Here is a 57671-nt window from a genome sequence, read left to right on the forward strand (position 1 = left end):
ACACTTGCTGATAACGATGCCGTTATTTTCTATAACTTCCGTCCAGACCGTGCGATTCAAATCTCAAACACATTTACAAATGAAGATTTCCGTTCATTTGATCGTGGAGAAAAGCATCCGAAGAACTTACATTTTGTTTGCTTAACACATTTCAGTGAAACAGTTGATGGGTATGTTGCATTTAAACCAACAAACCTAGATAATACAATTGGAGAGGTGTTAGCACAAAATAATCTAACACAGCTTCGTATCGCTGAAACAGAAAAGTACCCACATGTTACCTTCTTTATGAGTGGTGGACGTGAAGAGAAATTCCCTGGTGAAGAACGAATCTTGATTAATTCACCAAAGGTCGCAACTTATGATCTTCAGCCTGAAATGAGTGCATATGAAGTAACGGACGCGTTGCTTGCAGAAATTGAAGCTGATAACTTTGATGCGATTCTCTTAAACTTTGCAAACCCTGATATGGTTGGACATTCTGGTATGCTTGAGCCAACAATTAAAGCCATTGAAACGGTCGATGAATGCCTTGGCAAAATTGTCGATGCGATTCTTGCTAAGGGTGGAAAAGCAATCATTACAGCAGACCACGGTAACTCTGATGAAGTAATGACGATTGAAGGTGAGCCAATGACAGCTCATACGACAAATCCAGTCCCAGTGATCGTTACTGAGAATGGTGTTACACTTCGTGATGGTGGAATGCTAGGAGATTTAGCTCCAACGATGTTAGATCTTTTAAATGTTGGACAACCAGTTGAAATGACAGGAAAATCATTACTAAAGCCATTTTCTAAAAATTAGTTGCACTTGAACCTTGTAGAAATTGAAGCTGTTTTCAATGAAATAAACAAAGTAATTAATGAAAAGTGCACGAAGATAGACTAGATAACGGATTGTGAAACTTTTTACGAAAAGACGATCCTTGTGACTACAGTCGTAATTAAAATAAAAATAACTTTTATAAAAAAAGGAGACTATTAAACATGCCGTACATTGTAGACGTTTATGCTCGTGAAGTATTAGACTCACGTGGAAACCCAACAGTAGAAGTAGAAGTACACACAGAATCAGGTGGATTTGGTCGTGCATTAGTTCCAAGTGGTGCTTCAACAGGTGAATATGAAGCAGTTGAGCTTCGTGATGGTGACAAAGACCGTTATTTAGGAAAAGGCGTTTTAACAGCTGTTAAAAACGTAAATGAATTAATTGCTCCAGAATTACTTGGTTTCGATGTAACTGAACAAGTAGCTATTGACAGAGCATTAATCGAGCTTGATGGAACTGAAAACAAAGGTAAATTAGGCGCTAATGCAATCCTTGGTGTATCTATTGCTGCTGCTCGCGCTGCTGCAGATTACCTACAAGTTCCTTTATACCAATACCTTGGCGGATTCAACGCTAAAACATTACCAGTACCAATGATGAACATTGTTAACGGTGGAGAACATGCTGATAACAACGTTGACATTCAAGAATTCATGGTAATGCCAGTTGGAGCAGAAAACTTCCGTGAAGCATTACGTATGGGAGCTGAAATTTTCCACAGCCTTAAATCAGTATTACAAGGTAAAGGCCTAAATACTGCAGTTGGTGACGAAGGTGGCTTCGCTCCGAACTTAGGTTCAAACGAAGAAGCTCTTCAAACAATCATCGAAGCAATCGAAAAAGCTGGTTACAAACCAGGAGAGCAAGTTATGCTAGCTATGGATGCTGCATCTTCTGAATTCTACAACAAAGAAGACGGCAAGTATCATCTTTCAGGTGAAGGTGTTGTCAAAACATCTGCTGAAATGGTTGATTGGTACGAAGAAATGGCTTCTAAATACCCAATCATCTCAATCGAAGATGGCTTAGATGAAAATGACTGGGATGGTCATAAATTATTAACTGAACGCCTTGGTGGTAAAGTACAACTTGTTGGTGACGATTTATTCGTTACAAACACGAAGAAACTTGCTGAAGGTATTGAAAAAGGAATCAGTAACTCAATCCTTATCAAAGTTAACCAAATCGGTACATTAACAGAAACATTTGATGCAATCGAAATGGCAAAACGCGCAGGTTACACTGCAGTTATCTCTCATCGTTCTGGTGAAACAGAAGACAGCACAATTGCTGACATCGCTGTAGCAACAAACGCTGGCCAAATCAAAACAGGTGCACCATCACGTACTGACCGTGTTGCGAAATACAACCAATTACTTCGCATCGAAGATCAACTACTTGATGTAGCAAAATACGATGGAATCAAAACATTCTACAACTTGAAAAAATAATCATACACAAAAACGGAACTGCCTGAAAAGGTGGTTCCGTTTTTTATAAGCTCTTTTCTAAAAGTTTGTTACATTAGTACTAATAAAAATCGGCTTTTGGATTTTTATGATCTAAATTGAAGCTATCTCCAAAGGGATATCAGAGTAATTTAGCGAAAAGAGCACGAATATATAGTTAAAACGTGTAGATTAGTATTTAGTACGGAAAACAACAAGCCTTTGCGAAAACAGAATTATAAAAGAATTAAAAAACATCGTCTTAATCGTTTGCTAAAAGCTACGAAATGCCTCTTATCCTACATTTTTAGCACCCAAAATAGTCATCACTCGCCAAATACCCAGGGATAAGATCGGAATCATTGATAGATTATCCAAACAGGAGACTTTACTATTCAAAAACGCTCATATCCTCGCCAAACCATTTCCGTAATGAAGCTAGAACATCTGAGAAAAGTAAGAGAGTTGTATCCCTAAGAGTAAATGGTACGTTAGTCTTTAGTACGGTAGTTATTTTACGTATAATGCTAATGCGATAATAAACTCTATTGTTAACATCATACAATTGTGATACATTTATACTATCTCGTTGTACGTATAACAGGAGGTGTCATTTCATGCATACAGCATTAATTATCCTACTAGTTTTAGTATCAATTGCTTTAATCACTGTTGTTTTATTACAGTCAGGTAAGAGCGCAGGTTTATCAGGTGCAATTTCTGGTGGTGCCGAACAGCTTTTTGGAAAGCAAAAGGCTCGTGGTCTGGATCTCGTTTTACACCGGGCAACAGTTATTCTATCGGTATTATTCTTTGTTTTGACAATCTTGGTAGCTTATATAGTTGATTAATCATTGAAAAAACGAGTCTGAGCATCAGGCTCGTTTTTTTATTAGTCTTTTTAAGTAAGGCTCTTTTCTAAAAGTTTGTTGCTCTAGTACGAATAAAAATCGGCTTTTGGATTTTTATAATGTAAATTGAAGCTATCTCCAGAGGGATATTAGAGTAATTTAGCGAAAAGAGCACGAAGATATAGTTAAAACGTGTAAATTAGTACTTTGTACGGAAAACAACAATCTTTGCGAAAACAGCCTTAAGTAAACATGTTGGTATCAAAGAATAACGTTTGTTTTAATAGAAGAGAGACCATTGTTAAATAACGTCTCACTAACACAACATAATCACATATTTTGAGGCTATCACAACGATAAGACCCAGTTATACAATGAGTCTACATAAAATAGTCACTAAAAGGGATAAACTAAGGATGGAAATTGATAATAATAGGTTGTGTTAATAATTCGTATGATTAGTCCCTTAATAGTTACTCTTCGTATTATTACGAATGAGTGTTTTCTACATAAATTTGGACACTAAAGGTGAAAGAAACAATGAATGATTAGATAAGAGCTAAGAAAAGGAGTTACTAGCAATGAAAAGAGTGTTACCAAAGCCTTTTACGTTTGAAGGCGGAGATAAAGCGGTTCTATTATTACATGGTTTTACAGGAAATACAGCGGATGTTCGGATGATGGCCCGTCATTTAAGTGAGAGAGGATATACATGCCATGCACCACAATACAAAGGACATGGGGTACCACCTGAGGAACTTGTTCATACTGGTCCTGAGGATTGGTGGCAAGATGTACATCAGGGCTATCAACATTTAAAGGATCTCGGCTTTGAAGATATAGCTGTTGGTGGATTGTCTTTAGGTGGAGTGTTTTCCCTTAAATTAGGTTACACTGTACCTGTAAAGGGTATTGTCCCAATGTGTGCACCAATGTATATAAAGAGTGAAGAGGTTATGTATCAAGGTGTTCTTGACTATGCTAGAAATTATAAGAAGTTCGAGGGGAAATCACCAGAAGAAATAGAGGCAGAAATGAAAGACTTTGCTAAGTCTCCGATGGGTACGTTAAAAGGTTTGCAAGAGCTTATTGCCGATGTTCGCAACAATGTCGATATGATCTATTCCCCAACGTTTGTTGCTCAAGGAAGACATGATAACATGATTAATACGGATAGTGCGAACATTATATATAACGAGGTAGAAAACGATCAAAAACAACTAAAATGGTATGAGGAATCCGGTCATGTTATTACTCTTGATAAAGAACGGGATCAATTACATGAAGACGTATACCAATTTTTAGAGAGTCTTGATTGGTAAGGCTCTATTAAAAAATTTTTACTGAAAACTTATAAAAATCGGTCACTGAATTTTATCGTATAAATTGGATACTATTTTTTAAAAAAATGGCTGAGTAATTATACGAAAAGAGCACGAAGACAAGCTAAATTCGCAAAGATGTACTTAGTACGAAAAACAGCAATCTTTACGAAAAATGCTATTGGTAAAAAGGAGGATATGAAATGGATCAAGAAATACAGGTACATATTAATAAGCTACTAGCTTTTATGAAGGATGAGGCATATAAACCACTCACTGTTCAAGAGTTAGAAGAGGCATTTGGAATTGAGGACTCAGCAGAATTTAAAGACTTTGTTAAAGCATTGGTAGTTATGGAGGACGAAGGGCTAGTTGTTAGAACTCGGAGCAATCGCTATGGTCTACCCGAAAAAATGAATTTACTAAAAGGAAAACTGATCGGTCATGCAAAGGGCTTTGCTTTTTTAGACCCTGAAGACCCAAGCTTAGATGATGTATTTATTCCACCTAATGAACTGAAGACAGCAATGCACGGTGATATTGTTTTAATCAGAGTCAGTCAAGGTTCTTCAGGATCAAGACAAGAAGGAACAGTAATCCGCATCCTTGAACGCGGTGTAAAAGAAATTGTTGGGACTTACACCGAAAGCAAGAACTTCGGATTTGTTATCCCTGATGATAAAAAAATCGCAAACGATATCTTCATTCCGAAAGATGTTTCAAATGGAGCTATAGAAGGTCATAAAGTAGTTGTAAAATTAACAACCTATCCAGAAGGTCGGATGAGTGCAGAAGGTGAAGTCATCCAAATTCTTGGTCACAAAAATGACCCTGGTGTTGATATATTATCTGTTATTCATAAGCATGGACTTCCAGGACTATTTCCAGAAGAAGCACTTCAGCAAGCAAATGAAGTTCCTGAAACCATTAAAGAAGAAGATCTAAAGGATCGACGTGACCTTCGTAATGAAACCATTGTTACCATTGATGGTGCAGATGCGAAGGACTTAGATGACGCTGTTACCGTTCAAAAATTAGAAAATGGCAACTATAAATTAGGCGTTCATATTGCCGATGTTAGCCACTATGTAACAGAACAGTCTCCGATTGATCGTGAAGCATTAGAGCGCGGGACAAGTGTGTATCTGGTAGATCGAGTGATTCCGATGATTCCACACCGACTATCAAATGGTATTTGTTCATTGAATCCAAAGGTAGATCGTTTAACATTGTCTTGTGAAATGGAAATTGATCAAGATGGTATCGTTGTAAAACATGAGATTTTCCAAAGTGTGATCAAGACAACGGAACGAATGACTTATACAGATGTGAAAAAAATTCTGGAAGATCGTGATGAAGAGGTTCTACTAAAGTATAAAGAATTAGTGCCAATGTTTGATCTAATGGGTGAACTTGCTCAGGTTCTTCGCACAAAACGGATGGACCGTGGAGCTATTGATTTCGATTTTAAAGAAGCAAAGGTCCTTGTTGATAAAGATGGCACACCATCTGATGTTGTCATTCGTGAACGTACAGTTGCTGAGCGTTTAATAGAAGAATTTATGTTGCTTGCGAATGAAACAGTTGCTGAACATTTCCATTGGATGAATGTTCCGTTTATCTACCGTATCCATGAAGAACCAAATACAGAGAAGCTGCAACGCTTTTTAGAATTCATAACGAATTTCGGTTATGCTGTGAGAGGTTCTGCAAATGATATTCATCCCCGAGCATTACAGAAAATAATTGAAGAAGTAGCGGGAACACCAGAGGAAACAGTGATCTCAACCGTTATGCTTCGTTCGATGAAGCAGGCAAAATATGATCCAACAAGCTTAGGACATTTTGGTTTATCTACTGAATACTATACTCATTTTACATCACCGATTAGACGTTATCCTGATTTAATCGTTCACCGCTTAATTCGAACGTATTTAATAGAAGGAAAAGTCGATGAAGATACTCGATCTAAATGGGGAGAAAGTTTACCAGTCATCGCTGAGCATTCGTCAAATATGGAAAGACGTTCGGTTGAAGCTGAAAGAGAAACCGATGAGTTGAAAAAAGCTGAATACATGCTAGATAAAATCGGCGAAGAGTATGATGGTATGATAAGTTCTGTGACCAACTTCGGTATGTTCGTTGAGTTACCAAACACAATAGAAGGTCTTGTCCATGTCAGTTATATGACAGATGATTATTACCGTTATGATGAAAGTCACTACGCGATGATTGGCGAACGGACAGGTAATGTTTACCGTATTGGTGATGAAATAACTGTTCGTGTTGTCAATGTAAATAAAGAGGAACGTTCGATTGACTTTGAAATTGTCGGCATGAAGGGTGTAAGAAAACGCCCTGAGAAAGAAAAGAAAAAGATCATAATCGCTGGAAATGGTCGAAGAAATACGGACCAAAAAGCTGGTCAAACCAAAAGTTCAGATGGTAAAGACGAAGAATGGTCAACAAGGCCACAACGGAAAAAGAAGAAAAAACATTATGAAAATGCACCAAAAGCAAAACGGAAAAAGAAGAAAAGAAACTGATTTTACAAAGGGTCTGGTGCAAATAGTGCCCGACCCTTTGTAAGGAATCTTAACCTTAGATTGTACTATAGGATATTTTTAAAAAGGTATTCACGTTAGAATAAAATCTAGCTTTTCTCCTTCTACGCTTTTTAAAGCGTTTTTTTACTTTCTTTCTATTTAATGCTCAAAAAAATAAGAAAACCTCTATATTAACAGGAATTCAGTGAATAGATTGAGAATAAGTCCAATTTTTGTTAAAATAGACTTTATCGCGCTACTCAATAGGTTCATTCAAGGGAGGGATTACAATGCCTAAAGGATTAGGAAAAGCACTAGCTCAAAACAAAAAGGCCAATCACGACTTCGCAATTGAAGAAACGTATGAAGCCGGCATTGTCCTTCAAGGTACAGAAATAAAGTCAATTCGAAATGGCCGTGTCAACTTAAAGGATGCATTCGCACGTATTGATCGAGGAGAAGTATATTTATATAATATGCATGTTAGCCCTTATGAACAAGGGAATCGATATAATCACGAACCGTTGCGTACAAGAAAGCTATTGTTACACAAACAACAAATTGATAAGTTAATCGGTGCTACAAAAGAAGAAGGGTACGCACTTGTTCCATTGAAAATGTATTTGAAAAACGGCTATGCAAAGGTTTTAATCGGACTAGGTAAGGGTAAAAGAAAGTACGATAAACGTGAAGACTTAAAGAAAAAAGAAGCAAAGCGTGATATCGAACGTGCCTTTAGAGATCGCCAAAAGGAATAGTAGGAAAAACCTTACAATTGCATTCTTGTCCCATTCTGTTATAATTAGTTTGTAAGACAGTCACTTACAAAGATTTATCGCGTTATCGCAAGTATACAATTTTATAAGCAATTAAGCTTTATTCTATAACTTCTCCCGTATTCCCTAGCTGGTATAATACGGCTTATCATGGGGACGTTACGGATTCGACAGGGATAGTTTGAGCTTAGGTTGCGAGCCGAAGGGATCGTCTTCGTTAAAACGTCACGCCAATAATAACTGGCAAATCTAACAACAACCTAGCTTTAGCTGCCTAAGGCATGCTAGCTGTTCCTCCCTCCATCGTCCATGTGGTAGGGTAAGGGACTCACTTTTAGTGGACTACGCCTAATTTCTCCGTCTGGGGATGATGGAAGAGACTAATCAGACTAGCTGCTCTGACGCCTGTCGATAGGCATAGGAGTTAGCGAAACTGCGAATATGTCGACTACGCTCGTAGACGCTTAAGTGTCGATGTTTCTGGACGTGGGTTCGATTCCCACCGTCTCCACCAAATACATATTTGGTGGTTTTTATTTTTATGTTTGACTTAGAAGCAAAAGTACTCTAAAAAAGTTAGTGTATAGATTATTTTGCTCAATATCCCGCACTGTTCTTCCTATTTTGAATAATCCTTGCAAAGAGGGGTTAATTAAACTATATACATACACACATTTTTTCATAAAAACTAACTCCTATTTTCCTTTCTTCCTAATATGTTTAGAAAATTTCAACCAACTTCTTTTTATTAATCAAAGAAATTAGGAGTATATTCTGTCATTTTCATAGGAATAGGCAAGGGAAAATTCGACCATTCATTGCTATACAAATTATCTAGGTTCATATTTCATCAGCAAAATGAGATTTACAATGATAAGCATTTTTACAAGTATTTTGGACATTATATAGCCGAGGTGATAGTTATGACCATTGCGAAACCGGGTGATGTTATTTCTTTTGAACGTGAAGGAAGTAAATTTGAAGGTGTTGTTACCGCCATTAGGGAAAATTCCGTTATTGTTGAATACGGTATTCCAAATGATAAGGGCGAACCGCTTACGACGATTGTTAATCATAAAAACTACAAAATAAACAAGTGAAACGACGGTAGTGAAAAAATTGGAGTTATAAGGTAATGATTGAAATCCCTTTATTTTGAAGGGATTTTTAATTTTTTAATTTTTTAATTTTCTACTTAAACAGTGCAATTTAGTTGAATATGATAAATGAAAAAAATGCAAAAGTTAAACTAAGTATTTTATTATATAAACAATAACATCCATATAGGCTTTTTTCATACTATATTTTCGAGGTGGAAAAATGGCAAGAGTAAGATACCGAAGTTCTGACGTTGACTTAATGGCAAGGATGATGAGGGCAAAAGCCGTAGGTGAAGGAAAACAAAGAATGTTATATGTTGGAAATGTCATTGTTAATCCTCTTAAAGCAATTTGTATAGACTTTTAAAATTTAAGAACAATTTCACAAGTCATTTATCAAGTAAAAGGAGGAAATTAATCTTTTCAGATGAATACTAATATGGTAATATACTTGTATGGTAGTGTATTAAGTAAAGTAGGTGGGTAATTTGAATATAGATTCGAAAATGAAAGCCCTGTCAACAAGAGATCATATCTATTCTCTTTTAAAAGAAGACATTTTGAAATTGATTCTTTTGCCAGGTGATCAAATTTCCGAAAAAGAAATCTCAGAGAAATTTAAAGTTAGTCGGACACCTGTTAGGGAGTCATTTCTTCAGTTAGCAAAAGAAGGACTATTAGAAATTTATCCTCAAAAAGGGACATGCGTTTCGCTAATTGATTTAAATCTTGTGGAAGAAGCAAGGTTCATGAGAGAGCATTTAGAGATTGCTGTTATTAAGTTAGCTTGCGAAAATTTTTCACAGGAAAAAATATTCTCACTAGAGATGAATTTGAAAATACAAGAAATGTGTATACAAGAAAGAAATTACGAACGGTTATTCCAACTTGATGAAGAGCTTCATCAGATGATTTTTGAAGGATGTAAAAAAAGGAATATTTGGTTTGCTATTCAACAGATGAACATGCCTTTTAATCGAATCCGTATGTTAAGACTAGCAACCGATTTTAATTGGGATAACATTTATCATCAACACTTAATGATTGTAGAGGCAATTAAAAATAAAAAGCCAGAATTAGCTGTAAAGGTTATACAAGAACACTTAACAATGGTAGTTTTTGATAAAGAAAAACTAAAAAAGGAATACCCTAGTTATTTTAAGTAAATCTTTAAAAAGTATGAAATAGAACATTGAAGAAATAGTAATTTAATTATCTTTAATTCTATGCATCTATTTGTAAGCGCTACCTTTATTGATATCTCGGTTAAAAGTTATATTTTGTAAGTCTAAGGAAAATTTACAGGTGTTAGGACATTATCTATTGTAGCTTTTATTACTATAATTTCCTTTTAAGGAGACTTCTTGAATATTGAAGGTCCCTTAAACTATTGAATAAACAAGTTAGAAAAGTATTTGGAGGGGTTAAGTGATGAGAATGGTGTTTAGATGGTACGGCGAGGATAATGATAGCGTTACACTTGATCAGATTAAACAAATCCCTGGTGTTGAGGGAATTGTTTGGGCGCTCCATGATATTCCTGCCGGTAAAGAGTGGCCAATGGAGAAAATTGTTGAAGTTAAAAAACTAGGTGACAAGTATGGATTAAATATGGATGTAGTCGAAAGTGTAAATGTTCACGAAGATATAAAACTCGGACTTCCCACTAGAGATGACTATATTGAAAATTATAAACGAACAATTGAGAAGTTGGCGAAGGTTGGGGTTAAAGTTATTTGTTATAACTTCATGCCTGTATTTGATTGGATTAGAACAGATTTACATAAAGAACTAGAAGATGGTTCTACAGCCCTTTTCTATGAAAAAGAGAAGGTCGACAATATGAACCCTCTTGATCTAGTAAAAAAAATAGCGAAAAACCCTGAGTTTACAATGCCTGGATGGGAACCTGAGAGACTAGAGCATCTTTCGAAGCTTTTTGAAGCATACAAAATTGTAACAGAAGAAGATTTATGGAATAACCTTCAATACTTTTTAGAACAAATTATTCCAGTCGCTGAGATAAACGACATCAAAATGGCAATTCACCCTGATGATCCGCCCTGGCCTGTTTTCGGATTGCCAAGAATTATGACAAACAAAGAGAACATTAAAAGATTGTTAAACCTTGTGGATAACCCATACAACGGTGTCGCCCTATGTAGCGGTTCTTTAGGTGCAAATCCTGATAACAACGTAGTAGAGATGGTAAGGGAATTTGCAAATCGAATTCCCTTCGCTCATATTCGGAACGTGAGAATCTATGAAAATGGCGATTTTATTGAGACATCCCATCGAACTTGTGATGGTTCAGTAAATATTTGTGATATTGTGAAAGCTTATCACGAGAGTGGTTTTACAGGATATGCAAGACCGGACCACGGAAGACACATTTGGAACGAAGAATGCAGACCTGGATATGGGCTTTATGATAGAGCTCTTGGAATTATGTATTTATGGGGGGCATGGGATGCGTTCGAAAGAGCTAAGCAGGAGGTCGCTGTATCAGAACAGGAGGTAACTATATGCTAGGAATCAACGAAAACTTAAAGGGTAAAGTTGCAGTTATAACTGGCGGAAGCGGAGTCCTTTGCGGTGAAATGGCTAGAGAGCTTGGTAGACAAGGTGTTAAGGTTGCAATTTTAAATCGAACCGCAGAAAAAGGTGAAAAAGTAGTAGAAGAAATAAGACAAGCGGGTGGGGAAGCCATTTTTATAGCTTGTAATGTGTTACACGTTGAAAGTGTCAATAGAGCAGAAGAAATCATTACTGAACAATTAGGTGTTTGTGACATTCTAATTAACGGGGCAGGTGGAAACCATCCAAAAGGCATAACGACAAATGAAACAATAAAACCCGAAGATTTAATGAATACCGAAATTACGACTTTTTTCGACTTAAGTGATGAAGGTTTTGGCTTTGTTTTTAATTTAAATATGCTTGGAACTCTTATTCCAACACAAGTATTTACAAAGAAAATGATCAATAGAAAAGGTTCAACTGTGATTAATATGTCATCAATGAGTGCTCCTTGTCCTATGACAAAAGTTCCAGCATATAGTGCAGCAAAAGCAGCTATTGATAATTTTACACAGTGGCTGTCAGTTCACATGGCAGAGGTAGGAATTCGTGTAAATGCTATCGCCCCAGGCTTTTTTTTAACAGAACAAAATAGGCAACTATTAACGAATGAAGATGGATCGTTAACTGAAAGGTCTCAAAAAATTATATCCCACACTCCAATGCGACGGTTTGGTAAACCAAAGGATCTACTGGGAACTTTAATTTGGTTAGTTGATGAGAATATGTCAGGGTTCGTAACAGGGATTACTATTCCGGTCGATGGCGGTTTTATGGCCTACTCAGGAGTATAATTTTCGCTCAATACAGTTTCTAGTCATCGTTGATGAGTGGAAATATGGAAGTTATTTACGGCATTCTGAATAATTAGCCTTTATAGAAAGCATTATTATACGCTAATACAATTGAATCAATGGTTGTAGGTGTTTTAGGAGAATGAAGGATTACCTTATCTTAATCATGTCCTTTTTCAATTAGGAGATAATATGAGATTCTTTTGAAGGGGGTGATGCTTGTTTAAAAAATAACTGATGAAGAGTATTAATGAAACAATGAAAATATAAGGGGGAAGTTAGAATGAAAAAAATAAGTTTATTATCGGCCATTCTTGCAGTTATGTTACTCTTAGGAGCTTGTAGTTCAAGTGGGGATGTTGGTGGAAATGCAGGAGAAGGTAAAGTAATTAAGTGGAAACTTGGACATTTGGCAGATGAAAATCATATTTGGCATAAAACAGCTACAGAGTTTGCGAATTTAGTTAAGGAAAAAACAGATGGTCAAATTGAAATTACACTGTACCCAAATAACTCTTTAGGTGGGGAAACAGATACAATTAATGCGATTAAAGGTGGAACGGCCGATCTTGTCATTTCGGGTGAAACATTACAGAACTGGGCTCCAAAAGCTGCTTTGATGGCAACTCCGTACGCGTTCAAAAGTTTAGAACATGTTAAAACGGTTGTTAAAGGTGATATTGGTGACGAAATCGAAGCGGAAATTAAAGAGAAAGCTCAGTTAACACCTCTCTATTACCATACTCGTGCACCACGTAACTTAACCTCTACTGAGCCTATTAAGTCTCCGGAAGATCTAGATGGATTTAGTATGCGTGTTCCGAACGTTCCATTGTTCTTGGATGCATGGGAAGAAGCAGGTGCAAAACCTCAAGTAATGGACTTTAACGAAGTGTTTACTGGATTACAGCAAGGTGTTATTGATGGTCAAGAGAACCCAGTTGATTTAATTCAAAGTGGTGGTCTATATGAAGTTCAAGATTATGTGAATAAAACAGAACATGTTTACTCTTGGATTTATATTTTAGTAGGAAATAAGCAATTAGAATCTCTAACAGATGAGCAACGTGAAGCTGTTTTTGAAGCGGCTGAAGAAGCTCAAGCTTTTGGAGGAAAATTATATGATGAAGAAATTGGTACTATTGAAAAAGAATTGAAAGAAGAGGGCATGGAATTTGTTGAAGTGGATCAAGATGCCTTCCGAAAAGCGATGACCCCTGCAATCCAATCATCACTTTCAGAAGAACAATTCGATTTATATGAAAGAATTTTAGCAACAGAGTAAAAAAGTAGATAGGCACCGTTGACAATAGATAAATCAATAGTGCCTTTCCTCTAGAAAGGAGACAAACGACATATGAATCTTTTAAAATGGTTAACTAGAATACTTTCGTTTTTAGCGATTTTAAGTTTTGCAGGGGTTATTATTATAGTAACGATTCAAATATTGTCTCGCTATTTTCCGTATTCTTTCATTTGGACTGAAGAGTTAACGCGTTATTTTTTCTTATATGCAATTTGTTTTGGGGCACCACTTGCATTACTTCGAAATGAATTTATTAATGTGGACCTAGTTATAAGCAGACTTTCAGGGACAGTGAAAAGATATTACGAGATTAGTATCTACTTAACGGTTTTAATATTAAGTGCAATCATGGTGAAAGAAGGATATGCATTTATGCAATTGGGAAAAAGTCAATCTTCTGCTACGCTGCCGTTTCAAATGTCTGTTATACATGCATCCATATTTATCATGAGTATTTTCTTATTGATCTTTTCATTGATCAAAATTGGTTTCTTAATTCGTAATAAAAAGAATCCTTATGAAGTAGATGGAGGTGGAGAAGTCTAATGGCCCTTTTATTGTTCGTCTCGTTTATCATTTTGATCTTTCTAGGCGTACCAGTTGCTTTTGGTTTAGGCCTTTCATCCCTCATTTATTTAATTGTAGCTGATATTCCGCTAAATATTATTCCACAAAAAATGTTCGGTGGTTTAAATTCATTCGTATTACTTTGTATACCGGGCTTTATCCTTGCTGGTAACTTAATGAATGCAGGTGGAATTACAGACAGGATTATTCAGTTTGCTAACAACCTTCTTGGCCGTATACGCGGTGGGTTGGGATTAGCTAATGTTGGTGCTTCAATGGGTTTTGCTGGTATTTCAGGGACTGCACTTGCAGATACAGCGAGTATCGGGGCTATACTTATTCCAGCTATGAAAAAGGAAGGCTATGGTGCAGGTTTCTCTGCTGCGATTACGGCATCCTCTTCAACGGTAGGACCGATTATTCCACCATCCCTTCCAATGATTATTGTGGGAACACTAGCTTCCCTTTCAATAGGAGATTTATTTTTAGCTGGTGCAGTACCAGGAATTTTACTTGGTGTCGGCTTAATGATCCCAACTTATCTCATTTCAGTTAAAAGAAACTACCCAAAAGGTGAGCGGAAATCTTTAAAAGAAGTTTGGAAAAGCTTCACTGGTGCATTTTGGGCACTATTAATGACTGTCATTATTTTGTATGGAATTTTAGGAGGGTATTTTACACCAACTGAAGCATCCATTGTTTCCGTCATTTACGCTTTATTTGTCGGAATATTCATTTATAAAGAATTGCCGATAAAAAAGATTCCGGAAATTATGCTTTCTACTATAATTTCCACGGCTTCTATTATGCTACTCGTAGGTTTTGCCAATCTCTTTGGATGGATTATGGTTAGTGAACAAATTCCGCAAATGGTAGCTGATCTAATTTTAGGAATATCAACTAACTCTGTTGTCGTTATTCTTTTAATCATAGTGTTACTTCTATTTGTTGGTACCTTTATGGAAACGATTGCAGCATTAGTCATATTGTTCCCAGTTTTATTACCTGTTGCGACTACAATAGGAATGGATCCTATCCAATTTGGTGTCGTGATGGTGTTAACTTTAGTCATTGGTCTAGTCACTCCACCAGTTGGTGTTTGTTTATTCGTTGCCTCCCAGATTGGGAAAGTATCGATTGGGGAAACCACAAGGGAGCTTATTCCATTTATTAGTGTTAGTTTGATTGTATTATTAATCGTGGCATTTGTACCACAAGTTACTATGTTCTTACCAAGTTTATTTGAATAAGGGGTGTCAAGATGAAAGCTGCTAGAATTAAAGAGCCGATGAAGTTAGATTTATTGGATGTAGATAAACCTGTTATTAACGAAGCAAATGAAGTGCTTGTTAGAGTAAAACGAGTGGGCATTTGCGGATCAGATATGCATATTTATCATGGAACAAATCCACTTGCTACATATCCACGAGTGGTGGGACATGAGGTCGCTGGAGAAGTTGTTGCAGTTGGTGAAGCAGTGTCATATTTGAAACCTGGGGACCATGTAGTAGTTGAACCAATTCGTTATTGTGGTGAATGCTATGCTTGCCGAAAAGACCGTCCGAATGTATGTGATTCACTATCTGTATTTGGCGTTCATGAAGATGGAGGGATGCGAGAGTTTATCGTCCTTCCTGAAAAACAATTATATGCTGTCGATCTATCACTTGAATGGGACGAAATTGTTTTTGCAGAACCCTATACAATCGGTGCTCAAGCAGTGTGGCGTGGGAATGTTGCAGAAGGCGACACCGTTTTCATCCAAGGTTGTGGCCCAATTGGTATTTGCATTTTGAAAATGGCGAAACTTGCAGGTGCAACTGTCATGATGAGTGATCTAAAAGAAGAACGCCTTGCTTTTGCGAAAGACAATGGAGCAGATTTAGTGATTCACGCAGTAAATGAGGCTATTGAAGAGAAAATTATGGAATTTACCCAAGGTGAAGGAGCAAATGTAGTCATTGACGCTGTATGTCTACCTTCTACATTTGAATTAGGGATTAAAGTAGCTTCTATTGCAGGTATGGTTGTTGTTTTAGGATTTGATGAGCGGGCAGCAGCGATTTCACAATTGCCGATAACGAAGAAAGAGTTGACGATAGTTGGCTCTCGTCTGCAAACGGATCAATTTAAGAAAGTTGTTACTTTATTAAATGAAAATAAACTTCAATCGAATGGGTTAATTACACATAAATTTGCTTTAAAAGATGTACAGGAAGCCTTCACATTCGTTGAAGAAAATCCAGACATTGTCAAGAAAGCACTAATAGTGTTTGATTAGAAGGAAAACACGTGATAAAAAAACTTGAAGTATTGCATTCGTTAAAGACAATAAAAGTTGTTGCAGTTATTCGAGGGAAGAATGCAGAAGTTAGGAGTGATATAATCAATACAAAAATAACACCAAGGAATATATGGTTCAACCTTTCACTAATCTGTTTCGTATTGGGGATATTGGTCTGGGTACCTAACATTAACTTTAATTACTGATAGAGTTATTGGTTTTTGACTTTTAGTTTCTTTATTTTTATGTTTACCGGATACTCTATTGTTGCAATTTTCGGTGGGGAACCATAAGGATTTATCTTTAAAGACCATAAAAATAAACTTCTATAACTTGAAAAATGACAAAACCAAAGAAGACTCATCTCATCCGTTTTTTAAAATAGAGTAAGCCACAATTAATGGTTTGTGAGGATAATGATCTTTCTTTTTTCACTTGCATTAACATGGATTTCAGTACCTTTAGGCTGATGGAAATGATTTGTTGGTGTCTATTGGTTTGCTGGTGCTAATCATTATGATTTCATATATATTTGGGATGAAAGTTTATAGGAGAGTATAAATAAAACACCCCTTCAGAATCCATGTACGAAGGGGTAAAGAATTTGAATCTTTTAATAAACATCTGACTTTATTTCAAAACCTCATGAACTAAGTTTGTATAAATGATTCATTATTAATACATTGCTTGTAGGGTCAAATTACGTTATCTTTATTTCCTGAAATGGTAATAAATTCATTAACCTGTAAGAATATCTTCGCTTGGATATCTAATTTTTCCATGACCAGGTTTAGCTAGTGAAAAGGCTAGGGTTAAAGGGCCTAATTTACCTAAGAACATGATAAACACAATGATTATCTTTCCGGTGTATGAAAGATCTGCTGTTATTCCCATAGACAAACCAACTGTACCAAAAGCCGAAAAAACTTCAAATAATATTTTTAAAAATGGCTCTGGCTCTGTCATATTTAAAAGGAATACGGCAAAGAAAATAAACAATATACTTATTGTTGATATCGCAAGGGATCGGACAATCACATTATCCTTTATTGCTCTATTTCCTATAGTAATTTGCCTTTTATCTCTAAGAAAGGTTAATACTGACAAAATAATAACTAAAAACGTTGTAAGTTTAATTCCTCCTCCAGTAGAGGCACTCCCAGCTCCAACAAACATTAAGAGTAACATGAATGTAATAGTAGCTTCGTGTAAACTTCCTATATCGAGGCTATTAAATCCGGCTGTCCGCGGTGTTACTGCTTGGAAATATGATGCCCAAAGTTTATCACCTAAAGAAGACAATGTCCCTAACGTATTAGGATTTTGATATTCTAAGGAGAAAACAATAATCATTGCCAACAAATTAAGAAAGAAAGTACCACCTATCATTAGTTTTGAGTGGAGACTTAATCTTTTAAAGCTACGTTTATGCCACAAATCAGATAAAACAGTAAAACCTATTCCCCCAACAATAAACAGGAATGTTATCACGAGGTTTACTAATGGATCACCTACATATCCCATCAAACTGTCTGGCCATATAGAGAATCCTGCATTATTAAAAGCTGATATAGAGTGGAAAAGGCTATAATACATTCCTTCTCCCCATCCATACTCGGGAACCCACCTAATAGCCAAAATCACCATAGCAATGATCTCAATAGTAAAGGAGTATATAAATAAGTTTTTAACTAATTTTATTACACCGCCTAGAGAAGTTTGATTTAGAGAGTGTTGTATGATCAATCTCTCTTTAAAGCCGATTTTCTTCCCCAACATCATAAAAATAAGAATCGCAAAAGACATAATTCCCAAGCCACCAACTTGTATTAGCATGAGAATCACCAATTGTCCGATAGTAGTATAGGCAGTACCCGTATCCACTACAGCTAGACCAGTTACGGTCATAGCAGATGTTGCTGTAAAAAGGGCATCAGTCCAACTGACAGAATTAGTTGTCGAAATAGGCAGCTTCAACAGAAACGTTCCTAAGATGATAAAAAATAAAAACACAAGTACAAGTAGTTGAGAGGGATTTAATCTAATATATTTTAAATTCATACTAAACCCCTTTTTCTTCAAAACGTGCAATGTCCTTATTGTCATCTCCAAAGGTGACATTGCGAATTCCAAGCTGATTTAGAATGGTTTCAACTATTGCATTTGCACTAACAGCATGTGTTATATAGTCCATATATCCATTGACCTTTGCTTCATCTTTATCAACAGCAACTACTTTACCCCCTATTACATGGAACTCTTTTACGATTGTTCCTCCGGAACGACCTAATCCAAATTCAGCAAATAACTTTAACGGTTTTTTCATACTAAACCTTCCTTAAACTATATTTCTATTAGTATTTGTTTTTTAAAAAACAGAAATTTCCAACGAAAAAAGACCACAGAGGATTACCCCGTGGTCATTATTTTTTGATCACAAGTTTCACCATCCTCTCCTTAACGCTTACGGAGTTAGCTGTCGGATTCGGGTCAAGAAGTAACCCTACCTTCAAATAAAGGATTCACCCCAAGTAGCAAAATAGAAACTACAAATTGGTTCCCCCGTTCCATACGGATTCAGCGATCAAGATGATTTATTCATTTATGATTGATATAATACTCCGTTCATTTAATGTTGTAAAGATGAAAATAAATCTAACCTCAAGTGATCTAAAGTAATTGGGCAGCATTCCTGTAATAACTGAAATTGATTTGAATGAAAAAGGACATCACGCTTTTCCTTTTGCTAGCATGTGGGAGAGGGTAGGAGTGTTTAAAATAAAAAAGATGTCGCCTAGTTTGTACAGTATTGCGATTGTAATTTTAGCAATCGTCCTAAAGTTCAATTATGTAAACTAGTTTTGTTTAGAGTATACATCTGATACTTGGATCCTATTCAACAAAAAGGACAGATTAGCTATAAAAGATTGGATATAATATTTTAATGAAGTAACTATTAAAGGATGTTAATAAAATGATAAATGCCAGTGGAATTACTAAGGAAAATCATTTGGAAACAGATGTTTCTATAACTAGATTAAATTTCTCTAAATATAAATGGATTTAGGTGGATTTTAATGAACCTACTGATGAAGAAGTAAAACATTTAGCTGATACTTTTCAATTTCATCCACTTGCTATTGAAGATTGTGTACAGAGACTTCAGCGACCAAAATTGGATTATTACGATGATCATACTTTTTATGTTACACATATTGTACGAGAAGAAGAAAAGGAAATTTCAAAAGAAGAGTTAGATTTTTTTGTAGGAGAAAATTTCATTGTGACTTTTCATCTTATGCCAACAAACGAAGTCAAACAAATTTGGGATAGATTATTGTGTCATAAAAATATTGAGAAATGGGATACCTTTTATGTGTTTTATCAATTTTGGATAAGGTTGTAGATAACTATTTCCCACTAATTTATAAAATTGAGGACGAATTAGACAAAATTGAAGATAACACACTGAACAAATCAATGAGCTTTTTAATGACCGAATTATTCGAACAAGATATATGTTACTGAATCTAAGGCATACAGTTAATCCTATGCGTGATTTATTATATCGTATGTTGAATTCTCATCATTTAAGTGGTATAAGGGTGAGGAGGGAGTATTTTTCCGATATTTATGATCATCTTTTGAAGTTATCAGAAATGGTTATGCCTAATAGAGAAGTAACTGCTGACATATGAGATAGCTATCTCTCACTCACTCACTCAATCCACATCAAACTAATAATGTGATGAAAGTTCATACAATTATTACCTCCATATTTGTTCCAATAACTTTTATTGCAGGGATTTATGGTATGAACTTTGAGAATATACCTGAATTAACGTGGAAATACGGTTATTTCTCTCTCTAGGATTAAAGGGATAATTGCAGTATCCATGTATCTCTGGTTTAAGAGAAAGGGCTGGTTTAGATAATTATTTTGATTGAATAGCGAATGCTACCTTTTCAATTCCTAAAAGATCTTTCATTCGAAAAGCCTGATAATAATTATTGCTCAAAAAATGATAGGATGTTAACTAATTAGTATATAGCTTTCATAAGGTACTGTGGAATTTGTTAAACTAAATAAAATTACTCAACTAAATCTGATATCTAGTTAATTTCATTAGAGTAAAGGAGAATCTTCCTTTGATTAAACTTCTAAAAAAGAAGAATATGTTAAAACCTGCCCAAATCATTGTTTCTTTTTACTTTATCGCCGTATTTATTTCTCTTATTTTACTTAGTCTGCCTATTGCATTGAAGCCTGGTGTGAGTTGGACCTTTTTAGATGTTTTGTTTACATCAGTAAGTGCAATAAGTGTAACAGGTCTAACCGTCGTATCAACAGCAGAAACTTTTAGTACAACTGGGGTATTTTTCTTGCTATTTATTCTTCAGTTTGGCGGAATTGGAATCATGACACTTGGTACTTTCCTCTGGTTACTAATGGGGAAGAAGATTGGTCTTAAGGAAAGAAAGTTAATTATGACGGACCAGAACCAATCACATTTGTCTGGGTTAGTTAAACTTATGAGACAAATACTAATAATTATCCTTTTGATTGAGTTGATCGGTACACTTATCTTAGGTACATATTTTCTTAACTATTTTCCGACGTGGCAAGAAGCCTATTTGCAGGGGCTGTTTGCATCGGTTAGTGCAACAACAAATGCAGGGTTTGATATTACGGGTGAGTCTCTTATTCCGTTCGCTCATGACTATTTTGTACAATTTATAAACATTATCCTATTAACATTAGGTGCAATTGGTTTCCCTGTATTAATTGAACTAAAGGATTTTATGTTCAAGAAAAATAAAAATAGTCGATTCCACTTTTCATTGTATACCAAACTAACTACAGTAACTTTCTTTTCATTAATGGTTATCGGAACATTAGCCATTCTAGTCTTCGAGGCTAATCACTTTTTTAAAGGGAAAGATTGGCATGAGTCGTTTTTTTATGCACTATTTCATTCTTCCTCGACAAGGAATGGTGGGTTAGCTACGATGGATGTTAGTGAATTTTCGGTACCAACACTATTGGTTTTGTGTGTTCTAATGTTTATTGGAGCTTCTCCAAGTTCTGTAGGAGGAGGAATCAGGACAACTACCTTTGCTGTAAATCTATTATTCCTATTTTCATTTGCAAGAGGTTATAAAAACATAAAGATTTTTAGGCGAGAAATACATGAGGAGGATATTAGAAAATCAACCGTTGTAACAATATTGGCTCTATTTCTATGCTTTCTTGCAACAGTTATCCTAACTAGGACCGAACACTTTACCACGATGGAGATACTCTTTGAAGTAAGTTCTGCATTTGGTACTACTGGTTTATCAATGGGAATAACTCCAGAACTAAGTTCAGTGGGGAAAATCGTCATTATTTTACTTATGTTTATTGGAAGAATTGGAATTTTATCGTTTATATTCCTAATTAACCGTGAAAATACACAATTAAATTACCATTATCCGAAGGAAAGAGTTATTATTTGATGGCCTTCAACTGTTGCTCTCATTCCAAGGTGTTTTAATGGAATAAATATCTAAATGGATCTTCTAATTGCTGGTCTTATCCCCGTCAGGTAGGCAAATTAATAAAAGGTTCACTTATTTAGGGAGCCCTAGCTTTATATTCATTAGGGCTAGGGTATTTCACTTTTTTTGAAAACATTTATTGTTATAAAACTTAATATAATTTTTACTGCTTTCTTTCCCTCATTCGAACTCTCAAATTGGTATCGGTAAAAACATTCAGCTTTAAAGTGGCTAAAAAAACTCTATAGACATACGTTATAAACAGTTTCCTTTTCCAGACATACTTTGCTTAATGTTGTATCTTTTTAATAGTTTGTTATATCTTACTTGAGGTGCACTGGAATCCTTAATAGAAGTCCTTTCACATCTCTTTTTTTATGGCTTCTTTTACTGTATCAGCTACAGGTTTAAGGTCATTTCTTTCACTTATTTTATATGAAATAAACTCATTGTTGTAAAGGTCTAGTATCGTAGATAAATAGATTCTCTTTCCGTGAAATAGTAGATAAGGTTATATCTGTTACCCGTTTTCATTTGGGCGTGTACTGAAAATTCTCTGTTTAAATAATTCTCTGAAACGACATATTTTTCTTTTCGTCCAAAGTCCTTCCACTTCTTTTTTCGTATCTTCGTTTGAATTCCATTCGCTTTTATTAAACGTTAAATTCTCTTATGATTATCGTTCAAACCATACGTCTTTTTAAACCAAATGAAATGAATTTTTAAGGTATAGTATAGAACTATAAAAGGGGATATTTTATGAATTAATGTTGTGTTTTAAGTTCAATCGTAAATGTTTTTTAGTGTGTATTCATTCACCAATCCGTATTTTCTATCCCTAGAACTCTTTAATTGTTTAATAACTTTATTTAAATATTAGCGTAAAGACTTTCATTTGTTAAACTTTTTCGAGGATGAATTCGTTAAAGGATATTTATCGAATAAAGCAATAGAACAAGATATTGAATAGTAAATTATTTAAGAAAAAGAAAATGAAAAATTGAAACTTTTAGTGGTAAAGAACGTCTTATAGTTAACAAATATAAGCGCTATTTTTAATAAGTTTGTCTAAACTAATTCTATATTCTGAGGTGAATCATAATGGATAATTTAATCATCGAAAGCCCGTTTATACTTATTAATATTATGGGAGGAATGCTTATTTTCTTCATAATAATTGCTGCTATTTCAAGTTTCTATGTTAACAAGAAAATTAGAAATTTAGATGAAAATAATGAATTATAGACTGTAATAGGCCCAAAAAATCCTTAAATAATGGATAAATTCAGGTGGTGCTAAACACTTCGTTACAACTCTTATTTAAATAACGAGTGCAATACTTAAAACTTTGCATAGTGCATAGCAATCTATTCAATAAACGGAACAGAATTATTTTACAATAAACGGTAATCTAAAATAATGTTATGGTATTGAAAAGAGGGGAATTAAATGCGTAAAGAAAATGAGATGATAACTCTTTTTGAAAATATTGTTATGAATGATGATCGAATCAGATTATCCGTTCTTGAGGGTTCCAGAACAAACAAAAATATTCCGAAAGATGATTTTCAAGATTATGATATTTCCATTTTTGTAACAGATATTGAGTCTTATAAGAAAGATGATTGTTGGCTTGAAATATTTGGTGACCTAACTTTTATGCAAGGCTGTTTTCGCAAAGATTGTTGTTTTTCGTAATAAGTAAATCTTTACGTATTCAGCCTATCTTCGTGCTCTTTTCGTTAAATGACTCTGATATCCCACTGGAGATCGCTTCAATTTAGATAATAAAAATCCAAAAGCCGATTTTTATTCGTACTAGAGCAACAAACTTTTAGAAAAGAGCCTTATGCAAAGACCAGAAGATATGGAGCTCTTTCCACCAGAGTTAGGAAATTGGTTCAGCTATATCATGTATTTTCATGATGGCATAAAGATTGATTTGACATTGATTCCTCTAAATGAAATAGACTCTTATTTTTTTGATTCAGATGGTTTAGTGGAAGTATTGATTGACAAAGACAATCGATTAAATGAAAAAATTGTTGCAAGTGACAAGAAGTATTGGATTAAAAAACCATTTGAGCGTGAGTTTGATGATTGCTGTAATGAATTTTGGAGTGTAGCAACTTATGTTGCAAAAGGCTTATTTAGAAAAGAGCTTTTCTATGCATTGGACCATTTCAATCAAATTCTTCGTCCCGAACTTTTACGAATGATGTCATGGGAAATCGGTATAAGAGATGGATTTAATTTTAGTGTAGGGAAGAACTATAAATTTATTGGTAAGTATCTTCCTGAAGATGAGTTAGAAAAACTAATGAAAACCTTCTCGCAATCTGGTTATAAAAAGTCTTGGGAATCCTTTGAGTTATGTTGTGAAATGTTTAGAGCCTATACCAAAGAAGTTTCATCCTTATTGGGCTATAAATACCCTGAGTACGATGAGAAAATGACGAATTTCGTTCAAAATATTTACACTAAACTAAGTGAAAAGTAACTTTATGAAAAACAAACTTATTAGTAAACTACCATGAAAATAAACTTCAATAACCCCGAAAATGACAATATCAAAGAAGACCCATCTCATTCGTTTTAAAAAAGTGGAGAGACCCGTAATTAATAAAACGGATTACTGCCCCAACGAGCATTTATTATCTTATAAAAACTTCTTATTTTTTGTTAGAATGACCATACTAATTGGGTGAATTTGGAATTTACATAAAGATATCATTGCAAACAATGGGGAGAATTTATAAGTTCTATATGTGTGAACATACATGAACTGCTGGTTAGTATGTAGATACCTTGCAAACTTATGATACGGAAGAGGGCAGAAAAGATTTTTGCCCTCTTTATAGCTAAAAAAGGTATGAGTAAAGTTAATCTTTGTAGGGGGCGTTGATCAGACGACAAATGTTTCTGACACAATGATTAATTTTACAGACTGGTCAACTATTCTTCGGGAAGGGTATGAAAAAGAACCTTCAAAATATAATAGTTACCTAGTAACAGACTTAAAGATGAAGAATATGTAGGTATTTGAACTATTCCACTTAAAGTAATAGATGCATTGAGTTGAGGTTATTATGTTAGCATGACAGGTTGAAATGAAACATCTAAATTTTTACCATTAGATTCTTTGTTGCATCTAATTATTTTTTTTGTTAATATCGTTTCATAGCTAACGATTATGAAAATTAAAAGGAGGTAGTTACTATTCATACATTTAATGAAGATGGGAATTTACTTCCTGAAGAGAAAGATACAATCAACCTATTAACTAAATTACCACTTAACTCGCTAAATTTGGATGCAATTGCTGTTGTAACAAACATCTATCGAATTGCACAGGGCTTAAGAAATAAAATGGAACGAGATGTTTTATCTGAGTATGGTCTATCTTGGACTTCATTTTCAATACTTTATGATTTATGGATAGGTAATCCGATTGAAACAAAAAAATTAGCAGAGTCAGCTGGGGTAACAAAAGCGACAGTAAGTAATATTACGAATACCTTGGAACGAAAAGAACTTTGTTTTCGGAAAGTGGATAACAGAGACAGGAGAATTACTTACGTTATGATAACGGATAAGGGTAAGCAAATAATGGAAGAGTTATATCCTCGATTCCATACAGGTGAAGTGGAGATTGTTTCTAGTTTGACTGTAGACGAGCAAAAGAGTATGTCAAAGTTGTTAAGGAAAGTAATTAGAGAATGTGGTTTTTGATTCATACACTTGGATCGGAAAAGAGCAATGATAGGAAATCCAGTAGTAGTTATCCCACTTCCCAGAGAGTCGCTGGGTGGTGTTATTCGACACATAGATATGACACAAATTACATTCCTGAGGCTCTCTTTGTTAATAAATAGTTACTAACAGAGACTTGTGAACCGTTATTTGATAAAGTGGGAGATTTTAAATCCCCAACAAGGGTGGTACCGCGTGCAAAATCATGTCCCTTTTATGTTAGGGATATGTTTTTTTATATTGTATTTTTGGAGGAATGAAAAAATGAGTGAGGGAATGAAACAATTAACAGCAGAACAGGTAACTGAAGTAAAGAGACAAATGAATATATACACTCAAGGCGTACAAGATATTATTCCAGTGGAAGAATTAGAAGCTAAAGTTGCAAAATCTGTACTGGAAAACCGGCCGCTTAAAATTAAATTAGGATTAGACCCTTCAGCCCCAGACGTACACCTTGGTCATACAGTTGTTCTTAAGAAAATGAGACAGTTTCAAGAAAACGGTCATATTATCCAATTACTGATTGGGGATTTTACTGGAAAGATTGGAGACCCAACAGGAAAGTCAGTTGCTAGAAAAGCATTAACAGAGGAAGAAGTTAAATACAATGCTAAAACATACTTTGAACAGTTTGGAAAAGTGGTTGATCTGGATAAAGTTGAACTACATTACAACTCAAAGTGGTTATCAAAGTTGAATTTTGAAGATGTTATTCAATTAGCAGGTAAAATAACAGTGGCAAGATTAATGGAAAGGGACGATTTTGAAGAAAGAATTGCCTTTGGAAAGCCTATTTCACTTCATGAGTTTTTCTACCCTTTAATGCAAGGATATGATTCTGTTGTGTTAAATTGTGATATTGAATTAGGGGGAACTGACCAGCATTTTAATATTTTAATGGGAAGACATTTTCAAGATAAGTTTGGTAAAGAAAAACAAGTAGCAATACTTATGCCTCTATTGGAGGGGCTCGATGGTGTAGAAAAGATGTCTAAGTCTAAGAAAAACTACATTGGTATTGATGAAAACCCACAAGAAATGTACGGGAAAGCAATGTCTATCCCAGATGAATTAATGAATAAATATTTTGAATTGGTAACAGATTTTACTCTTGATCAAATTAATACGATAAAAAATGATTTGGAGTCAGGTGTACTACACCCTAGAGATGCAAAAATGCTTTTAGGGAAAACGATAGTAAGAATGTACCATGGAATAGAAGCAGCAGAAAAAGCAGAAAAGCAATTTATCTCTATCTTTCAACAAGGATTAATTCCTAATGAGATGCCAGTGGTTAAATGGAAAGGGAATATAGAAACACCAGTAATAGATTTTCTAGTTGATTTAGATTTGTTCAATTCCAAAGGGGAAGCTCGTCGCATGATTGAGAATAGAGGGGTAAAAATAAATGGAGAAAAAATAGATGATACAGCATTACGAGTTTCTGTTTCAGATGGATTAGTTGTACAAGTTGGGAAACGGAAGTTTGTTAAGATCGAATTGTAATGTGGCTATAAGGTTAACTACCTTTATGGATAATCAAATACGAACAAGAGCCAAACCATTGATATATTTTGGTTTGGCTCTTTTGATAACTTCTTATAGTTGTATTTATATTAACTACATGTGTATATGAAATAGATAATTAAAAGGATAGTGTTGACAATCAAAGGTGATATATGTTAAATTTATCTCGAAGGAAAGATAATTGATTTCAAGGTAAATATCAGAAATAGACGCATTAATCATTTTTTTACGTATATATCTCGAATTCGAGATTTAAATAAAATATAGTGGAGGAATTTTAAAATGACAAAATGGACAGTAGACCAATCACACTCATCAGTAGGATTTGAAGTAAAACATATGATGGTATCAAAAGTAAAAGGTCAATTTGATACGTATACAGCAGACGTTGAAGCAGCAGATTTAACAAATTTAGCAACAGCTTCAATTGAATTTAAATTTGACGTAGCGAGCATTAACACACGTAGCGAAGATCGCGATAATCACTTAAAATCAGCTGACTTCTTTGATGTAGAAAATAATCAATCAATTGATTTTAAATCTACTAGTATTGTAAAAGATGGTGATGACTACAAAGTAACTGGAGATTTAACAATCAAGGGTGTAACAAAACCAGTAACATTTGATGTTGAATTTGGTGGGAAAGGTACAAATCCTTGGGGTGTAGAGGTTTACGGTTTCGAAGCAGAAGCAAAAATCAATCGTGAAGAATTTGGTCTTACATGGAACGCAGCACTTGAAACAGGTGGCGTACTAGTAGGTAAAGATATCAAAATCAAAGTTGAATTAGAAGTAAATCCAGCAGCTTAATGAACCTAGCTTGATTAGTTTTAGCTTAAACGCGAATAAATTGATACAGTACGTAGTACATTGACGATAGAAAAAGATTACTTGTAAGGGAAGTGAAATCATCAAATGGGATTTTTAAATAAATTATTTGGAGCAAAACAAGAGGAGGAAGAAACAATGACGAAATTAAACATTGGTATTATTTTGGGTTCTACACGTGAAGGACGCGTAAGTCCACAAGTTGGTTCATGGGTAAAAGAAATAGCAGATAAACGCGGTGATGCAAACTATACAATTATCGATATCGCGGATTACAAATTACCATTACTAGGTGAAGCAGGCGCAGATGCTTCAGGCGCAGCTGCATGGTCTGAAGCTATCGCAGCTCAAGACGGATTTGTATTTATTGTCCAAGAATACAACCACTCTATTACAGGATCACTTAAAAATGCATTAGACTATTTACGTGTAGAGTGGAACAACAAAGCAGCTGGTATCGTATCTTATGGTTCAGTAGGCGGTGCTCGTGCAGCTGAACATTTACGTGGTATTTTAGGTGAATTGTTAGTTGCAGACGTTCGTGTTCACCCAGCATTATCATTATTCACTGACTTTGAAAACGGTACAGACTTCAAACCACATGCTGTGCAAGAGGATTCAGTTAATCAAATGTTAGATCAAGTCATTCCTTGGTCTAAGGCATTATTTACAATCAGATAGGTAGTAAAGTATAAAGTATTAATAAAGAAAACATGTGCCTAGGCACATGTTTTCTTTTTTTGAATGAGTATGAAGGTAATAGTGTATTTTAAATAACCGGTGTAAGAAAAAAGCTGAATGAACAAAATGTTAGATCAAACGAGATAACCCGTAACTTATCTCGAGAACTTTCTTGATTCATTCTTTTTCCTCCTCGTACATGTATTTGATTGGTGTGGAGCGTATGAAAACTCTTAATACTTTTGAAAAAAGCCTGCAATATGTATAGTGGGTTTATTGTTAAATATTACTAATAACCTAATATAGTTTACTATAATAAACCAAAAACCCAAAATTATTCGAGAATTTTAATCTACCTAGTGATTTAGATTTTAAAAAGAGAACTATATAGAATGTAATGAAAGAAACATCTGTAGGTAGAGGACAAACTCATTGTATTTGCTTGTAAAAAACTGATTTTCGAGGACATGTTGTACTTCTCCCATGTTTCAACATAGCTTCCTTTTGTAGCTACTTTCAAACATATATCCTTTCGAACGTCCTACCTGCATAAAATGGTACCTCTGTTTCTTCTCCGTCCTTTGTAAAACCAGTTAATGCATAATCAAACCCTCCCTTCCTTCTTTTTATTCTCAGTTCACAAATTTGAACGAAAACATCTCTTTAACGGGTTTACTTGGTATGATATCTCATTTGGTCATGCAAAAATCCTTCCAATCTTAATGGCCAATATAAACACAAATCCAACCTATCTTTTTCATTTTCCTTACAACTCCTTTCCTTTTATCTACTCATTAATTGACAAATTTTACATTTTTTGTGAAAAACAAAAGATACCTTCTTCATAATTGAAATGTTTCCATTTACAACATTTACAAAACTTAAAAACACTTTTACATTATCTTAACCCAAGGTACTTGTTGATAAGTTAGATTGATAAGTGAGAGTTCGGGAAGAAAGGATGATGGAGAATGATAAATGTTCGGGAAGATTCAGTTCAGCATTTGAAGATTGCAGAATTTCTCATTGAAAATATTCGAAATGGTCGTTACAAAGAAAATGAGAAGATACCATCAGAAAATGAACTTTGTCGAAAATTTACTGTAAACCGTCATGTTGTTAGACAAGCTATTGCTAGAATCACAAATCTTGGTTGGGTCACACCGCTACAAGGAAAAGGTAGCTATATAAATAAATTACCCAAACCAATCCAATATGTCCTTTCATCGCAAACACGATTTTCAGATAACATGGAAGACCAAGGAATTACGCACACAAGTAAGCTTGTTAACTGGGAAAAGTGTATGCCAACTGAAGAAGAGTATACCAATTTGCAGATAGAGGAAAATGGCCATGTCTATCGTTTAGAGATTTTAAGATTTGTAGATGACAGGCCGATTTCAATTACAACGACAGTTATTCCAGAGATAGAAGTACCTCACCTAGAGTCATATTTTGAAGGCTTTCACTCATTATATAGCCTCCTGCAGAAGCACTATCATTTTAGACCAATCCGTTCCAAATCAATTTTCGAAGCGAGTTTGCCGTTATTAAAGGATGCTGATTTACTGCAAATTCCTGAAAATATACCAATTGTGCAAATTGCTAGCATTATGCATCATCCAAGTGGCGCACCTATTGAGTACAGTGTAGCAAGAGTAAGAAGTGACATGCATAAATGCTTAGTGGAATTTTAGGAGGTGTTGTCTAATAGGAGATAACAAGTACATATATGAGATTTATGATTACGTTCTATAAAAATACGTTTTAAATTTGAGAGGGGAAAAACAATGAAAAAACTTTTACTATTACTATTTGTAATGTCTATGGCAACGATTATGACAGCTTGCAATAGTTCAACTGAATCATCTGCAAGTGGAAAAGAAAGTGATGATACGTTAACAATCGCATGGTATCCAAATGAATCTGGTGCAGATTTAAAGGATGCACGTGATGAAATAGCAAAAGAAATTGAAGCCGCTACTGGTAAAAAAGTAGAGCATAAAACAACAACAGATTATATTATCGCAATCGAGTCGATTGCAAATGGAAATGCAGATATAGCATTTATGGGTGCTCAAGGATATATTGAAGCAAATGTTAAGAATGATCAAGTACAACCTATAGTCGTTCCAAGTGGTGAATCTGGAACTTTAGACGATGCAATGTATCATAGTTGGTTAGCAGTGAAAAAAGGAAACGAAGAGAAGTATAAGGATGGTGCAGATTTCTCAATAGATAACCTTGTTGATACGAAGTTTTCATTTGTTTCAAACAGTTCAACGTCTGGATTCAAGGTTCCATCAGCAGGAATTATTTCACACTTTAGTGAGATGGATCAATATAAGGATTTAAAAGAAGAAGATTTATTAGAAGGTGGAAAGTTCTTTAGCGAAGTTCTTTATGGAGGGTCACATCAAGGTTCAGCAGTAAATCTCCTTAGTGAAAAAGCAGATATTGCTGCATTTTGTGATACGTGTGTAAATAATTATGTCGAGGTTGCAACTGGTGAAGAAAATAAACCAGGTTCAGTTTATAAAGTGAAGAAGGATGCTGCTGAACCTTTTAATACAGTAGTTGATGAAGAATTTGTGCTCATCTCCGTTACTCCAGTATTAAATGCACCGTTCGTAGCAAATAAAGAAACATTAAGTGAAGAAGACTTTAATTCAATTAAAGAAGTATTTACATCAGATGACATAACAAATAATGAGAAAATTTTCGTTCCTGAGGATTCTGAAAATACAGGTTTGTTTACGAAAAAAGCGGATGAAAGATTTGTAGAGGTAGAAGATTCTTGGTTCAATCCAATTCGTGAGCTTTCTAAATAGAGTGTAATGATTCTTGGAAAAGGGAGTTGACAATGATGACGTTACTTAGTTTAAAACAAGTATCAAAGCAATACGGACAAGAAACAAAGGCGTTGTCAGATGTTAGTTTCTCTATCAAAGAGGGAGAATTTGTTTCTATTATCGGCCCGTCTGGCGCCGGGAAATCAACGCTCCTTCGTTGTATTAATCGGATGGTAGAAGCAACTGATGGGGAAATAAACTTTGATAATGTGAATCTGTTAACCTTAAACAAAAGAAATATAAGAAAAGCTAGAACGAAAATTGGGATGATTTTTCAACACTATAATCTTGTAAGTCGTCTAAGTGTGATTGAAAATGTATTGCATGGAAGGCTTGGCCATAAGTCAGTACTAACAGGCATATTAGGTTTGTATAATGAGGAAGAGAAACGAGAAGCCATTCACATTCTTCACTTGTTAGGGTTAGAAGAGCAAATGTACAAAAGATGTGATCAACTAAGTGGTGGTCAAAAGCAACGAGTTGGAATTGCGAGAGCATTGATCCAAAAGCCTAAACTACTTTTATGTGATGAACCGATTGCTTCTCTTGATCCAAATTCTTCAAAAGTGATAATGGATCATTTACGAAATATTTCAACTTCAATGGGTATTACAGTTATCGTTAATCTCCATCAAGTTGATGTTGCCATGAGATATTCAGGCAGAATTATCGGTGTTAGTAAAGGGGCAGTTGTGTATGACGGTCCACCAGATCATCTCACTACAAATCAAATACATGCTATCTATGGTTCAGAAGTAGGCGAATTGATCATGGATGTTGGTGGTCGTAATGCAATCTAATTTTTTCTTTAAGAAAAGACTTCAATCTGCTAGTGTAATCATCCTGCTCTTAGCGATAACATATGGAGCAATGATGATCACTCAATTTAATATCTATGAAGGATTTTTGTCTTTCCCAAAAGCCATTCAATGGGGATTTGCTAATTTTTATCCAAACGCGGAATCCTTAGAAAATCTTTCATCGATTCTAAGTAAATTAGTAGAAACGTTATTGATCTCAATTGCTTCGGCAACAGTGGCAGCTGTTTTTGCCATCTTTTTTGCAATCGCTGGATCGAAAACAACAAAGGTAAACAACTTCTTTGCGATAGTAAGCAGGGGAATAGCTACTCTATTTCGAAACATTGATGTTGCAGCTTGGGCAATGATTTTACTTTTTTCTTTTGGACAAAGCTCTTTGACAGGTTACTTTGCCTTGTTTTTTGTCTCATTTGGTTTTTTGACGAGAGCGTTTATGGAAACGATTGATGAAGTAGGAGCTGCTGCTGTTGAAGGATTACAAGCAACAGGAGCAGGCTTCTTTACCGTTATTATCCATTCGGTTATCCCATCTAGTACTCCGCAAATGATTAGTTGGATATTATTTATGATTGAAACGAACATTCGAAGTGCCACATTAGTAGGGATTTTAACAGGAACAGGGATTGGTTTTTCTTTTGATCTTTATTATAAAAGTCTCAATTATAATTCAGCGAGTCTTGTTGTCGTTACCATTGTCGTTTCTATCTTACTCATAGAATATATATCAAACTATGTAAGAAGGGTGATTTTATAATGAGTATAGAGGATCCAACAAATATTGTGAGTGAAAGTTCTGACATTTTTAAACCAATTAAAATTAAACCGTTGAACAAAGCAAGATTAGTCATACGATTAACGCTAGGTATGTTAGTCATTTTAACGATTTATGGTTTTATGAGTTTTGATTACAAGGATATAAGTTTATTTGGTGGATTACTAGCAACCGTTCAAAACTTTAAAGTGATGCTAACAGAGGCCCACTTTAGCCATTTTACATTTAGTGATGCATTGTATCAGGTGACGATTACACTTGGACTTGCTGTATTAACAACCTTGTTTGGTGCAATTATTGCGCTTTTCCTAGGATTATTTGCAGCGCAAAATCTATCTTCATCAAGGACTTTCTCAAATATAATTAAGGGTGCGGTAGCATTTATTCGGGCGGTACCTACTGTACTATGGGTGTTAATTTTTGCTGTGGCTGCCGGTTTAGGTAGTGTAGCAGCGATTATTGGGATGACTTTTCACTCTGTTGGTTATTTAATAAAAGCCTATTCTGAGTCATTTGAGGAGTTAGATCAAGGCGTAATTGAGGCCCTACGTGGAAGTGGGGCAGGATGGTGGCAAATTATCTTTCAAGCAGTTATTCCCTCTACAATAAACTATCTGGTATCATGGACGTTTTTACGCTTTGAAATCAACTTTGGGGTAGCTGTAGCCATGGGTGCTGCAGCTGGTGCAGGAGGAATTGGTTTTGATATGTTCATGGCCAGTGGTTTTTACCTTGATCTCAGAGAAGTTGGAACCATCACTTATTTCGTTTTATTTTTTGCTATTTTATTGGAAATAGTAGCAACAAGAATCAAGGTACATCTCAATACTCGATAATTAAAATCAACAAAGCGCCGAACTATTCGGCGCTTATTTTATTATTTAGGAAATTATAAAATTCTTGTACTGTGGATAAGCGCTTCGACATCCAGCTCCAGCAGTCCGACTTCGGAAAAATCGGATGCCTAGTCCCTCGACTTAAAAAACACCTTCTATTCATTAGTCCCTTATTTGCCCAAGGCTGAACAGGCGCTTGCGCTTTTGATACCTCTTTACATAAATTAATAATTCTTTTACATGCCCTTAACCATTGCAACTTGGTAACAAGTTAGATTGAGTATAACAACAATTTGATTGGAGGGTTAACAAATGAAAAAATCTAGGTTATCAAAAATTCTTGTTGAAGGAAGTTGTGAACTTATTAGTCAGCTTGCAAAAGAGGTAGAGGAAACAAATTCAATTCATATTGAACGTTCTCCGACAACAGGCCTTGTAATGATGAAAACCCGTGATACTGTTTCAAAACAACCATTTTATATGGGAGAGGTTTTAGTAACAGAATGTGTTGTTGAAGTTGACGGCATGTACGGAATCGGAGTCATTATGGGCGAAGAACCAACGCGTGCTCTCCAAATCGCGATCATAGACGCGGCTTTCAATGCTAAATTATCAACAATACATACTTGGATTCCTTTACTTGAAGAAGAGGAGCAGAAAATCATGAGTAGACATGAAAAAGAATTAGCAATGGTGTCTAGCTCTAGAGTGAATTTTGACACAATGGAGGATTACAATGCTAAAAGTTGAGTGTAAAACATTTGATTTTGTTCATGATACACAAGATATTTATCGGAAATTATTAGATTGTATGGCAAGGCCTGGGAAAATTAACTGTATAAAGGATAGCCTATTAGGAATCGAGGAAATCCCAGGAATCTCTCAATCATTAGTAGCGCTAGCTTACACTTTAGTAGATCGAGAGGTTACGTTTCATGTGATAGCAGATAATGCTCAAACTGCAGAATCGCATATAAGTAGAAGAACGTATAGTAAATCAAGTCAAGGTAACGACGCACAGTATCTCTTTATTGAAAAACATCTCTCGAATGAAGACATTCAGAAAGTGATGGGAGAAGTGCAATTTGGAACGTTAGAGGATCCTCATTTAAGTACGACTATTATATTGGTGATTGATTCTTTATCAGTTACTCCAGAATATGAGCAAAAACTAGAACTTAAGGGACCTGGTATTCAAACTAGTAGGACACTTTATCTTAACGGTTTATCGCCACAATGGCTAATCGATAGGAAAATAGTGAACGCCGAGTTTCCGTTAGGAGTAGATATGATCTTAGTAAGCAAATCAGGTAGTGTTGTGGCACTTCCAAGGACAACGATAATCGAAAGTGAGTGTGTATAAATGGGATATGTTGCGGTTACTGGTGGACAAAAGGCAATCGAACATGCAAGCGAGCTAGTAAAACATTATCGTTTAAAAGACGCCAAAGAAGTTGTAAGTACAGAGCAAATTGAAAGTCAAATGAGACTTTTAATAGATAAAGTGATGGGAGAAGGAGGTCTGTATGCACCTGAGTATGCAGCATTAGCGTTGAAACAAACTGAAGGAGATCCTGCAGAGGCTGCCTTTTTGTTGAGGGCTTATCGTTCTACGTTACCGCGGAACTATTATTCTCAAACAGTTGAACCAGGTGATATGCGTGTAATCAGGAGAATTTCCTCTTCTTTTAAAGATATTCCTGGAGGACAACTGCTAGGTCCTACATATGACTATACACATAGATTGTTAAATTTCGACTTAAGAAATGAAACATGCGCTACCGTTGAATCCTTTTTAGAATCAATAAATTCACCAAAAGAAAAAGCTGGTACTAAAACTGTTCAATCTATACAAAAGGTAGCTGACTTATTAAGAGAGCAAGGATTATTAGCTAATCGTGAATCGATAGAGACAGAGCCGTTTGATATTACACGTGAAATGCTCACATTCCCAGCACCACGTTCAGCGAGACTTCAATCGTTAGCAAGAGGTGAGACAGGTGCAATGACTGCAATGGCCTATTCGAGCATGCGGGGATATGGGGTTGTGCATCCTACAATTGGAGAATTACGAGTTGGTTATAGTGAGTTACACATCGATTATCCGTTTGGTGATGAGGAGGATGACCTTTACATTGGTGAGGTGATGCTAACGGAAGTCGAGACGATTAACTCCTTCACACAGAATGACCTAGGTGATGTTGAGTTCATGCTAGGTTACGGATTGACGTTTGGCCAAAATGAGGTAAAGGCAATTTCAATGGCTATATTAGAGCGGAGTTTAGCAACGCCAGGTTCATCTCCTACACAGGATGAAGAATTCGTTCTCATGCATATTGATAGTGTTGAATCAAACGGGTTTGTTTCACATTTGAAATTACCTCATTATATTACATTTCAATCGATGCTTGATCGAATTCGTCAGGCTAAAAAGTCCGCACCTGTATCAAACAAAAATACACAACAAGAAGCAACATTTAGTCACTCTTAAAAGAGAAGGGAGTCAATACTCATGGAACAACAGCTCGCACAGACATATAATTATGCATTTTTAGATGAAGGATCAAAAAGGGAAATTCGTCGTACTACGTTAAAGGCAATAGCTATACCTGGCTATCAAGTTCCGTTTGCTTCAAGAGAATTGCCAATAGGTAGAGGGTGGGGAACAGGTGGTTTACAACTTACCTTGTCATTAATTGGCGAGGGTGATTGTGTTAAGGTTATTGACCAAGGTCATGATGACAGTGTGAATGCTGTTAGTATTAAACGACTAGTAGAAAATTGTACAAACGTAGTACCAACAAATTCTTCTGAAGAAGCAACTTTAATTCAATCAAGACACCGTATACCTGAAGTGCCGTTACGTGAAGATCAAATCTTAGTTCTTCAGGTACCAATGCCGGAGCCATTAAGACGTGTAGAAGCTAGAGAGAAGGATACGAAACGACTACATGGTGAAATGGATTATAGCAGTATGTGGCTAAGATTATATGAAGATATTGTTCGGTGGAGGAAGATTACAATTGGTGCAGACTATCCTAGTCTTGTAAACAAACGTTATATTTTCAATCCAAGTCCAATTCCTCGTTACGATTTGCTAAAGCTACATCAGGCAGAAGGGTTATTTCTATTTGGAGCGGGAAGAGAGAAGAAGATTTATGCCATACCTCCATATACGGATGTTGAGCCATTAGAATTTGATGATCACCCATTCGAAGTAGAGACCTTTGTAAACTTGGAGTGCTATGTATGTGGAAGTAAGGAAACATACTTAGATGAAATCTACAGTAGTGAAACTGGGGAGAAAGTTTATAAATGTTCAGATACAGGATATTGTGATTCAAAGCAAAAGGAAAGGGGGCTAAAGTCATAATGAAAAATCAATTCGACATTTCACCCGAAAAACCTCTATTACAAGTGAGAGATTTAAACGTTCGTTACGGAAAAGGTTGTATAAAGTGCAACAGTTCAGAAGTAATGGAGGGTCAAGATAATCATTGTTCATCTTGTGGAAGTGTTTGGGCATGTAAAGACATCCATTTTGACTTATATGAAGGCGAAATACTAGGAATTGTCGGAGAAAGCGGTTCGGGGAAAAGTTCATTAGTTAAAAGCTTATATTTTGATGAGGGAATTACTTCTGGGACTGCAACTATCTCTAAATATAATCAAGGTGAAGCAGACATTTTTTCTGTCTCTGCTCAGCAAAAGCGCTATATACGTAACTACTTAATGGGAATGGTTTATCAAAATCCATGGTTAGGGTTAAAGATGTCTTTTTCTAGCGGCGGAAATATTGCAGAAAAGTTAATTGCTTCTGGCACCTTACATGTAGGAGATATAAGAAAACGTGCTTCTGAGCTACTAGAACATGTTGAAATCCCAACGAACAGAATGGATGAATTACCAAAAAACTTTAGTGGTGGCATGCAACAGCGCGTACAAATTTCGAAAGCATTAGCAAATAACCCACCGATTTTGCTTCTTGATGAAGTGACAACTGGCTTAGATTTATCCGTTCAAGCAAAAGTATTAGATCTAATCCGTAAAATTCAACGTGAGCTAAATGTCGCGATGATCGTTGTCTCACATGATTTAGGAGTCATTCGTATGTTAGCAGATCGAACGATGGTTATGAAAAATGGCAGAGTTGTCGAACATGGTTTAACCGATCAGGTTCTAGAAGATCCACAGCACCCATACTCTCAATTATTAGTACATTCACTTCTATAAAAGACTTTTTAAACGGTTCAAAACGTAAGGGGAAAAAGACTTTGAACTTCGGCTTTTTAGTCCGCTTTTTTGAACACTAACTAAAAGAGAAGAAAGGGTGGAAAAAGTGAAAATTTATCAAGCGAAAATTGTTACTCCTTATCAAGTCATAAAAAATGGAACGATTGAGATTGAACAGGACCGAATTGTCAATATCATCGATAGAAGTCCCGATACTATTCATGAAGAAGATATAAACGCCGAGGGAAAATGGGTTTTGCCTGGCTTAATAGATTCCCATAGTGATGCGATTGAAATGGAACTGGAACCACGGCCATCAAGCAATTTCCCAATGGGAATCTCTTTTTTTGAACTTGAAAAAAAGCTGGTAGGAGAAGGAATAACAACAATTTATCATTCTTTATCTCTTTTAGAGGAAAATGCAAAGAAAAAGACAAGGCAAAATCAAACGGTTTTTAATGTGGTTGAGGATATAAAAAGATTTTCATATGGAAGACACCTTATTCGCCATAAAACCCATTTGCGTTATGAAATTACGAACATAAGCGCAGTATCAAGAGTTAAAGAGCTTATTCAAGAAGGGAAAATTGATCAACTTTCATTTATGGATCATTCACCTGGTCAAGGACAATTCCGAGATATTGAAGTGCATAAAAGATTATTAATGCAACATCGTCACCTTTCTGAAGAGGAAGCGAATCTATTAATAGCTGAAAGTAGATTACAACAAAAGCTTGACCCAATGATCATTCAAGAACTAGCTAATCTAGCAAATGACTCTCATGTGCCAATTGCTTCACATGATGACGACACAGTTGATAAGCTAGCACTTGTTAAAGAGTGGAAAGCAACGATTAGTGAATTTCCGATTGAACTTGAGGTAGCAAGACAAGCAAAAGAAATGGGCTTGTATGTTGTTATGGGCGCACCGAATGCGCTTCTCGGAAAGTCCCATAGCAATAATGTGTCTGCAATGGAAGCTATTAATGAGGGGTTAGTTGATATTTTATGCTCAGATTACTATCCTTCTTCATTATTACATGCTGCTTTTAAATTGTACGAAGAAGGTTTACCAATGAATATGGCGTGTAACATGGTGTCTTTGAATCCAGCACAGGCTTTAAAAATAAATGACGAGGTAGGTTCACTCGAAGTTGGGAAAAAAGCTGATTTGCTTTTAATAAGTGAGGATGAACGCCGACCTATTTTAGAAACAGTCATGGTAAATGGACAAACCGTTTGTCAAATGAATTACCAACAACCAATTGCTGCCAAAATACTTCAATAAAGGGGACTTTTAAAGTTGAGTGAAAAAAACTTATCGGAACAACCGACGATTCATGAAACATCAACTATTACGAAAAGTACGCTTGGCAGTTGGACTGAGATTGGACCTAATTCAACGATTGAGGAAACCATTTTGGGAGATTATAGCTACACAGCTGGCAATAATCAAATCATATATGCCGAAATAGGCAAGTTTTGTTCAATTGCTTCCCATGTTCGTATTCATCCTGTTAACCATCCGATGTGGAGAGTGACACAGCATCATATGACCTATCGAAAAGCTCAATATCGCTTAAGTACGACTGACGATGATGAGTTTTTTGATTGGCGGCGTGATCATAAAGTGATGATTGGTCATGACGTATGGATTGGTCATGGTGTCATTATTATGCCAGGGATATCAATTGGAACGGGTGCCGTTATTGGTGCAGGGGCAGTTGTGACAAAGGATGTCGATCCATACACAATTGTTGTAGGTGTGCCGGCTAAACCTATTAAACAACGATTCTCTTCTGAAACGGCTAAAAGACTTTTAGAAATAGAGTGGTGGAATTGGGATCGCCAAACACTTGAAGTAAGGATTGAAGAATTAAATGATGTAGCCACTTTCCTTGAAAAGGAAGGTTTAGCAAAGGAGGAAGCTCAGCATGTTATTGAAAGTTGAAGATCTAAAAAAGACATTTATTATGCATCAATCATCTGAAAAGCAAATCGTCGGATGTAATGGAATCAACTTTTCTTTAAATGAAGGAGAGTTTGTTGGAATAACCGGAAAAAGTGGTGCAGGAAAGTCGACAATCTTAAAAAGTATTTATCGTACATATACACCTTCAGATGGTTCAATCCACTATCAATCCGAACAATATGGACTTATTGATCTTGTAAAAGCAACAGACAGAGAAATGTTAGCGATTCGAAAAAATGAAGTCGGCTATGTTTCTCAATTTTTAAATGTTATGCCACGAGTAACGGCACGCGAAGTTGTTATGAATGCAATTATTGAAATGGGCGAAGCTGAGGAAGTTGCAAGAGAACAAGCAAAAGAAATATTAGCTCATTTTAAACTTCCAATTCAATTATGGGATTCATACCCGCGAACATTTAGCGGTGGGGAAAAGCTCCGATTAAACTTGGCACAAGCGATGGTAAAGCGACCGAAGCTCTTATTATTAGATGAGCCTACAGCATCACTAGATGACACATCGAAGATGGCCGTTAAAGATATGATTCTCCAATTAAAAAATGGTGGAACAAGTATGATTGGTATTTTTCATGATCTTGAATTTATGGAGACTGTTGTCGATCAACAATATAATTTGTCTCAAGGTTCACTCTCTGATGTTGCTCGAATTTAACGATAAAGGGTGTGTGGTCAATGGAATTTCGTGAACTACAGCAAAGTGATTTATCGTCTTACATAGAATTATTAACAGAGTTAGATCAGGAACAGGTTTTATCGTTAAAAATGGGGAAGGAGCTATTAAATAAAATCAAAAGTTATCCATTCTATAAAGTGTATCTATTCATAAATGAAGATGGTGAAATAATCGGGACATGTTCTTTACTTATATGTGATAATTTTGGCCATGGTGGAGCGAAATTCGCGATTGTAGAAAACGTAGTTGTTCATTCTGCACATAAAAAACTCGGGATCGGAAAAATGATGATGGAGTTAGTAAGAACGATTGCTGCAGAAGAAGGTTGTTATAAACTTATGCTATCGAGTAATGAAAGTAGAACGGGAGCACATGCATTTTATGATTCATTAGGTTTTATACGACATGGAATAAGTTTTCGAACGGAGTTGAATGTAAATGATTGATCTTCACTGTCATACAAACGTATCTGATTGCTCACTTTCAATCGAAGAGGTCATTTTGACTGCAAAAAATAATGGTGTGGAACATCTTGCAATAACCGATCATGATACAACAGTAGGCTTACACACCGCATGTGAACTAGGGAAAGCTGTTGGGGTGAACGTGATCCCAGGGATTGAAATATCAGCATATGATCATAAACGTGATCGGAGGGCTCATATTTTAGGTTTGTATGTGATTCCAGAGCATCCGGCCCTACAAATACTTTGTCAGCCATTGGTAGAAAAGCGCCATTTAACTTCAGAACAAATGGTTAAAAAAATCATCAAAGCGGGTTACAACATCACTTGGGAGCATGTCCAAAAATATGCGAAAGGAGGATCAGTTGTTTATAAACAGCATATTATGCATGCACTTATAGATAAAGGATATACAGATAGCGTTTATAGTACCCTATATAAAGATTTATTCTCAAGAGGAAATGAAACGACAAAACCTGGTATTGCATTTATGCCAATCGAATACATCCCTGTACAAGATGCGATTAAGGCTATTCGTGAAGCAGGAGGTGTTCCAGTTTTAGCTCATCCAGGACAGTTTGATAATTTTGAAGGAGTCAAGGAATGGGAAGAAATTGGCTTAGCAGGAATTGAAGTAAACCATCCATTACATCAGGAAAAGGATAAACAAAAAGCAAAAGAACTAGCCGTGAAATACCAATTAATCCAAACTGGTGGATCTGATTTTCATGGGTTTTATAGTGATACCCAATCAACGATCGGTTCGTATACAACGGATTTAGCTGAATTTCAAAAACTGATAAAAAGGAAAGAGGAAACATTTGCTTAAGGAAGATGACTCAATAAAGTAGCGGAAAGAGCAACATCTAAAGGAAGAATATTTCTCCCTTTAGATGTTGCTCTATAAATGTTTAATACAATTTCCCTTGACGATACAAAATCGTGCATAACTTCATAACCGCATGAATATAACAGTTTTCACGCAACGAAAAGGGGTCACCGAAAAACTGAGGGAGAATGATATTCATCGTTGATTTCATTTTGTTATAGAGAAGGGTAAATACTTCTTCTTCACTATAAAATTGTGTTTCTCTACCTTGCAGCCATTCAAAATAAGAGACAATAACTCCACCTGCATTTGCAAGGATATCAGGGACTATGATTACACCTTTGTTACTCAGATATTTATCAGCCTCTCCTGTTACTGGTGCATTTGCGCCTTCAACAATAATACGTGCTTTAATTTGTTCCATATTATCCCGATGAATTTGCTCCTCTAATGCAGCAAGGATTAATACATCAACATCTAGTTGGAGAACCTCATCACGATTAAGGATAACGGCCTTTATATTATTTTGAGATAATTGTTCTTCGATTGTAGGTAAGTCTCCACCACTTTTACCTATGTATTCAATCAAGGCAGGAATATCTAAGCCATCTGAGTTATATAAGGTAATATTTCGGTCACTTACTGCTACCACTTTATTTTGTAAATATGTACATTGGTAGGCCTCAAGTGCAGCAATAGAACCAACATTCCCAAAACCTTGGACAGCGATTTTAAGTGGACGGTCAGCAACTGATAACGCTGTTTTTGCAAATATGTTTTTATTAATATGACCAGTCAACCATGTTTTCTGTTCCTTTAGAAAATCATATAACATGTATCGAAAGGTAAAATAAACCCCTTTACCAGTAGCTTCTCTTCTTCCTAACGAACCACCATTTATCACACTCTTACCTGTGAAACTTCCTTGGTAAGGCTTCCCCGGACGAATACTCTTATATTCTGCCATCATCCAGTCCATTTCACGGTCACCTGTACCAACATCAGGTGCAGGAATATCTTTGTCAGGACCTAGAATATCACTAAAGTATCGAACATATTTTTCACAAATTAAATGAAGCTCTTCCTCCGTGAAATTCCGTGGATTAATAGCAACTCCCCCTTTTCCTCCACCAAAAGGAACTTCATGAAGTGCGTTTTTCAATGTCATTAAAGCGGCAAGGTTAACGACTTCATCCTCGTTTACAGATTCGTGAAACCGAATTCCACCTTTGTAAGGTCCAAGAGTATCATTATGTTGTACCCGAAAAGCGGGAATGCGAACAATATCTCCTGAATCCAATGGGATTCGTAAATACGATTTATGTACATGATTAGGTGTAGAAAGGATTGCTGCTAAAGATGTAAAGGCTTGCTTTCTTGCGCGGTCATGCAAATTCGGTAAAAAGAATGGGTCCTCTAGTAATGCATCCAATGAATATTGGACGATCGCTCCTGTTTGGCTTGCCATTTCAATAACCTCCTATTTCTTTTAGGATACTTTCTAAACGTATGTTGATTTCAAACGGTAAAAATCGACTTTGTGAAACGTATAGTCATTCTTTGTTCGAAACTCAACAATCTTTGCGATAATAGCTTTCATTTAAAAAGAATCCTGTCAATCGATTTTAAACTGTAATAGGTGTTTACCCATTTCAGTCATATCATAACACTATTCAGTCTATTATTATAATATTATGAATGGTTAGTAAATTAGATTGGAATTAGCTAACTATTTATTAGATGAATAACAATCAAACTAGAGAATATGTTACAGAGAGTAAAGAAATCCTCAGCAAAATAACAGGAACTTGTGAGAGCAGCAAATAAAGTGGGAGACGTAAAGGGAGGAATGATCAGTGGAAAACGAGCAAAAATCAAGGCCAGATAAAATGGACAAGTCTTTTAGCTATGACTCACCTATCAAAACAATATTTGAAAAGTTTACAAAACAAACTGATGTGAATTTAGTGTTTGGTGAACCAATTGAACACGCAGATAAACGTGTCATTCCAGTAGCAAAGGTTAATTACTATGTTGGAGGAGGTGGAGGTTTTTCGGGGGAAAGGAGCAATCCCAATCAAGGAGAAGGTGGCGGGGGATACTTTTCAGTTAAGCCAATGGGTGTATATGAAATAACTCCCCAAAAAACAAGCTTTAATCCGCTGTTTGAGCCAAAGCTGATCTTTGTTCTACTCTTTATTTTTACGTTTGGTCTGGTGAAAATATTTAAAAAATAGCCTATTGCAACAATGATTGTAGAAAAATGAAGAGGACTTGACTTACTATCCTTGTAGGTAGTTCCGTTATTGTGGAGAAACCTAAGAAATAAGAGACCAATTAGCAGACCAAATTGCATAGAGATTTGGTCTCTTATTATTTTCTATATGTAAAGGGTAAATGGTTTTTAATAGATGAAATCGCATAGCAAATCACACCATAATGACAATAACTATGCCGTTGTGAGAAGTAGGATGTACAAAGGTTTGTTATTACTATGTTCATTCTGGTACAACCTAAAAGGCAATTGTGATTTCTATGCTAAAATAAACATAGAGTTTGTGAAGGATTGTTCTTAAACTACTATGAAAATAAACGTCTATAACTCCGAAAAATGACAACATCAAAGAAGACCCATCCCTTTCGTTTAAAAAAATAGAGTGATCGGAAATTAATGGAACTATGGATTGGATTGACTGATTAAGAATAAGTATGGCAGTTCGACAAATTTTCATTTTCTGTGGTGTTATTTCTGCTACATGGATGGCTAACGGGTGCTTTAGCACAATAATCAAAATTTAATTTGGGAAATTAGAAATAATTAGGGAATCATTGATTAATTGGGAGAGTAAAAATGCGAAACTTTATAGGATGTTGTTTGTTTATAATTTTTACTTTGTTGTTAACTGGGTGCGTAGGTGTAGAAAACGAAAACGAAAAACCGTTATCAAATTCGAAAATAACCATTGAGCCATATAATATGAGTGAAAAAGAAAGATTGCTCATAAGTAAAACAGGGGTAGAGCAAATTGAATTTTTTAAGTTGGAAGGCAATTTGGAGGAAAATGATTATTTACAATTTGCCGTGGAGGTGTATGAAAACGGGAAACTTAATGAAGCGTTGCTAACTACTTCGGATGAATCGAAAACAAAGTTTGAAGATAGCATCGTTTCTTTTGGAATAAGTAATATTAATGACGAAAATCATTCTTTAAAACTGATAACTGGTATACCTTCTGGGCTTGCTACAACGAATTATTCAATTCACATGACATCTTCATCTTTCAGTAAGCTAATAGGCGAAGAGGTTACTTTAGAGAAAAGTAAACCTGTTTATTTGGTGGCATGGGTAGGCACTACTAAAAACGAACTGAGTTCTGTTGGAAGTGAAAATGGTGAACTACCCGTGGGTATTGAAGAAGCTGAGATTGTCCTTTTATACAGAATTTTATGGACCAATAATGTAATGAGATAACTTCTGTTTTTATATCCTCTTATAGAAACAAATAATACAAAATTAAAAGGGATGTTAATAGTTGTAAATAGCATGGTGGAATTTTTTAGAGCGGGATCTATTTCTTAAGTTATTCAATTATAGGGTGTGATATTTCTACTATATGGATGGCTAACGGGTGCGATACTTTATTTAACAAGCAGAAAAAAAGGCTCTTCACTAGAAGATCCTTTTTCAGTACCTATAATTGCGATTATGTCAACTAGCATAATGTATTTGCATTTGGTAATAATAAAAAAAATAAAATTTCGTTTTGATTTGGAATAAGCGAAAGCTTTTTCATTCTAGGAGACTATATGAAACAGGGAAAAATAAGTGCACTCCAACTTTTTTATGTGATTATTGGTTTTGAAATAGGAAATGCAATGATATTTGGGTTAGGTTCAGGGGCGAAGCAGGATGCTTGGATAACGATTGGAACAGGAATGTTATTTGGTCTGGTGTTAATGTTCGTTTATACGAAATTATCTGCGTATTATCCTGGTGATACTTTAATCCAGATGATCCCTAAAATTATTGGAAAGTATCTTGCATACCCAGTAATTTTGATTTATATCCTTTATTTTATTTATCTTGCCTCAACTGCTAGCCGAGATTTTGGGGAATTGATTGTCTCAACGATCTTAGTTGAAACTCCTATTGTTATCGTAATTGGAAGCTTTATGGTATTAATGGTTTATTGTCTACAGGGTGGTGTTGAGACATTTGGTCGTATGGGGGAAGTTGTCTTTCCAGTTTATATGATTGCACTTATTGTCATTTGGATTCTGTTATTAAGTGTTGAAAATTTCAGTCTTGATAATCTTACTCCTATATTAGGTAATGGTGTAAAACCGGTATTAAAAGAAGTTTTTCCGTATACAATTACTTTTCCATTTGGAGAGTCGGTTATCATAACAATGTTTTTCCCTTTTCTAAACAAAAAACAAAATGTTAGAAAGGTAGGGATTGCTGTAATCTTGATTGGGGGTATTTTGTTAACATTTAATACAATCATGAACATTTCTGTTTTAGGTCCGGAAATTCACATGAAACAATACTTCCCACTTCATGCATCAGTAAGACTAGTTTCTATTGCCGGTTTTCTTGAACGATTTGATGTATTGGTTATCTTACTGATTGTAGCAGGTGTGTTTTTTAAGGTAGGTGGTTGGGCATTTGGTGCTGCTGTTGGTATTGCTCAAGTATTTAAGTTAAAACAAGTTCGTTCTGTATACCTTGGATTAGGAACCATTATTACTCCTTTATCACTCTTATATGGAAGTAATTTTGTTAATGCCTTAGAAATTGGTAAGGAATTTATTACGATCTATTTACATATCCCATTACAAATTATCGTACCGATACTATTGTTATGTATCGCGTTTATCCGTAAAAAGTTAAATCCCGAAAACTCTTCTGTCTGAAGACCCCTTTTTATCAGTATTTAACCATACCTATGCCGTTATTTATAAGTCAATAATGGGAATTGTTCTAGTAGAACATACTATTAGAAAGGAGGTATTAGTTAGGAATAAATTACCTATAAAAAATCATGGTTTGGAAATGTTAAAGGTGACATCCTTTCAGGCTTGAACAATGCTATAGCCAAGATGAACAATGAATGGTTCAACAATCCTTTCGTATGCTTCGTAAACAATCCATCCAGCCATAAGAAAAAGAGTCATACCGTTAAAAAGGGCTGCTAAAATTTCAAAATGATAAAATCCATTCGTTTTATTTGGGGATGATGGTCTAGCAGCAAACCAGAAAGCAACGAGACTTAATACCAATGAACTAGAATCACTTAGCATATGTCCAGCATCGGATAATAACGCAAGGCTATTAGTAATAAGCCCTCCTATAAATTCTAATAATACAAAAGTGATAATTAAAGCTATAGTTAATCCTTTTTTACTTCCTTCACGGTTTATTCCGTAGTGATGTTGGTGCCTGTGGCGGTCATGTCCCATAAATAGGTTGTCTCCTTTCTGTTGGTTATATCATATGTTTTTGAACGTATATCATGTAAAATACAATTATTCATTTTTGAACTACTAGATGCTTTAATTGAACATGGACCGGTTTAGCAACAATGATCCTTTATAATGGGCTTATAACACGAGAGCCTTATTTACTTTTTGAATCAACAGCGAAAAATCTCTAACGTATTAATTATCAAGGTTAGTTCCCAGTTTTTTAAACCTAAATTGATCATTTCATAGAAAAGATAATGAAATAAAGGTATGCCATGATGACATGACGAAAAAAGTTATTGGAGGTGTGTCGTCATGACCCTTGAGTCCGTCACAAAAATGATAGGAAGTACCAAAACAAAAGGTGCCAGTCATAATGGCATAGAGGAAATGGAGCCAAGTCATGGTTATGACCCTAATAACAAATGCTGTTACCACTGCTCTTGAAAAACAAGCAAAGCAACATTCTACTCAAAATTTACAAATCCAAGAACAATTGAAAAGAATTGAAGACAATCAAAACGATCGTAACCTGAAGTTAGTTCAGTCATTAAGAGGGTCTCAGGAAACAAAAAAGTTATTATTAGAAGTTCAAGAACAAATTGCTGCATCACAAAAAGAAAAGAAAAAAGGATTCTTTACTCGGCATTTTAATAGGGTGTCTTCCAAATGAAATTAGATCATAAAAAAAAAACATACAACAAAAATATAAAGAGAGTATGAAACAAAAGAAAGAAGAAAAAAACACACTATAGAAGCGATAATAATTTTAGGTTTTTTTATATTACTTGGATTTTTAGTCTTTCGTAACTACCTAACTTGGTAACTATAAAACTTGCATAAACCCCATAAAGGGTCCCTTTAATTGAACAATCAGCTATAAAGATCTTCTAGTCGAAGATTCTTTTTAGTGCCTATAACATCTGATAAGGAGGTAGCATATGAAAATTGTCCTTTTAGGAATTGCAATAATACTTTTAGGTATTGCAATGATATTGGCATTTAGTTCAACAGGATTTGGCTATTTAATTGGAACAAAGTTTGGTCTGACAATTTCATTTGTGGGCTTACTAATTTCAGTTGTAAGTTGTTTTATAAATGATAGTAAATAAGCATACAAAAGGTTCTTCAATTTGCAAATCCTTTTGTATGCCTATAGCATTGCATTATGTTAAGTTTTGTTTAGAGTATACACATGATTCTGTGGATCTTGTTGAACTAACGGGGCAGCATTCCTGTAATGAATGAAAATGAGGTTTGTGTACAAAAATAACCTCCTGATAGAATAAGAGAGTCCAACGCTTGCAGGCATAAAAGGACAAACTTATTAACCAGGAGGCTTCTAAAATGAATTATAACCAAAACAATAAAATTGCTCAAATTACTTCTCAAACTCTTATTATAGGTGTTGATATTGCGAAGTTCAAGCACGTTGCGAGAGCTCAAGATTTTAGAGGAATTGAGTTTGGAAAACCTTGTTACTTTGAAAATACAAAAGATGGTTTCTCAACTTTCTTGAATTGGATTTTTCAAAATATGCAAGAACAAGAAATGGAAAAAGTAATTGTTGGTATGGAACCAACTGGTCATTACTGGCTTAATTTAGCACATAATCTTAAAGAAAATGGTATAAAGTTCGTGGCTGTAAATCCACTTCATGTAAAGAAATCTAAGGAATTAGATGATAACTCGCCTACCAAAAATGATGTGAAGGATGCTAAAGTTATTGCACAGTTAGTCAAGGATGGGAGATACGCCGAACCTACAATTCCACAAGGGGTTTATGCAGAACTCCGAGTGGCTAAAAAAATTCGTGATCTCTTAACCGATGATCTTCAAACTGTTCAAGGTCAAATTCACAATTGGATAGATAGGTATTTTCCAGAGTTTCTTACAGTCTTTAAAAAGTGGGATGGAAAAGCTGCGTTACAATTTTTAAAGCTATATGTATTACCTCATGAACTAGTTAAATTTTCTGATCAGGAATTACTAATTCATTTAAGAAAAGCTGTTACACGAAGTGTTGGGCTTAGTAAAATTCAAGAATTAAAACAAGCAGCTAATAAGTCCATCGGACTTCGACAAGGTGCTGATATGGCTAAGTTAGAGTTAAAAACATTAATTGATAAATATGAATTAATACAATTAAAATTCGAAGAATTAGATTCAAAAATTGATGGTTTGATTGACAAAATACCTGGTGTTCATCAAATGTTGGCTATAAAGGGTGTGGGGAGAGACACAGTAGCAGGATTTTTCGCTGAAGTGGGAGATCTCAATGAATATTCTCATCCTCGACAAATTATTAAACTAGCAGGGCTAAGTCTAAAAGAGAATACTTCTGGTAAACACAAAGGTAAAACAACCATTACTAAGAGAGGAAGAAAAAAACTCCGAGCACTTTTGTTTAGGGTTTGTATGATACTTGTCGCAAAAAATTCAGCATTTAAAGCATTACACACATATTATACGCAGCGTCCAGATAATCCATTGAAGAAAATGCAGTCACTTATTGCTTTGTGTAATAAATTAATTCGGATATTTTTTGCCATAGGAAAGAAAAAATTTGAGTTTAGTGAAGAGAGAATGTTAAAGGACATCCCTCATATGAAAACTAATAATGATATAGAAATAGCAGCTTAATTCCGAAGGAATAGTTTAGCAGTATGTAAATCTAGTTTATAAGTCTCAAACATTTGAAGCACGGATTAGTCAGCAAAGCAACTAAACTTCGGGCATAGACCCTGTGGGGCAGCATGACTGACATCCACCTCATGGAAAGGTTGGACGAAGGAATTTGAGAGCGAAGACTCTGTGAGGCATGGGAGGGTTGACCTCCATGAGAAATGTGGACATCCACCAGTGCGATCATAATTTTACTCATCCACCAAATTTTTCAAGTTGGAGGCTAATGAGGTATAGGTCTTTTTGCTTCAGCAATCCAAATTTATCCTTATTAGATAAATCGAACCATAACGAGACAAATTAAACTAATAAATACTTATTCTGAAATACTAAGAAAACTGGAGAAAATGGGCTGTTTCGCTTTCTATATTGAGGGAGATTTAGTTGAAGATTATGGTAACATTTGTATTAACTGTAAGGAGGGAAAATTAGGTATGAACGATAAAGAGAAAATCTATTATGAACGAGGAACAGAGGAACTAAAATTAAAAAATATTCGTGCTCATAAACTTGTTCAAGAATTTAACAATAGTGCTATAGAGGATTTCTAAAAAAGAGAGGAAATTATAAAGAATTTGTTTGGTACTGTGGGTGTTAATCCTAGTATTGAACACAATTTCCATTGCGACTTGGGCTACAATATCCACGTTGGCGATAATTTCTATGCTGGTTATAACTGCACTATTTTAGATATGGCAGAAGTTAGGGTTGGTGAAAACTGTATGATAGGTCCCAATGTAGGGATATATACGGCTGGTCATTCAATCGAACCCAAGGATAGGAACAAGCGTGGATATGGCATTCCAATTATAATTGGAAACGATGTATGGATTGGTGGAAGTTGCATAATCCTGGCTGGAGTCACGATTGGAGATAATTCAATTGTTGCTGCTGGATCTGTTGTTATAAAAGATGTTCCAGCCAATACAATAGTGGCTGGAAATCCAGCAAAGATACTAAAAAGCATTTAATTTTCTAGTTGTTCTTTGTTAAACTAATGGGTGCATAAAGTTGAAGTGTAGATGGGGAGAATCCCCTTCTATACTTTTTAAATCTTAATGTATTGTCAGAATATCGATTATTTAAATTCTTGCAAGACCTCTTTCAAATGCTGCAAGATGATTCAAAGAGGCATTGCGTAGTTGAGAAAAAACGGTTCGAATATCACTAGGAATATTAAGTGATAGAAACCTTTCATACATCGAAATATTGTCTATTTCTCCCTGAACCCCAGCAGCATATGCTGCCTTGATACTTTCTGGAGTTGTTACGAATGACTGCGATTTATCTTCAGGTAACGGTACCTGATAACGTTCAAAAAGTGGTAATAAAGCATTTATATGCCTCATCTCAGCTGCTTTTATTTGTGCAAATGTACGTATATATCCAAAGTTTCTTAGAATATTATCATATCTTGCTTGAGCTAGGTATTCGTCTTGAAGGGCATAAGTCAGCATTTGAGGTAAAGCTAATGTTGAGACACTCAATGCTCCTTTAGCACCGTAATTGTTAATTTGCCGATGGTTGTTTATCACCTTTAGATTATTTGAAAAAGACAAAAACCAAACAGCGTGATTTTGTTCGTCTGCAGCTGCACGTCGAAACCTTTCTTTAATAATTGGATCCTTCGCTTTATCAGCTATATTTAAATAAAAATCAGCAGCTTCTTGTTCATCTTTAAAAGCAAATTCTATTCCTGAACTATAATTTTCTGGACATTCCTCAATTATTTGATAAGATGGTTTTTTACCTGTTATATTTCTATAAATTCTGCTGAATTCTTCGAGATGACGTTCTTCATCCTTTTGTATCTCAAGAGTTCTGTTCGTTTCCTCCTTTGTAGGTGCCATATTGGCTAATTTCTTATAACAAGAAACAGCACTATACTCTGCATTTATGGCTTTCTGAATATCATTTACAAGTTGTATGTCATTTGGCATTCGATAATAATCATAATATTGTGGACCAGAATTATTTGAATACATATTTGTCCTCCTTTTGTTAACCATCAACTTATCTTATGTTTTATGTCTGTGTAGCTGTGCAGGTTCATTTCTTGTATAGATCCTTATTACCTCTTTTCACCAATCGGGAAAGATAATTCATTAAATAAGTATACTTATCTCAAAGTACACTTTCTTAACAAGTGCATAGGATAACTTTATAAACTCTGAAGGGATTGAGGTAAAATGTACAATAATCCTTATATGTATCCAAATCAATATTCTTATTATGCTAATGCACCAAGGTATAACTATGGTATACAACCACGTTACTGGACTTTTCCTAACGAGAGCAGATTTTACTCTTATCACTCTTTCAATGATGATAGAAGTATTCTATTAAAAGATTATGGAACAAAACCTTTTGTCATCAATATCAATGAAGCAACAAAGCAAAACAATACTTACCGCACTGCTATATGGACAGGAACACATTTACAAACTACTTTAATGAGTATCGATGTTGGCGATGATATCGGTTTGGAAATGCATCCTGATGTTGATCAATTCTTACGTATTGAACAAGGACATGGGATTGTTCAAATGGGAAAGAGTAAAAATAATTTAAACTTAAAGAGAAATGTGTATGATGATTCTGCAATATTTATACCAGCCGGAACATGGCATAATCTAACTAATACAGGGAATAGTCCGCTAAAACTGTACTCGATTTATGCTCCACCTAACCATCCATTTGGGACTGTTCATGTTACCAAAGCAGATGCACTGGATGCGGAAGAAGGTCATGGAAATGGTAATACAGATGTTTTTGGTAAGACACCAGATGAGTGGATACAGCACACCGAATATTTAGTTAATGAGGGGCTAGAGGACGTTAAAAGAGGTATCAATGCTACACATATTCTACAAGAATTTATTCTAATGGGAGTTCTTGTTGGGAAAGGGTATTCTCCTGAAAGAGCATATGAAACAGTAGAAGAATGGGAACGAACAGGAGAATCTAAACTTCTTAAGAAAAGTAAAAATATATAAAAATAGAGTGATGCAGACTCAAACCCACATTAATGAACTGGGAAAGGTACAACCATTTATTGGTTTACAAGTGATCAGTTCTCTTCTTTTTATGCAAAATTAATCAATACGAATGCAAGGGATGCCGTACATGTAATAGATGGGTTAATACACCATGAATCTGACCTTTCAATTGAAGAGCATTACACTGATGATACCGCCGGTTATACGATCGAGTTTTTGGATTAAGTCATTTGTTAGGATTCCGTTTCGCACCAAGGCTAAGAGATATAAGTGAGGCAAAGTTATATACCACCATTTCTTCTATTAATGACTTTCCGAACATAAAAAGAAAATGATGTCCTAAAAGAAGAATTACTTCCACATATCTCACCATTAGGATGGGAACATATTAATTTTCTTGGAGAATATTATTTGATTCAAATAGATTACCAGCTAATTCACTAAGGTCCTTAAATAAAAATTAATCAATTACACAAGCTAAATTCTTAACGCAAAGGTATTTGGCTTTTTTACATGTCGTATTTTACTTAGCGTACAAAATTTCCGAAATGTTTGCTGTACCCCTACATTAAAAAACTAAAACATTGGATTAACAATTTAGGAGCGCTTCAGCGATCCTAAAATTTATAAGAATCGCTTTTCTTATTGAGCTTAAAGGTAATGCTAATCGAAAAAGGTTTTTAAATTTTTTTGTTGAAGTTATTGTGTCCAGACGGTTTCTTATGTTTAAGAACAACTATTAAAACAAAGTCATATGCTGCGCAGTACAAAAATACTATGCAATAGAAAAATGCTATTCAACAATCGAGCGCCATTCTTGAAAAAGGATGTGCGCATTCTTTCATTTAAGTGCCAGATTGTTAAATAGCAACGTTAAAGCATAATAGAGGAGTGAATCTTAACTACACTTTTATTCATATACTGCACGCTTTCTCAACGGGTCAAGACCGGTTATGCTAATGGAATGAGTCTGTGCCCTTTTGTTTAAGTATCCCGGTACTCCGTGCTTTCTTTGAGATCCTACGAATAAGCCAACATTTATGAATATATTATACTACTTACAATGTAATATTTTGATTTATCAATCTACTATAGGGTGCTTTTGCTGTCTCCATACCAACAATATCCGTTATTAATCTCTTGGTAGCTTTTAGATCAGTAATAGACAGCTTAATTCGTAAATAGAGACATTATTCATTCAAATTAAATTCTTATAGTGAATAAATGTCTTCGAGAAATGTTTTTATAGTTGCCAATTCTAATTTAATCTCTGTTAAATCCTGCGTTTCAATTGCCACAATTAATTGATTAATACTTTCATGTAAGCTTTCATACTCGTCTTCATCTCCCATTAATTGTATTTTCCATTGACTTTGCTGATATTGCTGTTCTAAATCGTTACCAAGTGATTTTAATTGTTTCCAATCTTGATCATTTAAAGCTTGTTCAATCGAATTAATCTTCTCAGAAAAATCTTTTTCCTCAGTAATATTTGAGCATCCTGATAAAAGAATTAAAAGAAATACTGGCAAAATCCATTTAATAATCATCTTAGATAATCCTCCAATTTTTTGAATATCAAACATATGATTACCCAATAATAGAAAAAACATAATCAACTATGAATTAGAAAATGGAGGACTTATATTGTATGATTTTGTATTAATAATAATTCGTTCATTTATAGCGTTTATTTTACTGCTTTTTTTAACTAGGATAATGGGTAAAAAACAACTTTCACAACTCACATTTTTTGATTATGTTGTAGGGATAACTATAGGGTCGATAGCCGCATCAATGTCTGTTGATAAAAATATTCAAATTTCGAATGGAGTTGTTTCCTTAGCAATTTGGGGACTCATCCCAATTATTTTAAGTTTTTTGGGAATGAAGTCAAGAAAGTTTTTACGATTAACGGATGGTAGACCCTCAATAGTCATTAATAATGGAGAAGTGCTAGAAGAAAGCATGAAGAAAAATCATATTGCAATTGATGAGTTAATGATGTTGCTAAGAGAAAAAGGAGTATTTAAGGTAGATGATATTGAAATGGCAATATTAGAAACGAACGGGGAACTAAGCGTTATGAAAAAAACAGATCTAGAGCCAATTACACCTCGTTTACTTGGAGTGAAGGTGACACTTGAACAAGCACCAAGTTTGTTGATAGTCGATGGTCATATTTTAAATAAAAACTTATCAATTTTGGGCTATTCGAAAAAATGGCTTATGTTAGAGATAAAGAAACAAGGAGCCCAATCATTAAATGATGTATTCTTAGCTCAAGTTGATTCAAAAAGGAATGTTTTTGTGGATTTTTATGAAGATAAGAAAAAAAATAATAGCAAAAATTAGGGATAATTATCGAATTAATCTCTTGTTAAAAATCTAAAGCTTCTTTGCTCATCATGAAATGAGCTAATGATTTCATCTTTTCTTATTTCAAGAATACGATTTTTTTAATTTCCTCACTTGGGGCAATAGAAATGAGGATTTTTGTAAATGAATGGATGAAATAAAAAATGATTAATACTAAATGAAGAAGGAAGAGGGGTGATTGATGCTATTTCTCGTAGTAGTTATTAAACTAAATGTAAGATTTTTCAAGAAATTTAAGAAACATTAATTAAAAAGTGAAAATTATTGTTGATGCCACCCAATCTCTGTCCGCAAAACATAAAACAGTTCTTAAAAGGAGGGGGATATTGTTAGTCTTTATATTAGGTAATGAAGGAAATGCCTTTAATATCCTACAATTAGTTGGACGATGGTTTACTACAATAGGGGATGTAATTAACCTTATAGAGTATGCAATAGCATTAGAAATTGATAAGCTAAAGCAATTTAAGATTAAAAAAGAAAGAACAACAAGAATTGCAACTACAACAAACCCTACAACAAATGTAACAGACGCAAGAACAAATGAGACTCTTACAAAAACAAATAAGAAAATAGAGTTTTTAACAGGATCAACGTTTAGGTTTATAGAATGATTGAAATAATAATAAAAATGATTATACAGGTTCATCTTACTGTTTAATTTATAGTAAAGTAATGATTGAGGATTACTCATCTACGGAAAATATTAACGGTAATGACTCTAATTGTGTGAGATGTCGGCGCATTGAGGAGCCTCCTACTCGATTATTGAAACTATTCCGATGTTGTTTTGGGGCTCAATTCAAGGATACGCACAACCTAAAGAATGTCCTGTGTTAAGTGAATTAGAGAAAACGTCGATTAATGATAGATAAGAGGTTAGAAGCGCTAAATACTTTAATACCAAAAACTTATGGAGGGTTAGATGACTTCCTGATATATATACTAAGTGGAATGTAGTAACTGCCAACCACTTTCCGAAACAGTTGGTAATAAAGAAGAAGGCTATTTTGGAATGGCAAAAACCTCTTGTGGAATAGATATCGTTGAAAAATTGTGGCTAGTATGTTTAGAATTTCCAAAAGTACTTGGGGATGACTTAGTACAAGGGCAAATATTTTTAACTAAAGGTAAAGAAAAAGGTTGGTTTGTTTGATTTCAATACCATTAAAATGCTATTTCTTAATGAACTACTATGAAAATAAACTTCTATCACTCCGAAAAATGACAACATCAAGACTCATCCCTTTCGTATAAAAAAATAAGTGAGCGGCAATTAATGACTATGGATTGGTTTGACTGGATTAAGAATCAGTATGGACAGTTCGACATAGTTTCATGATCTGTAGTGCAGCGACATATTTCTGTTGCATGGCTAGCTGAAGGGTTCTTTACTTTAACAAGCAGCTCAAAAAGAATCTTCATGATGTTATTATCCCCTTATAGTAGACAGTAAAAAGAAGAAAGGAATGTACCGTCTGTTTTAATTTTAATTTGGTTTTTTCGATTCTATAGAAAGTAATCCTATTGCTGCACCAGACGCTCCATTCCTATCCAAATTGCATAAGCTGTCCCTATAGGTAGTGTCTTCATTGCATATGGAAAGTTACTCATTCTTGAGTAGGAAGCAGTAGAATCTGAAATGGTTCACCACTACTTCATGAAAGAATCTCATCAAGGAATATGAAGAAATTTCTACTAGAAGGGGCTTTGATTCAACGGTCATTCTTTTAAATAAGTCTATATACGGTATATCAATTGACTTTATGTAAGTTATGAGAATGAAAGAATAAAAAACCGAACTAATGATTACTTTCTGAGATCGGTTTTCTTAAAAGGTCTTGACTTTATACCCTTATAGGTATTATCATATGTTTTATCATCAATAAATTCACGTTGAGTTTGAGGGGTAACTAGATGACATTCGCCATATC

General features: G+C 35.0%; 51 protein-coding genes, 1 other RNA gene, 6 pseudogenes and 1 riboswitch (1 of these 59 only partly in view). Of the genes and pseudogenes, 52 read left to right on the top strand and 6 right to left on the bottom strand.

Annotated elements, in window-relative coordinates; all coding sequences use genetic code 11:
- The 16 genes and pseudogenes from gpmI to AC6CHR_RS18865 all read left to right on the top strand — a co-directional run.
- A protein-coding gene (gene gpmI / locus AC6CHR_RS18790; protein ID WP_498250546.1) for a 2,3-bisphosphoglycerate-independent phosphoglycerate mutase crosses the window boundary here: on the top strand, positions 1-807 show its 3' portion. 741 nt of this gene lie to the left of the window's left edge; the window shows 807 of its 1548 coding nt (coding positions 742-1548); its start codon lies off the left edge, out of view; the stop codon is at positions 805-807.
- Positions 808-989: 182 nt separating this feature from the next.
- Positions 990-2282, top strand: a complete 1293-nt coding sequence (gene eno, locus AC6CHR_RS18795) for a phosphopyruvate hydratase (protein ID WP_498250547.1) — start codon at positions 990-992, stop codon at positions 2280-2282.
- A gap of 614 nt (positions 2283-2896) precedes the next feature.
- On the top strand, positions 2897-3130 hold the full coding sequence (gene secG, locus AC6CHR_RS18800; protein ID WP_498250548.1) for a preprotein translocase subunit SecG: 234 nt from the start codon (positions 2897-2899) through the stop codon (positions 3128-3130).
- A gap of 581 nt (positions 3131-3711) precedes the next feature.
- Complete coding sequence (locus AC6CHR_RS18805; protein WP_498250549.1) at positions 3712-4452, top strand: alpha/beta hydrolase; 741 nt, start codon at positions 3712-3714, stop codon at positions 4450-4452.
- 203 nt (positions 4453-4655) lie between these two features.
- Entirely contained in the window at positions 4656-6998 is a 2343-nt protein-coding gene (rnr, locus tag AC6CHR_RS18810) for a ribonuclease R (protein WP_498250550.1), read from the top strand.
- A gap of 290 nt (positions 6999-7288) precedes the next feature.
- Positions 7289-7756 (top strand): SsrA-binding protein SmpB, encoded by a 468-nt coding sequence (gene smpB / locus AC6CHR_RS18815; RefSeq protein ID WP_498250551.1) that lies wholly within the window; start codon positions 7289-7291, stop codon positions 7754-7756.
- A gap of 170 nt (positions 7757-7926) precedes the next feature.
- Positions 7927-8288, top strand: a transfer-messenger RNA (tmRNA) gene (ssrA, locus tag AC6CHR_RS18820).
- Between the two features lie 409 nt (positions 8289-8697).
- Positions 8698-8874, top strand: coding sequence for a DUF2187 family protein (locus tag AC6CHR_RS18825; protein WP_498250552.1), 177 nt, complete (start codon positions 8698-8700; stop codon positions 8872-8874).
- 220 nt (positions 8875-9094) lie between these two features.
- Positions 9095-9238 (top strand): annotated as a pseudogene (locus AC6CHR_RS18830) (cell wall hydrolase); the annotation flags it as partial.
- Between the two features lie 142 nt (positions 9239-9380).
- Positions 9381-10040 carry a GntR family transcriptional regulator gene (locus tag AC6CHR_RS18835; protein WP_498250615.1) on the top strand — a complete coding sequence of 220 codons (660 nt, stop codon included), beginning with the start codon at positions 9381-9383 and terminating at the stop codon, positions 10038-10040.
- 265 nt (positions 10041-10305) lie between these two features.
- Entirely contained in the window at positions 10306-11406 is a 1101-nt protein-coding gene (gene uxuA / locus AC6CHR_RS18840) for a mannonate dehydratase (RefSeq protein ID WP_498250553.1), read from the top strand.
- The gene (locus AC6CHR_RS18845; RefSeq protein WP_498250554.1) at positions 11400-12248 is read left to right on the top strand and encodes an SDR family oxidoreductase; all 849 of its coding nucleotides are present in this window, start codon (positions 11400-11402) and stop codon (positions 12246-12248) included. The genes uxuA and AC6CHR_RS18845 overlap by 7 nt, the downstream gene beginning before the upstream one ends.
- Positions 12249-12531: 283 nt before the next feature.
- Entirely contained in the window at positions 12532-13533 is a 1002-nt protein-coding gene (locus AC6CHR_RS18850; protein ID WP_498250555.1) for a TRAP transporter substrate-binding protein, read from the top strand.
- 72 nt (positions 13534-13605) lie between these two features.
- The gene (locus AC6CHR_RS18855; RefSeq protein WP_498250556.1) at positions 13606-14100 is read left to right on the top strand and encodes a TRAP transporter small permease; all 495 of its coding nucleotides are present in this window, start codon (positions 13606-13608) and stop codon (positions 14098-14100) included.
- Positions 14100-15371, top strand: coding sequence for a TRAP transporter large permease (locus tag AC6CHR_RS18860; RefSeq protein WP_498250557.1), 1272 nt, complete (start codon positions 14100-14102; stop codon positions 15369-15371). Before AC6CHR_RS18855 ends, AC6CHR_RS18860 begins: the two co-directional genes overlap by 1 nt.
- An 11-nt stretch (positions 15372-15382) precedes the next feature.
- Positions 15383-16402: a zinc-binding alcohol dehydrogenase family protein gene (locus AC6CHR_RS18865; protein ID WP_498250558.1), complete on the top strand. Its 1020-nt coding sequence runs from the start codon at positions 15383-15385 to the stop codon at positions 16400-16402.
- Between the two features lie 741 nt (positions 16403-17143).
- Here the strand turns inward: AC6CHR_RS18865 and AC6CHR_RS18870 are convergent.
- Together AC6CHR_RS18870 and AC6CHR_RS18875 are read right to left on the bottom strand one after the other, a co-directional pair.
- Positions 17144-18466: a TrkH family potassium uptake protein gene (locus tag AC6CHR_RS18870; protein ID WP_498250559.1), complete on the bottom strand. Its 1323-nt coding sequence runs from the start codon at positions 18464-18466 to the stop codon at positions 17144-17146.
- 1 nt (position 18467) lies between these two features.
- The gene (locus AC6CHR_RS18875) at positions 18468-18731 is read right to left on the bottom strand and encodes an NAD-binding protein (RefSeq protein WP_498250560.1); all 264 of its coding nucleotides are present in this window, start codon (positions 18729-18731) and stop codon (positions 18468-18470) included.
- A 120-nt stretch (positions 18732-18851) separates the two neighbouring features.
- Positions 18852-18998: riboswitch (cyclic di-AMP (ydaO/yuaA leader) on the bottom strand.
- 381 nt (positions 18999-19379) lie between these two features.
- Between AC6CHR_RS18875 and corA the strand changes: the two are divergent.
- The 23 genes and pseudogenes from corA to AC6CHR_RS18990 all read left to right on the top strand — a co-directional run bounded on the left by corA (position 19380) and on the right by AC6CHR_RS18990 (position 42208).
- Positions 19380-20340, top strand: a pseudogene (gene corA, locus AC6CHR_RS18880) (magnesium/cobalt transporter CorA).
- A gap of 241 nt (positions 20341-20581) precedes the next feature.
- On the top strand, positions 20582-21904 hold the full coding sequence (locus AC6CHR_RS18885; protein ID WP_498250616.1) for a TrkH family potassium uptake protein: 1323 nt from the start codon (positions 20582-20584) through the stop codon (positions 21902-21904).
- A gap of 1491 nt (positions 21905-23395) precedes the next feature.
- Positions 23396-23644 carry an aminoglycoside 6-adenylyltransferase gene (locus tag AC6CHR_RS18890; RefSeq protein WP_498250561.1) on the top strand — a complete coding sequence of 83 codons (249 nt, stop codon included), beginning with the start codon at positions 23396-23398 and terminating at the stop codon, positions 23642-23644.
- A gap of 139 nt (positions 23645-23783) precedes the next feature.
- Positions 23784-24446, top strand: a pseudogene (locus AC6CHR_RS18895) (aminoglycoside 6-adenylyltransferase); the annotation flags it as partial.
- Positions 24447-25255: 809 nt separating this feature from the next.
- Complete coding sequence (locus AC6CHR_RS18900) at positions 25256-25678, top strand: MarR family winged helix-turn-helix transcriptional regulator (RefSeq protein WP_498250562.1); 423 nt, start codon at positions 25256-25258, stop codon at positions 25676-25678.
- Positions 25679-25963: 285 nt separating this feature from the next.
- Entirely contained in the window at positions 25964-27208 is a 1245-nt protein-coding gene (gene tyrS, locus AC6CHR_RS18905; RefSeq protein ID WP_498250563.1) for a tyrosine--tRNA ligase, read from the top strand.
- Between the two features lie 303 nt (positions 27209-27511).
- Complete coding sequence (locus AC6CHR_RS18910; protein ID WP_498250564.1) at positions 27512-28039, top strand: YceI family protein; 528 nt, start codon at positions 27512-27514, stop codon at positions 28037-28039.
- Between the two features lie 105 nt (positions 28040-28144).
- Entirely contained in the window at positions 28145-28738 is a 594-nt protein-coding gene (locus AC6CHR_RS18915; RefSeq protein ID WP_498250566.1) for an NADPH-dependent FMN reductase, read from the top strand.
- Between the two features lie 971 nt (positions 28739-29709).
- On the top strand, positions 29710-30435 hold the full coding sequence (locus AC6CHR_RS18920; RefSeq protein ID WP_498250568.1) for a GntR family transcriptional regulator: 726 nt from the start codon (positions 29710-29712) through the stop codon (positions 30433-30435).
- A gap of 93 nt (positions 30436-30528) precedes the next feature.
- Positions 30529-31569: a PhnD/SsuA/transferrin family substrate-binding protein gene (locus AC6CHR_RS18925; protein ID WP_498250569.1), complete on the top strand. Its 1041-nt coding sequence runs from the start codon at positions 30529-30531 to the stop codon at positions 31567-31569.
- 32 nt (positions 31570-31601) lie between these two features.
- The gene (gene phnC / locus AC6CHR_RS18930) at positions 31602-32390 is read left to right on the top strand and encodes a phosphonate ABC transporter ATP-binding protein (protein ID WP_498250570.1); all 789 of its coding nucleotides are present in this window, start codon (positions 31602-31604) and stop codon (positions 32388-32390) included.
- Entirely contained in the window at positions 32380-33165 is a 786-nt protein-coding gene (locus AC6CHR_RS18935) for an ABC transporter permease subunit (protein ID WP_498250571.1), read from the top strand. Before phnC ends, AC6CHR_RS18935 begins: the two co-directional genes overlap by 11 nt.
- Positions 33165-34019 carry a PhnE/PtxC family ABC transporter permease gene (locus tag AC6CHR_RS18940; protein WP_498250573.1) on the top strand — a complete coding sequence of 285 codons (855 nt, stop codon included), beginning with the start codon at positions 33165-33167 and terminating at the stop codon, positions 34017-34019. The genes AC6CHR_RS18935 and AC6CHR_RS18940 overlap by 1 nt, the downstream gene beginning before the upstream one ends.
- 312 nt (positions 34020-34331) lie before the next feature.
- Positions 34332-34769 carry a phosphonate C-P lyase system protein PhnG gene (phnG, locus tag AC6CHR_RS18945; RefSeq protein WP_498250574.1) on the top strand — a complete coding sequence of 146 codons (438 nt, stop codon included), beginning with the start codon at positions 34332-34334 and terminating at the stop codon, positions 34767-34769.
- Complete coding sequence (phnH, locus tag AC6CHR_RS18950; protein ID WP_498250575.1) at positions 34756-35382, top strand: phosphonate C-P lyase system protein PhnH; 627 nt, start codon at positions 34756-34758, stop codon at positions 35380-35382. The genes phnG and phnH overlap by 14 nt, the downstream gene beginning before the upstream one ends.
- Complete coding sequence (locus tag AC6CHR_RS18955) at positions 35383-36510, top strand: carbon-phosphorus lyase complex subunit PhnI (RefSeq protein ID WP_498250577.1); 1128 nt, start codon at positions 35383-35385, stop codon at positions 36508-36510.
- A 21-nt stretch (positions 36511-36531) separates the two neighbouring features.
- Entirely contained in the window at positions 36532-37392 is an 861-nt protein-coding gene (locus AC6CHR_RS18960) for an alpha-D-ribose 1-methylphosphonate 5-phosphate C-P-lyase PhnJ (protein WP_498250578.1), read from the top strand.
- Complete coding sequence (locus tag AC6CHR_RS18965) at positions 37392-38252, top strand: ATP-binding cassette domain-containing protein (protein WP_498250579.1); 861 nt, start codon at positions 37392-37394, stop codon at positions 38250-38252. Before AC6CHR_RS18960 ends, AC6CHR_RS18965 begins: the two co-directional genes overlap by 1 nt.
- A gap of 97 nt (positions 38253-38349) precedes the next feature.
- Complete coding sequence (locus AC6CHR_RS18970; RefSeq protein WP_498250580.1) at positions 38350-39540, top strand: alpha-D-ribose 1-methylphosphonate 5-triphosphate diphosphatase; 1191 nt, start codon at positions 38350-38352, stop codon at positions 39538-39540.
- Between the two features lie 15 nt (positions 39541-39555).
- Positions 39556-40203, top strand: coding sequence for a DapH/DapD/GlmU-related protein (locus AC6CHR_RS18975; RefSeq protein ID WP_498250581.1), 648 nt, complete (start codon positions 39556-39558; stop codon positions 40201-40203).
- Positions 40187-40894: a phosphonate C-P lyase system protein PhnL gene (gene phnL / locus AC6CHR_RS18980; protein WP_498250582.1), complete on the top strand. Its 708-nt coding sequence runs from the start codon at positions 40187-40189 to the stop codon at positions 40892-40894. Before AC6CHR_RS18975 ends, phnL begins: the two co-directional genes overlap by 17 nt.
- 20 nt (positions 40895-40914) lie before the next feature.
- On the top strand, positions 40915-41361 hold the full coding sequence (locus tag AC6CHR_RS18985) for a GNAT family N-acetyltransferase (RefSeq protein ID WP_498250583.1): 447 nt from the start codon (positions 40915-40917) through the stop codon (positions 41359-41361).
- Positions 41354-42208 carry a PHP domain-containing protein gene (locus AC6CHR_RS18990; RefSeq protein WP_498250584.1) on the top strand — a complete coding sequence of 285 codons (855 nt, stop codon included), beginning with the start codon at positions 41354-41356 and terminating at the stop codon, positions 42206-42208. The genes AC6CHR_RS18985 and AC6CHR_RS18990 overlap by 8 nt, the downstream gene beginning before the upstream one ends.
- 82 nt (positions 42209-42290) lie before the next feature.
- On the opposite strand, the gene AC6CHR_RS18995 is transcribed toward AC6CHR_RS18990, so the two are convergent.
- Positions 42291-43676 carry a Glu/Leu/Phe/Val family dehydrogenase gene (locus AC6CHR_RS18995; RefSeq protein WP_498250585.1) on the bottom strand — a complete coding sequence of 462 codons (1386 nt, stop codon included), beginning with the start codon at positions 43674-43676 and terminating at the stop codon, positions 42291-42293.
- A gap of 388 nt (positions 43677-44064) precedes the next feature.
- Between AC6CHR_RS18995 and AC6CHR_RS19000 the strand changes: the two genes are divergently transcribed.
- The 3 genes from AC6CHR_RS19000 to AC6CHR_RS19010 all read left to right on the top strand — a co-directional run bounded on the left by AC6CHR_RS19000 (position 44065) and on the right by AC6CHR_RS19010 (position 47125).
- Positions 44065-44445 carry a GerW family sporulation protein gene (locus AC6CHR_RS19000; RefSeq protein WP_498250586.1) on the top strand — a complete coding sequence of 127 codons (381 nt, stop codon included), beginning with the start codon at positions 44065-44067 and terminating at the stop codon, positions 44443-44445.
- Between the two features lie 614 nt (positions 44446-45059).
- Positions 45060-45680, top strand: a complete 621-nt coding sequence (locus AC6CHR_RS19005) for a YgaN family protein (RefSeq protein ID WP_498250587.1) — start codon at positions 45060-45062, stop codon at positions 45678-45680.
- 335 nt (positions 45681-46015) lie between these two features.
- Positions 46016-47125, top strand: coding sequence for a GerAB/ArcD/ProY family transporter (locus AC6CHR_RS19010; RefSeq protein ID WP_498250588.1), 1110 nt, complete (start codon positions 46016-46018; stop codon positions 47123-47125).
- A 180-nt stretch (positions 47126-47305) separates the two neighbouring features.
- Here the strand turns inward: AC6CHR_RS19010 and AC6CHR_RS19015 are convergent.
- Positions 47306-47671 (bottom strand): annotated as a pseudogene (locus AC6CHR_RS19015) (cation diffusion facilitator family transporter); the annotation flags it as partial.
- A 406-nt stretch (positions 47672-48077) separates the two neighbouring features.
- Between AC6CHR_RS19015 and AC6CHR_RS19020 the strand changes: the two are divergent.
- The 4 genes from AC6CHR_RS19020 (at position 48078) to AC6CHR_RS19035 (ending at position 51330) form a co-directional block, all read left to right on the top strand.
- On the top strand, positions 48078-48347 hold the full coding sequence (locus tag AC6CHR_RS19020) for a DUF3967 domain-containing protein (RefSeq protein ID WP_498250589.1): 270 nt from the start codon (positions 48078-48080) through the stop codon (positions 48345-48347).
- Between the two features lie 268 nt (positions 48348-48615).
- A complete protein-coding gene (locus AC6CHR_RS19025; protein ID WP_498250591.1) occupies positions 48616-48786 on the top strand; it encodes a hypothetical protein in 171 nt (56 codons plus the stop codon).
- 235 nt (positions 48787-49021) lie between these two features.
- On the top strand, positions 49022-50317 hold the full coding sequence (locus tag AC6CHR_RS19030; protein ID WP_498250592.1) for an IS110 family RNA-guided transposase: 1296 nt from the start codon (positions 49022-49024) through the stop codon (positions 50315-50317).
- A gap of 734 nt (positions 50318-51051) precedes the next feature.
- Positions 51052-51330, top strand: coding sequence for a DapH/DapD/GlmU-related protein (locus AC6CHR_RS19035; RefSeq protein ID WP_498250593.1), 279 nt, complete (start codon positions 51052-51054; stop codon positions 51328-51330).
- Positions 51331-51441: 111 nt separating this feature from the next.
- On the opposite strand, the gene AC6CHR_RS19040 is transcribed toward AC6CHR_RS19035, so the two are convergent.
- Positions 51442-52344, bottom strand: coding sequence for a ferritin family protein (locus AC6CHR_RS19040; protein ID WP_498250594.1), 903 nt, complete (start codon positions 52342-52344; stop codon positions 51442-51444).
- 204 nt (positions 52345-52548) lie between these two features.
- On the opposite strand from AC6CHR_RS19040, the gene AC6CHR_RS19045 reads away from it, so the two are divergent.
- The 3 genes and pseudogenes from AC6CHR_RS19045 to AC6CHR_RS19055 all read left to right on the top strand — a co-directional run.
- Positions 52549-53355 carry a cupin domain-containing protein gene (locus AC6CHR_RS19045; RefSeq protein WP_498250595.1) on the top strand — a complete coding sequence of 269 codons (807 nt, stop codon included), beginning with the start codon at positions 52549-52551 and terminating at the stop codon, positions 53353-53355.
- 45 nt (positions 53356-53400) lie between these two features.
- Positions 53401-53645, top strand: a pseudogene (locus AC6CHR_RS19050) (Tn3 family transposase); the annotation flags it as partial.
- 55 nt (positions 53646-53700) lie between these two features.
- Positions 53701-53802, top strand: a pseudogene (locus AC6CHR_RS19055) (hypothetical protein); the annotation flags it as partial.
- A 767-nt stretch (positions 53803-54569) separates the two neighbouring features.
- On the opposite strand, the gene AC6CHR_RS19060 reads toward AC6CHR_RS19055, so the two are convergent.
- Positions 54570-54908 (bottom strand): DUF4363 family protein, encoded by a 339-nt coding sequence (locus AC6CHR_RS19060; RefSeq protein WP_498250596.1) that lies wholly within the window; start codon positions 54906-54908, stop codon positions 54570-54572.
- Positions 54909-55005: 97 nt separating this feature from the next.
- On the opposite strand from AC6CHR_RS19060, the gene AC6CHR_RS19065 reads away from it, so the two are divergent.
- The 3 genes from AC6CHR_RS19065 to AC6CHR_RS19075 all read left to right on the top strand — a co-directional run bounded on the left by AC6CHR_RS19065 (position 55006) and on the right by AC6CHR_RS19075 (position 56893).
- A complete protein-coding gene (locus tag AC6CHR_RS19065; protein ID WP_498250597.1) occupies positions 55006-55713 on the top strand; it encodes a DUF421 domain-containing protein in 708 nt (235 codons plus the stop codon).
- 350 nt (positions 55714-56063) lie between these two features.
- Positions 56064-56351 carry a hypothetical protein gene (locus AC6CHR_RS19070; protein ID WP_498250598.1) on the top strand — a complete coding sequence of 96 codons (288 nt, stop codon included), beginning with the start codon at positions 56064-56066 and terminating at the stop codon, positions 56349-56351.
- A gap of 401 nt (positions 56352-56752) precedes the next feature.
- Positions 56753-56893, top strand: coding sequence for a hypothetical protein (locus AC6CHR_RS19075; protein WP_498250599.1), 141 nt, complete (start codon positions 56753-56755; stop codon positions 56891-56893).
- Positions 56894-57671: the final 778 nt, after the last annotated feature.

The sequence above is a fragment of the Metabacillus sp. GQ13 genome (genome assembly GCF_059758525.1).

What these genes read in the sequence shown, in the direction of transcription:
- eno (WP_498250547.1), top strand. Translation starts at nt 990, where the DNA reads ATGCCGTACATTGTAGACGTTTATGCTCGTGAAGTATTAGACTCACGT.
- AC6CHR_RS18925 (WP_498250569.1), top strand. Translation starts at nt 30,529, where the DNA reads ATGAAAAAACTTTTACTATTACTATTTGTAATGTCTATGGCAACGATT.
- AC6CHR_RS19060 (WP_498250596.1), bottom strand. Translation starts at nt 54,908, where the DNA reads ATGATTATTAAATGGATTTTGCCAGTATTTCTTTTAATTCTTTTATCA.
- secG (WP_498250548.1), top strand. Translation starts at nt 2,897, where the DNA reads ATGCATACAGCATTAATTATCCTACTAGTTTTAGTATCAATTGCTTTA.
- AC6CHR_RS18875 (WP_498250560.1), bottom strand. Translation starts at nt 18,731, where the DNA reads ATGAAAAAACCGTTAAAGTTATTTGCTGAATTTGGATTAGGTCGTTCC.
- AC6CHR_RS18890 (WP_498250561.1), top strand. Translation starts at nt 23,396, where the DNA reads ATGCGTAAAGAAAATGAGATGATAACTCTTTTTGAAAATATTGTTATG.
- AC6CHR_RS18805 (WP_498250549.1), top strand. Translation starts at nt 3,712, where the DNA reads ATGAAAAGAGTGTTACCAAAGCCTTTTACGTTTGAAGGCGGAGATAAA.
- AC6CHR_RS18955 (WP_498250577.1), top strand. Translation starts at nt 35,383, where the DNA reads ATGGGATATGTTGCGGTTACTGGTGGACAAAAGGCAATCGAACATGCA.
- AC6CHR_RS18965 (WP_498250579.1), top strand. Translation starts at nt 37,392, where the DNA reads ATGAAAAATCAATTCGACATTTCACCCGAAAAACCTCTATTACAAGTG.
- phnG (WP_498250574.1), top strand. Translation starts at nt 34,332, where the DNA reads ATGAAAAAATCTAGGTTATCAAAAATTCTTGTTGAAGGAAGTTGTGAA.
- AC6CHR_RS18990 (WP_498250584.1), top strand. Translation starts at nt 41,354, where the DNA reads ATGATTGATCTTCACTGTCATACAAACGTATCTGATTGCTCACTTTCA.
- AC6CHR_RS19035 (WP_498250593.1), top strand. Translation starts at nt 51,052, where the DNA reads ATGGCAGAAGTTAGGGTTGGTGAAAACTGTATGATAGGTCCCAATGTA.
- AC6CHR_RS19010 (WP_498250588.1), top strand. Translation starts at nt 46,016, where the DNA reads ATGAAACAGGGAAAAATAAGTGCACTCCAACTTTTTTATGTGATTATT.
- AC6CHR_RS19025 (WP_498250591.1), top strand. Translation starts at nt 48,616, where the DNA reads ATGAAAATTGTCCTTTTAGGAATTGCAATAATACTTTTAGGTATTGCA.
- AC6CHR_RS18985 (WP_498250583.1), top strand. Translation starts at nt 40,915, where the DNA reads ATGGAATTTCGTGAACTACAGCAAAGTGATTTATCGTCTTACATAGAA.
- tyrS (WP_498250563.1), top strand. Translation starts at nt 25,964, where the DNA reads ATGAGTGAGGGAATGAAACAATTAACAGCAGAACAGGTAACTGAAGTA.
- AC6CHR_RS18910 (WP_498250564.1), top strand. Translation starts at nt 27,512, where the DNA reads ATGACAAAATGGACAGTAGACCAATCACACTCATCAGTAGGATTTGAA.
- AC6CHR_RS18860 (WP_498250557.1), top strand. Translation starts at nt 14,100, where the DNA reads ATGGCCCTTTTATTGTTCGTCTCGTTTATCATTTTGATCTTTCTAGGC.
- smpB (WP_498250551.1), top strand. Translation starts at nt 7,289, where the DNA reads ATGCCTAAAGGATTAGGAAAAGCACTAGCTCAAAACAAAAAGGCCAAT.
- AC6CHR_RS18835 (WP_498250615.1), top strand. Translation starts at nt 9,381, where the DNA reads ATGAAAGCCCTGTCAACAAGAGATCATATCTATTCTCTTTTAAAAGAA.
- AC6CHR_RS18825 (WP_498250552.1), top strand. Translation starts at nt 8,698, where the DNA reads ATGACCATTGCGAAACCGGGTGATGTTATTTCTTTTGAACGTGAAGGA.
- AC6CHR_RS19075 (WP_498250599.1), top strand. Translation starts at nt 56,753, where the DNA reads ATGGCAAAAACCTCTTGTGGAATAGATATCGTTGAAAAATTGTGGCTA.
- AC6CHR_RS18915 (WP_498250566.1), top strand. Translation starts at nt 28,145, where the DNA reads ATGGGATTTTTAAATAAATTATTTGGAGCAAAACAAGAGGAGGAAGAA.
- AC6CHR_RS18870 (WP_498250559.1), bottom strand. Translation starts at nt 18,466, where the DNA reads ATGAATTTAAAATATATTAGATTAAATCCCTCTCAACTACTTGTACTT.
- phnL (WP_498250582.1), top strand. Translation starts at nt 40,187, where the DNA reads ATGTTATTGAAAGTTGAAGATCTAAAAAAGACATTTATTATGCATCAA.
- AC6CHR_RS18960 (WP_498250578.1), top strand. Translation starts at nt 36,532, where the DNA reads ATGGAACAACAGCTCGCACAGACATATAATTATGCATTTTTAGATGAA.
- AC6CHR_RS18845 (WP_498250554.1), top strand. Translation starts at nt 11,400, where the DNA reads ATGCTAGGAATCAACGAAAACTTAAAGGGTAAAGTTGCAGTTATAACT.
- phnC (WP_498250570.1), top strand. Translation starts at nt 31,602, where the DNA reads ATGATGACGTTACTTAGTTTAAAACAAGTATCAAAGCAATACGGACAA.
- AC6CHR_RS19005 (WP_498250587.1), top strand. Translation starts at nt 45,060, where the DNA reads ATGCGAAACTTTATAGGATGTTGTTTGTTTATAATTTTTACTTTGTTG.
- AC6CHR_RS19045 (WP_498250595.1), top strand. Translation starts at nt 52,549, where the DNA reads ATGTACAATAATCCTTATATGTATCCAAATCAATATTCTTATTATGCT.
- AC6CHR_RS18855 (WP_498250556.1), top strand. Translation starts at nt 13,606, where the DNA reads ATGAATCTTTTAAAATGGTTAACTAGAATACTTTCGTTTTTAGCGATT.
- AC6CHR_RS19040 (WP_498250594.1), bottom strand. Translation starts at nt 52,344, where the DNA reads ATGTATTCAAATAATTCTGGTCCACAATATTATGATTATTATCGAATG.
- AC6CHR_RS19020 (WP_498250589.1), top strand. Translation starts at nt 48,078, where the DNA reads ATGGTTATGACCCTAATAACAAATGCTGTTACCACTGCTCTTGAAAAA.
- phnH (WP_498250575.1), top strand. Translation starts at nt 34,756, where the DNA reads ATGCTAAAAGTTGAGTGTAAAACATTTGATTTTGTTCATGATACACAA.
- AC6CHR_RS18920 (WP_498250568.1), top strand. Translation starts at nt 29,710, where the DNA reads ATGATAAATGTTCGGGAAGATTCAGTTCAGCATTTGAAGATTGCAGAA.
- rnr (WP_498250550.1), top strand. Translation starts at nt 4,656, where the DNA reads ATGGATCAAGAAATACAGGTACATATTAATAAGCTACTAGCTTTTATG.
- AC6CHR_RS18940 (WP_498250573.1), top strand. Translation starts at nt 33,165, where the DNA reads ATGAGTATAGAGGATCCAACAAATATTGTGAGTGAAAGTTCTGACATT.
- AC6CHR_RS19030 (WP_498250592.1), top strand. Translation starts at nt 49,022, where the DNA reads ATGAATTATAACCAAAACAATAAAATTGCTCAAATTACTTCTCAAACT.
- AC6CHR_RS18885 (WP_498250616.1), top strand. Translation starts at nt 20,582, where the DNA reads ATGTTAAAACCTGCCCAAATCATTGTTTCTTTTTACTTTATCGCCGTA.
- AC6CHR_RS18865 (WP_498250558.1), top strand. Translation starts at nt 15,383, where the DNA reads ATGAAAGCTGCTAGAATTAAAGAGCCGATGAAGTTAGATTTATTGGAT.
- uxuA (WP_498250553.1), top strand. Translation starts at nt 10,306, where the DNA reads ATGAGAATGGTGTTTAGATGGTACGGCGAGGATAATGATAGCGTTACA.
- AC6CHR_RS18850 (WP_498250555.1), top strand. Translation starts at nt 12,532, where the DNA reads ATGAAAAAAATAAGTTTATTATCGGCCATTCTTGCAGTTATGTTACTC.
- AC6CHR_RS18995 (WP_498250585.1), bottom strand. Translation starts at nt 43,676, where the DNA reads ATGGCAAGCCAAACAGGAGCGATCGTCCAATATTCATTGGATGCATTA.
- AC6CHR_RS18935 (WP_498250571.1), top strand. Translation starts at nt 32,380, where the DNA reads ATGCAATCTAATTTTTTCTTTAAGAAAAGACTTCAATCTGCTAGTGTA.